The sequence below is a fragment of the Halobacillus sp. ACCC02827 genome (assembly GCF_030291935.1).
GTDB lineage: Bacteria > Bacillota > Bacilli > Bacillales > Halobacillaceae > Halobacillus.
Genome location: NZ_CP128168.1, coordinates 862,215 through 917,090, shown reverse-complemented (window position 1 = coordinate 917,090; position 54,876 = coordinate 862,215). Strand labels below are relative to the sequence as shown.

The following is a 54,876-nucleotide window of genomic DNA, read 5'->3' as shown; positions in this document are numbered from 1 at the left end:
TGAACCAATGTCTGGAATGGAAATAACAGATGGCCGGTTCACGCGTCACCCACCTGCGCCCATCACTCTCCGTAACGGTCGTACGATCATTGGCTCCGATAATAACATTCCTTGTTCCTTTTAAGATCGTGGTGCTTTCCCAAACTCTGTGCAGCTGCCCATTGTGCTTATAACTTTGGATTTCAATCCTTTTTCCTGCTTCTGGGCCGGGCATAATATCCCCCCTTCCCTTTCTATCCGCACTACCTTCTTTCCATTATAACGACAAATAGATGGGATTGAAAATAAATAGGACTGCATCAAAAGAAAAGAAGCCGCCTGGCATCCAGGCGGCTCCTTCCATTCGGGGGATTGTGACAGGCTAATAAACAGCCTGGTCAACCTTACCAACGTCTCAGGTTACTTTTTCTTAGCCTGAGATTTTTGGTTCTGCTGCTTTACGTGCTGTGCATCAGTTTCCTGTGCAAATTCAGCACCGTATTGGTTTTGACCCTGAGCAGCTTGTTGGTTCTGTTGTTTTACGTGATTTTTATCAGTACCAGCAGCTGTTTTGTTTTGTTTTGGTTGCTTAGCCATGTGTATCACCTCCGCAAAAATTATTGTGTACAGGAGGCAGGCTTTTCATTCCTCAAAAATAAATTTTTCTAACAAAAAAAGTGCAGGGCCTCCTGACAATGAAGACCTTGCACTTTTTTTTCAATTAGTTGGATAGACGTTTCGTTCCAATGTAGCGCTGGCTCCAGTAGTTGCTGGAAAGAGAGCTGATCTCTACACCATTTGTAGAACCAGTGTGAATGAACTGGTTGTTTCCTACATAGATACCGGCATGGGATGCACCAGGCTTGTACGTTTCAAAGAAAACGATGTCCCCGCGTTGACGGCTGGAATCGCTGACGGACGTCATGCGGCTGTCTGCATAAATGGATGCAACCGTACGAGGGATGCTGATTCCTTTTTGAGCAAACACATAGTTAAGGAAACCACTGCAGTCAAACCCGGCCGGAGTGGAACCCCCCCATACGTAAGGCGTACCGATGTGTTTCTTAGCCTCTTGAATAACACCTTCTGCATATCCAGAGTTTGAGCTGGATGCATTTGAGGTAGATGTATGACTAGAGGATGAAGAAGACGAAGAGGAGGAAGAAGAAACCGTACCATCCACTTTGATCTTCTGACCGACATAAATCATAGAACCGGAAATATTATTCAGGCTGCGCAGTTTAGAAACAGATGTTCCGTATTTATAAGCAATACCGGAAAGCGTATCTCCGCTCTTCACTGTGTAGGAGCTTGCTGAAGAAGAACTGGAAGATGAGCTGGATCCTTTAGACGCAGAGCTGCTGCTTGAACTGTTGGAGCTGCTGCCGGACAAAGAAAGCTTCTGACCAGGATAAATGATGTCACTGGAAAGTCCGTTGATGCTCTTCAGTTTGGATACGGATGTACCGTTACGGGAAGCAATTACCCAAAGGGAATCACCGGATTTAACCGTGTAAGAACCGCTTGTAGAAGTAGAAGTATTAGAACTTGAACTGCTCTTCGTTGATGAACCTTTTTCAACAATCAAATTCTGACCGACATAAATGATGTCTGAATTTAAACCGTTCCAAGATTTGATTTCTGAAATAGATCCGTCATATTGATGGCTGAGTCCCCAAATAGTGTCTCCGGATTTAACTTTATGTAATTCGTCCGCAAATACAGAAGATCCCCACAATGATGCCCCAATCAAAGCTCCGCCGACAGCCGTCACAAGTTGCTTTTTATTCATAATTTATTTAACTCTCCCTATGTATATAATTATTGAAATTATGTGGTCAATTAACCTATGTCCCATTATTCATCTATGACACGTTTTTGTAAATAGCCCGAAACTTCAACAATTACCAACATTTCACGCTTGACACCTTATCAAATAAGGGTTTCTTTGGTTTCATTACAGTTACTTTACAAGTTTGTTACATACGTGAAGGAGTATCGTTGCAGGTATGAGGAATTCGTTGCAGCACAGACTAGAGCTATAGGAGGAATAGCTATGTATGTAGGTAGAGACTTGTCCGCACTGACGATGGAATCTAAACAGGAATGGCAGGATAAAGAACTCGGTTACTTCCATTATGCCTTATCCCAATCCGCCCCTTATTTGAATGCAGAAGGTGTCACATTGCTCAGGGAGATCAATAACGAAATAAAGCGCCGCGGTCTTAAAGGCAGCAAAGAAGCTACCTGGACCAACGGCACTCATACAGTCATCGATTAATATAGGGATGGGCTTTCTGATGAGAAACTGGGAATGGATATGCTTCAAGCGCTTCTTCATCGACGAAGCGGGCACGGGCACGATCGAGCTCGCCTCCGGTGACGGTAGCTTTGACGACATCCATTTCCCAAATCAAATGGGAAAAGACGTGTTTGATTTGAGTAACCGTCTCCTCAAAGCGAATGCTCAAGCCGTATTCCCCGTAGAACCAGTGGACGGCGGCTTCCATATCAAGGTCTTCCATCGGCACCATCGGATACTGCCACAAGGAGGCCAAAAGACCTTCATCCGGTCGTTTTTCTATAAGCACTTCTCCCTCTTCGTTCGTAATAACCAAGAGCAGATAAGGGTGTTTTTTCTGTTTCTTTTTCGACGTTTTTACAGGTAATTCTTCCTCGATACCTTGTGCGAAAGCCCGGCATTCGGATTGGACGGGACACAAAAAGCAGGAAGGAGATTTGGGTGTACATATCAGGGCACCCAATTCCATCAGTCCTTGATTAAAGGAGCTGGGATCCTCCTGCGAAATAACTCCACGGACGAGGCCTTCAAAAAGTTTCCTTGTGCTCTGTTTAGCGATGTCGTCTTCTACATGGAGCACCCGGGATAAGACACGCATGACGTTCCCGTCTACCGCCGGTTCCGGTATATCATAAGCAATACTCAGAATCGCTCCCTTCGTGTAAGGACCGACCCCTTTCAAACTCCCCAATTCATCCGGATCATCCGGTACGACGCCGCCATAATTTTCGACGACCTCTCTCACGGCGTTTTGGAGATTGCGGGCACGGGAATAGTAACCAAGCCCTTCCCACGCTTTCAGAACTTCCTGCTCTTCTGCTTCTGCTAATGCTTTCGGAGTGGGAAACTTAGTCACAAAGTGGTTAAAGTAAGGGATGACGGTATCAACCTTCGTCTGTTGGAGCATAATTTCTGATACCCACACTCTGTAGGGGTCCTGATTCTCCCGCCATGGGAGAATTCTTTGTTCCTGTTTAAACCAATGGATCAGCTGCTCTCTGAACGATCCACCATTGAAATCCTTTAATATGTGCTGTACTCGATCTGTTTTTTTCATTGTTGATCATCCTTCGTGATAAACTACTATTGAAGCTTCCCGGCCAAAGGAGGTAGAGACATGGATACTGCCACACATATAGTCATGGGAGTGGCTCTGGGCGGGCTTGCCACACTGGATCCCGCTGTTCAATCCGACCCGGCTTTATTTAATGCCGTACTCGTCGGTACGATCGTCGGCTCTCAAGCACCTGACTCCGATACCGTGTTGAAATTGAAGAACAACGCTGTTTATATCAGACACCATAGAGGAATCACCCACTCCATCCCTGCTGTCGTTCTATGGGGCATCAGCATTCCGGCTGTCATTCACGCCTTTGTGCCTGAAGTAAGCTTCCTGCACCTGTGGCTCTGGAGTTTCCTTGCGGTTATTCTTCACGTCTTTGTCGATGTGTTCAATGCCTATGGGACACAGGCTTATCGTCCATTTACGAAAAGATGGGTGGCTTATGGCTTCATCAACACCTTCGACCCTTACATTTTCCTGATGCATATCGCAGGGATTATCGCCTGGAACCTCGGTGCATCCCCAGGGCCGATGTGGTTGATCATCTACTTCGTCATTGCCCTTTATTATGTCAAAAGGTATATGGATAAACGGACGATTGTCAAACGGATCCACGCCCACTTCGGTGATGTAGAACAAATCGCGACATCTCCTACGATGAAGCAGAATATTTGGAGAATCGCCATTACGACACCGGACAAATATTACGTCGGCCGCGCTGTTGACGGTGAGATAACGATCCTGGACGAGTTTAGGAACAAACCGATCGATTATGAAGACCCGGTCGTCAAAAAAGCATTAACAGACCATAACATTAAAGCTTTTTTGTCCTTTTCTCCAGTATATCGTTACGAAATGAACTACTACGACGAATACACGGAAGTAAGATTCATCGACCTGCGCTACCGGTCGAGAGGGCGTTATCCATTCGTCGCGCTTGCCCAAATTGATGATGAACACGGAGATAAATTAAAAATACTGAACTCCTATACGGGCTGGGTATTCACGGAAGAAAAGCTGCAGAATAAACTGAGCCCGATGGAGGACAGCAGATAAACAGCAGGAAAGGAGCCCCGTTTTTAGCGGAGCTCCTTTTTGTTTTAATGAAAGTACCTTTTACGCTCAAGCATTTGTTTGTACTTGGGGTTGGTGGCGACGAATTCATGCAGTCTCGGCCCGTAATTATCTATCCAGCGCAGAACGATCTGCTCGGTCACCTGCTTGCCCTGATAATCATGCCCCGCTTTCGCCCTCGTCGTTTCAAAGTCTTCCCAAAGCAGCTCCACCCATGTGGTCGCTTCATCTATAGTCAAATGCTCATTCTTTTCATACAAACGCTCAGCTAACCGCTGATAAATTTCATTCATTTCTACCACTCCAAATTTGCCAATGTTTTCGCATCCATTGTACCACATATCCTCCGATGAGCTACACATACTAACCTTGTCTCCTAAAGAGACACGAGGAGGATGACCGATGCGTAACAAGGCGAAAAATTTTCCTAATGTCAAGATGACACACGCGCCTGATGACCAAAGTGAATACCTTGCTAAACGGCCTGACGGAACAATCAACAACAAGCCCCAGGAACGAGCAGCAAGATCAAGGCACAGGGATGTCAATGATATAGGGAGGAATTATCATGGGTAACCGTATGTTTAACGGAAAAAACTCAGGAATACGTTCGCACCGAAGCCTGAAGCACTTGAACAAGCGAGTGAACGGCGAAACGGAACAGACGCAGGCAGACCAAATCACCGAAGTACAGATGCGTAAAAGAAGCTGATCATACAAAAGCCGGGCCCTTAACGCCCGGCTTTTCCTTATACTATTTTATCTCCCAGCAATGCGATAGGAATCGCTTCTTCTTCCTCTTCCGTAAGCTTCTCTCCCTGCTGGTTCTCCCTATATCCCCAAGCAAAAATACCATTCATATAGTCAATTTTGAAGGCAGCAGGCTCCCCTTCTATCCGATACCGTTCTCCCGGATGAAATACGGAGGGGTCCATCATGTAGGACTTTGCCATAATGATCTTCCGTTCATGTACGGCGAATTCGTTGACCATCCCCATCTGCTCCGCCTTCTGGGCCTTTTCCGTCAATTGGGCAATCTCCTGCCTGAGTTCTTCCTGTGTATAATCACTGTACCTTCGTTCCATCCTTGTCCTCCCTTTCTCTGTCTCTTCTTTACATCTTAACAGGATATAGGCACAATGAGTATGGTGAAAGCACGATCAAAGGAGGAGTTTTCATGGAACGCGTATGGATCACTGGTGCCGGGACCGGTTTAGGGAGAGCATTAGCGCACCGTTATGCCGGAGAAGGAAACCACGTCATCTTGACAGGGCGGAACAAGAAAAAGCTGATGCAGGTACACGAAGAGATAATGGAGTATCCAGGGACGTCTGAAATCGTCGTTTGTGACATATCAGACGCGGATTCTGTTGTGGATGCTGTACGTCAGGTCGATCATGTGGATGTATTGATCAACAATGCTGGTGTCGGCATTTTCGGGGAGCTGCAGAATTATACGCCGGAACAAATAGATCTTGTCCTTGATACGAACGTCAAAGGCACCATCCTGCTTACCCAGCATACGGCGTCGATGCTGAAGAAATCAAAAGGACGTGTTTTGAACATCATTTCCACAGCAGGTCTGCGAGGCAAAAGGAACGAAAGCATTTATTGCGCCAGCAAGTATGCGGTCCGTGGTTTCACAGAGAGTCTGCATCAAGAGTGGGAAGGGCTTCCGATGACGGCAACCGCTGTTTATATGGGCGGAATGAACACGCCATTCTGGGATCAGTCCGATCACGTAGAGAACCCGGGGCGAATGAAGGGACCGGAAGTTGTAGCGGAACAAATCTTCCAGGAAGATGACGGGCGGAAGGAGATTTTCGTTGATCGTTAAAGGGGAGCAAGAGCGTTTCTCCATTGGAAACCGCTTTTCAAGCAAAAAAAGCTGACCGCAGAGGGCCAGCTTTTTTTGTTAGAGAGAATTACTCTCCAAGGTTTTCTTCTTTTACTTTCGCTACAATTGCCTCTACAGCTTCTGTTTCGTCAGAACCTTCCGCTTTGAAAGTAACTTCCGCACCGTTAGGGATACCAAGAGACATAACGCCCATGATGGACTTCATGTTAACGGATTTACCGTTGTACTCAAGGTTTACGTCGGATTGGAATTTACCTGCTACTTGTACTAGAGCTGTTGCTGGACGAGCGTGCACGCCGTCAGCAGATGTGATTGTGATTGTTTGTTGTGCCATGATTCATTCTCCTCTTTATTTTGTAATTTCAATGATATCTTTATCATTGTGATCGACATGTCCGGAAGTCTTAATGGTTACAGATTGTCCTTCTTCGAGGTTCGTGAAGACGATCGGTGTTACGATAGACGGCGCGTTTTCTTTGACAAAGTCAAGGTCCACTTCCATCATCGTCTGTCCCTGCTTCACTTCGTCCCCTTCAGCAATTCTATCTGTAAACCCTTCCCCTTTCAAGCCTACAGTATCGATACCGATGTGGATAAGGATTTCTGTGCCGTTATCCGCCTGCAGTCCGATCGCATGCTTCGTCGGGAATACGTTCAAGACTTTACCGTTTATCGGCGAAACTATCTTACCATCTTCCGGCTCCATTGCAAAGCCGTCTCCCATCATTTTACCTGAGAACACTTGGTCAGGTACTTCTGTGATCGGCATGATTTTCCCTTTGATCGGGCTGACGAAGTCCAACTCACCTTCTCTGACAGGCATATCGTTATCGCTGACTTCGTTGACAATTTCTTTTACATCTTCCTGTTTACGCGGTGTCTTTCCATCGATGATATCCTGCATTTGTCCACGAAGGGAATCGGATACAGGTCCGAAGATGGCCTGGATGTTGTTTCCAACTTCCATGACACCGGATGCACCCAATCGTTTCAGACGGTCTTTGTTCACATTACCTTTGTCATTAACAGAAACGCGAAGACGTGTAATACAAGCATCCAGGTGAGCGATGTTTTCCTGACCGCCCATTGCTTCGAGAATTTCATATGGAAGATCGCCCACTTCGCCGTCTTCCTCTGCATTCGCGTCTTCTTTCTCACGGCCCGGCGTCGCCAGGTTGAACTTGAGAATCGCCCAGCGGAATCCGAAGTAATAGATCACGGCAAGGACAAGTCCGACGATGATGACCCACCACCAGTCCGTACGGTTCGGAAGGATACCGAACAGGATGAAGTCGATCAATCCTCCGGAGAAGGTCATACCGATCTTCACATTCAAAAGTTCCATGACCATGAAGGAGAAGCCGGCAAATACAGCGTGAATTCCGAAAAGTACCGGAGCTACGAACAAGAATGAGAATTCCAGCGGCTCTGTAATACCAGTAAGGAAAGAAGTCAATGCTGCAGAAAGCATGATTCCTCCGACTACTTTCTTACGTTCCGGTCTTGCCGTGTGGTAAATGGCAAGAGCAGCAGCTGGAAGACCGAACATCATGAACGGGAATTTACCGACCATGAACGTACCGGCAGTGAAGTCCACGCCATCTTTCAACTGTTCAAAGAAAATCGCCTGGTCGCCACGAACGATATCTCCGGCTGCACTCGTATAGCTGCCGAACTCAAACCAGAACGGTGAATAGAAAATGTGGTGCAGACCGAATGGAATCATGGAGCGCTCGATCAGACCGAAGAAGAACGCGGATATTGTCTGGTTCCCTTCCAGCATCAGACGGGACAGCGCATTCAATCCACCCTGCGCATACGGCCATACGAACAGCATGATGATACCAAGGAATAAAGCAGAGAAAGCGGTAATTATTGGAACGAAACGCTTCCCGGCAAAGAATCCAAGGAACTGCGGCAGTTCAATATTGAAGAATTTGTTGTACAGGGCCGCGGCTAAGATACCGACGATAATCCCTCCGAATACCCCTGTTTGCAGCGTAGGGATTCCTAACACCATTGCATAGGCAGGGTCGGTTACCATATCGGCATCGACGCCTCCCAGTACGCCCATTACGACGTTCATAATCAAATAACCGATGATGGCTGCCAGTCCGGCAACTCCATCCCCTTTTGCAAGGCCGATGGCTACACCGACAGCGAACAGCAACGGCAGGTTATCAAAGACGATTCCGCCGGCTTCCGCCATGACTTGAAGCAATGTCTGAAGCCAAGGTGTTCCGAAGAACGGAACTTTATCGACGAATGAGTCCTGCGCAAAGCTTGTACCGAAGGCAAGCAGGATACCGGCCGCCGGGAGCAGTGCTACTGGTGTCATCAACGCCTTACCTACTTTTTGTAAAGTACCAAAAGCATTTTTGAACATTGTATTTCCTCCTTTTTTAAGTGAATGAAAACAGTTGGACCCGGGATGTATAGTAATAAAACGTTTACAATTATGCCGGGAAACGCTGCACCTGATCAGGCAGGTGCAGCTGTACGACTCGTAATCAGACGAAAAAAAAAGCATGAGTACAAGACATTCCGCCTGCAAAAGGGTACACGTATCCCTTAAGCCGTAACAGAATTCCCTTGTACTCATGCCTGATCGCGTCAGTAACACGTACGTCTAGGATTTATGGGTCAACCGCTGCAGATGAATGGTCAAATAAATGGCCTCAGATTCATCTACGGGTTTGTTCAACTGTTTTTGCATCACTTTCATTAACTTCCATGCAAGATTATAGCACACCGGGTACTCCTGTTTCAACATGTCTGCTAAACGAATTTCATCCCCTACGTTCTCCTCCTGATACACACGATCAATTGCTCGGTGAAGATGCTGGACAAGTCTGTGATAATCAATGCTGTTCCGATCAATCGTCAGCTTCATCGTATCTTCGACGATGGATACAAGTCGAGCGATCAGCTGGTTGTGCCTGTTGATTTCTCTCAAGGTTTTGTCCGTGACTGCACTATGGATATGCAGAGCAATAAACCCGATTTCCCCTTCAGGAAACTGCGTACCCATCCGATCGTAAATCATCGTGACGACTTCCATGGCCACCTGGTATTCTTTTGGATAAATCGATTCGATTTCAGATAAGAAAGGATTGGTAAACTGCATGTTCTTTTTCGCGCGATTGATGGCAAAGGCGAGGTGGTCGGTCAATCCGACGTGGATATGCTGGTGCAGTTCCTGCCCCATCCTCTCTTCAATGTGGATGAGAATATCATTCATGAAATCGATCAGCTGCTCATCGATATGAGGCAGAAGGTTAACATACTGTTCTTTCTCTCTCTCGTTACTTAATAAGAAGGTCTTATCGGCTTTGTCAAAGGAAACATCCTCTCCGGATTTCCGGTTAAAGCCGATCCCCTTTCCTATCAATACCACTTCCTCATAAACCGGGTGGGCAGCAATGACAACGTTATTATTTAATACTTTTTCTATCCTTAACTGCTGTTCCATCATGGACCCCCACTCAACACTATTAAAAGCGTTTTCAGCGTTCTCATAACTTCTATCGTATATTCCACAGCGGAATTTTACAAGAGGTTAACATAACAGAGAGGCTTCTCCTTTGTCTGAAAGCGGTTGCGTCGTGTACAATCAGTAAGGTATGTACATCAATGAAGAAACTTGGAGGAGATATATTTATGATCAAACTATTCGTCACAGATCTCGACGGGACCCTTCTCGGCATGGATCACTATATAAAAAACGAAGATATTGATGCATTGAAATGGATGATTGACCACGGCACTCCGCTTACGGTGGCTTCCGGACGTATGGATCACGAAATCGCAGAAGTATTGAAACGTGTGGGCGTCAACGGTCACCGTGTCAGTCAGAACGGTGCTTTCGTTTATGATAACCAAGGACAGGAAATCTACGCAGAAACGTTTGAAGGCAATATGGCGGAAAGAATACTGACTGCCATCGAGAAAGAGCCGATGGTCAAAACCGTCTCCACAGCCGATCAGACCTTTACGGACAAGCACCACGAATGGGTGGATATTATTTCCGAGCAGCTTTTCCATGACATTATCATCCAGCCGGACTTGAAGCAGGAAATCGGCCAAACGATTTTCCCATCCAAGATCACCTTGAATGGACAGGAAGCAGACGTAGTGCATGCCGCCAAAAACATCAAGGAGACGTTCGGTGAAGAGATTGACAGCTTCATTTCCCACGAAACCTGCGTGGACATGATGCCTAAAGGGATCAACAAACGGAACGGAATTCGTAAACTGATTGATAAACTCGGATTAAAACCGGAAGAAGTTGCTTGTGTCGGAGATTCGTTTAATGACATCAGCATGTTCGAAATGACACCACACAGTTATGTCATGGCGACCGCCCATGATGACGTAAAAGCAAAAGCCTCTCAGGTCGTCGACCACGTTCACGAAGCAATCGAAGACTTGGAGAAAAAAGGACTATTGAACAAAAAAGAACAAGCGGCTGACGTCTGAGCCAGCGCTTGTTCTTTTTTAATCTTCCAAATGCTCGTCTAAAAAGCGATCGATCAAATCGAAAGGAAAACCTTTCCTGTATAAACCCGCTTTGATCTTCTGCTTACGCTCGTATCCTTCTTTGGATGCGAACTTACGCTTCAGCTTCTCCCCCTGATAGACGACCGCTTCCCATTCCGAATCCTCCTGCTTTTCATCGGGCAGATTGGCAAGTACTTCCTGGATGACATCCCCGGCAAACCCCTTCTGCATCAATGTCTGCTGAATATTTTGGATTTGTTGACGGTGCGATTTCCGACCATCATGGTTTTGTTTCTTCTCGGCAAATTTCATGGCTTTCTCGTACTGCTTGTCAAACGTATAGTATTCAAGAGCCGCTTCCGCCGCACTGGCAGCCACGCCTTTTTCCATCAATTCTTTCTTGAGAATATGAGGACCTTTGCTTGAGGTCATGATCCTTGTCCGCACCAGCGAAGCGGCAAACTCCTGGTCGTCCAGCAGACGTTCCTTCTTCAATCGTTTGACGATTTCATCTATGTGTTCCGGATCCGCTTCTTTCCCTGTCAAATAGTCACGAATTTCCTTTTCCGACCGCATACGGTAGCTTAAATAATGAATAGCAAGGGTATAAGATTTGTGAAGCGTATCGGTCTGAATCAAAGCGTTGATCAGAGCATCGTCCATCTCCATGTTCTTCTGCAGGCGATATTGGACGAGAACGTCTTCATCGACACTGAACCCGTACTCTTCCCCATTTCCCTTATCCATGAAAATATTATATCTATGTTTATGTTTCTTTTGCGTCGTGATTCTAGTGAGCTTAGCCATATCCATCACCTCTTTTTTTCAGTTTAGCACGTTACCCGGTATGGGAACATGGATTTGAACCGCATCAGAAGCGTAAACTAATCGAGTCTTACTATCGCAAGGAGGAGAATCAATGAAAATCGCTGTTACCGGGGGTACCGGTTTTGTTGGATCGCAGCTGACAGACCAACTGGTTAAAGCAGGGCATGATATTTACATATTGACCCGGAGCCCCGAAAAACATGAGAATCAAGAACGGGTCACTTATGTAGGGTGGCTGAAGGATGAGTACCAACCGGAAAATCACTTACCTGCCCTTGACGCCATTGTTAACCTTGCCGGCCAGTCATTGAACAGCGGACGCTGGACCGAGGAAAGGAAACAGTCGATCCTTGAAAGCAGAATAAAAGCAACCGAGGGTGTGCTCACCCTGATCGACCGCCTTCCCCAACCACCCGAAGTCCTTGTCAATGCTTCCGCCGTGGGCTTTTACGGAAGTTCTCATACGAAAACATTCACCGAAGAGACGACGGAACCAGGGAACGACTTCCTGGCGGACGTAACGGTGAGGTGGGAAAACCTCGCTTCCCAAGCGGCCGATAAAGGAGTACGTACGGTGTATGTCCGGTTCGGAATCATCCTTGGTGAACAGGGAGCTCTTCCGAAAATGATCCTCCCCTATAAGTGTATGATCGGTGGAAACCTCGGTTCCGGAGAGCAATGGATGTCATGGATCCACATCCGCGATGTCGTCGGACTGCTTACATTCGCCCTTCATCATAAGGACATACAGGGACCACTGAATGCCACGGCACCCAATCCGAAAAGAAACAAGGATTTCGGCAGGACACTTGCAGAAGTAATGAACCGTCCCCACTGGCTCCCTGCCCCGTCTTTTGCTTTGAAGGCCGCGCTCGGAGATATGAGCACCCTGCTGCTCGACGGACAGTCGGTGCTGCCGAAAAAAGCACTATCTGCAGGATATGAATTCGAATACCCTGAATTAAAAGCTGCCCTTACGTCTATCCTGAAAGAAAGATAAGATGAAGAATCGGATAAAGAGATAAGACCCTACACATATATAGCAGGGACTACGGAAGGGTAATTCCGGGCAGCGGGCTTAGAGAACCGTGCGGGCTCCTGCCCCCCCTTGGTAAGCGGCCCAACTTCCAGACGGAAATCACTTCTTAACAAGCCGGAAAAGAACGAAACAAACAGTTTCGTTCTTTTCCGTGAGCCAACCAGCTGAAATCAAGTATAATAAAAGTAATAACATTTGAAGGGCTGTATGTATATGAACACTGTAATTAAGAATGTCCATATTCACCCGATCACCTCCCCTTCCATCCCGAACGGCACCATTTACATCGTGGATGGAAAAATTCATGACTACGGGGTCTCTATCGCCCTGCCGGAACAGGCGGAATACATTGACGGCAAAGGGATGGATCTATATCCGGGGTTTGTCGACGTCCACACCCACCTTGGTTTATATGATGAAGGAACGGGCTGGGCCGGCAGTGATGCCAACGAAACGATAGAAGCGGTCACCCCTCATTTACGAGCCATTGACGGAGCCCATCCATTGGACCCTGCATTCTTCAACGCGAGAAAAGCCGGAGTCACAACAGCGCATATTATGCCTGGAAGTGCGAACATGATCGGCGGGATGACGTCTGTTATCAAAACGGTCGGTCATACGATCAACCATATGATCCTCCGTCACACCGCCGGTCTGAAACTGGCACTTGGGGAAAATCCGAAACGTATTCACTCCCAATCAAAGAATGCATCGATCACAAGACTGGGGATTATGGGGACGCTTCGTGAAACGTTCTATGCGGCGATGAAGGATCCGGATCCCGGTTTGAGAGTACAACCGATCATCAAAGCATTAAACAAAGAAATACCCGTCCGCATTCATGCTCACCGCGCGGACGACATCATCACAGCCCTTCGTTTTGCCGATGAATTTGATCTGGATCTCCGGATTGAGCATTGTACGGAAGGCCACTTAATCGCTGACGAACTGGCAGGAAGGGATTTACAGGTGTCTGTAGGCCCGACATTCACACGCGCGTCCAAGATTGAGCTGCGTAACAAGACATGGCAGACGTATAAGATTCTGCATGATTACGGCATTCGGGTATCGATAACTACTGATCACCCCTACACACCGATCCAATACTTGAACATATGTGCAGCCCTCGCCGCAAGAGAAGGAATGGAAATAGAAGACGCGCTTCGGGGCATTACCATCGTTCCGGCCAGAAACCTTGGTGTAGACGACCGCGTGGGGTCCATTGAAAAAGGAAAAGATGCTGACCTCGTTTTATGGAGCGGGCACCCCTTCGAGTATCTTTCCAAGCCGATATGGACGATGATTGATGGGAAAATGGTATATTTCCAGGAATAATACAGAAAGTAAAACCAGGAACTGTTTCCTGGTTTTTTGTTTTGGGTTTCTATATAACCTATCAGAACCTATACACAGGATTGAAATGTGTGAATAAGGAGAATGTTATAGGTGTGCACGTCCTTTTTTCGTTTTTGAACACGGTTGAAACTGCTGAACAATAACGACAGCAGTGGAGATAAAAAAACTTTGGTAGGAGTGGAGAAATGAAGAAGTTTATTACCTTATTTACTGCTGTCGCTCTTGTTCTCAGTCTGTTTGCCCCATCGGTTTTTGCAGACGGTCATGAAAGTAATGCCATGGTCCGGATTCTGCATGCCTCCCCTGATGCACCAGCCGTAGACGTTTATGTGAATGATGAGGCAGTTGTGGAAGGAGCCGAGTTCAAAGCGGCTACAGATTACATGGAAGTTCCTGCCGGGGAACACAAAGTAGAGATTTATGCAGCAGGAACAAAGGGAGAACAGGATCCGGTCATTTCTACTACCGTAACGGTTGAATCCGGAATGGCTTACACAGCGGCTGCCATTAATAATTTGGACAGCCTCGAATTAAAAGCTCTCCAAGATTCCATGGATGCAAGTGAAGGGATGGCCAAGATCCGTGTCGGCCACTTCATCCCGGGAGCACCAGCAGTAGATGTCGGACCAATTGACGGAGATGCCCTGTTTGCAGGTGCTGAATTCCCTATGGTAACAGATTACAAGGAATTGGAGCCTGGAACGTACGACTTGGAAGTACGGACGACAGACGGTACACAGCTGATCGACTTGTCCGGAACTACCTTGGAATCGGGGAAAGTCTATAGCGCTTTCGCTGTAGGTACAGCGGATAATCCGGAAGTTCTTCTGCTTCAGGATTCGAATGCCATGCCTTCCGAGATGCCTGCGACCGGCTTGGGCGGAACGGCAGCATCCTCTTCCTCCACTATCTGGTATGCAGCAATTTTAGGGGTACTGGCCATGGGTGCTGGCCTGCTGTTCACACGTAAACGTTTCAACACGTAATTGCGCCATATAGTATATTCTCTGGCCCTGGGCTGCCTTGTCTTCTTTATCAGTCTCCTTTTACTGAATACACAAGAAGAAGAAGGCGTCCAGGTCCTTTCTGTATCTGAAGATACCAGCACCTCTGAGGATATAGAAAGCGCCAAGGAAAGAGAAGCGCCGATAAAGAAAAACTACGAGCAGGCTGTAACCGTCCACAACCGTGTTCAGGAAGGGATCGTTCCTTCCAGATTGGTCATTCCTTCTCTCGGAGTTGATGCGCCTATCCGTGCTCTTGGTTATACGGAAGAAGGCGGCATGGCTGTGCCGGACAATATTACGGATGTCGGCTGGTTCGAGCCGGGAACGAAACCGGGAAACCAGGGTAATGCAGTGATTGCAGGACATGTCGACGGCAAAAGTGGTCCAGGTGTGTTCTATGACCTTAAAGACCTGTCTTCAGGTGAGGTGATAGAGGTTTACGATCGTACGGGTCAAAAAAAGACGTTCATCGTTTCCCAAGTGGCGGCTTATCCGTATGAGGATGCCCCCATCCGTGACTTGTTCGGACCGTCGAACCAAGCCTCTCTGAATTTAATTACGTGTACCGGTCCTTATGATGCAGATGCCTCTACTTATTCCAATAGGTTGGTCATCTATTCTGTGGCAGAAAAAACCTCCTCTACCAGCGATCATGGACAACAAAAAAATAATCGTCCAACTTGAAAAAATCCATTCACTTTTTTTAAGTTCTCGATTATTATAAAGTTAGATGTTCATTTATACGTTTTTGGTGTAGGGAAGGCAAATGGTGCGCCACCAGCATGATGCTGGTTCTAGTGGGTTCGATTCCCACCCCGAATTTTTGTGAGCTGTTGATAAAAATTCGAGGGTGGGCCGAATCCGGCTAGGTGCATGCTTTTTTCCCTATGCATCCGGTTCACCCTCCTCATTACAAGGAGGGATTTTTTATGCTGAAAAAACGTGACCTACATGACGCCCCGGTACTTTTTGAATTGATGAGTCATCCCGAAGTCTTTCCGTACGTCCGCCACAAAGCTGCATCAAGTGATGAGTTTTATTTCTTGACGAAGCAGACGATAGAAGCAGAAGATCGGGGGGAATTGATTTCACGTACCATCCTTGATGAGTGGGCACAGCCGATCGGCACGATCAACCTTTTCGACGTGACAGAAGGTAAGGGTTTTCTGGCAACATGGATCGGCAAACCCTATTTCGGTAAAGGTTACAACCAACCTGCGAAAGAGGCCTTCTTTGAAGAATTGTTCTTCCAACTCGGCATCGAAGCGATTTTCATGAAGATCAGGAGAACCAACATCCGATCCATGAAAGCGGCCTTGAAAATCCCTTATGTATCCTTGGCGAACGAAACGTATCCGGAAGTTCTCCAGCAGATCAATGGAGTAGAAGATGTTTATGACTTGTATGTCATTACGAAAGAACAATATATGTTCCATTATTACGGAGACCAGAATCAGGAAGAAGAAATGTTAGAAGCATAAGCCTCGGCTTATGCTTCTTTATTTTATATAGGCGGAAGTATAGGACGGAACAGGAGCCCGTTTTTCTTTCGGATGCTCTTTCTTCATCCCCTTTAAAGGAATCGACATCTCAGGTGTACCAAACACGCCAGGAGCGACTTCATACTTATTGAATACCAGTACGATTTTGTCTTTTTGAAGATAGTAGGCGGTATTGTCCCTTACACCGCGGAACGTTTTCTGAAAGTACGTATCAGGATCGGATTGGATAATTTTTTCCACAGCTTTGTTTAACCGATCCATGTGAACAACCTCTTTTAAAGGTCTGATCTCCCCTGCTGCTCCATCCACAAAGTTCACAGATGAGACAGTCGAATTATAGCGGTCCCCCCGTGAGATATGAGATGTCATGACAACCGAGAAGAACTCCTTCTCTTCGTAGACAATCGTTTCTTCATAATACAAATAAGGGATGCCTATCGACTCACCTGCGCCCCTCTTGACCATACGGAATTTCTCTTCCAACTTATCGATGATGTCATTGTTCACCCGCTCCTGTATCGCCTTATTCTCCAGTTGCTCAAACAGCGGATAGTCGACATGGATTTCCCAGCCTTCTGTCACTTGATCTTTGTGAACGATTTTGTACTGACTTTCAGCAGCGACACCAGTGCTGTACAATAGAAAGAATACAATAGCCAACAGGGCTACATTTAAGCGCTTCAAAGCACATCCCTCCTGTACTTCTTAGCTTATCCCAAAGCGCTAAAAGTAAAGCATCCAGTAGAAATAATTCGAATCATGTCGGATAAACGTAGTACACTATAGACAATCCAACACAAATAAAGGAAGTGCAAGCATGGATCAATCTCCTCTGGTCACTACATCATTCATGTCGAGTCTTCTTACGAAAGACCCTATGAATGCCGTCTCCTACATATTGGAACAATGCTGTCTTTATTTCAAAGCGGATGGAGCATTCCTTTACCGTCAAGAGAAGGAGGAGGGTATGTTTCATTCATCGTTCGAGCACGTGAACGATTCACGTTTCTACCCACTTCCTGGAATCCAGTGGTACGGAAAGCCCGGGGAGATCCATAACGTTTCTTCCCTCTTTCCAGGCGAAGAAAAGGCAGCAGCGGTTATGCTGCCTTCGGAAAAAGAAATAATTATTCTCGCCGGTCATAATTGTGACATCGAGGCATCAGAAATAGCTGGACTGTTACCCATATTAGAAGCCTGCACCCTTCCATTACGTCAGGGTCCGAAATCGTATTCTTCCCGCGCAAATCGAGAAGAGCGCATTCGCCGTCAGCAGTCGGAGCTGATGAAAATCATGAAAGATGCCCGACTTACAAGGATCGATCTGCTGCCTGCTTTTGAAATGATTTGTAACACAACGATTGAAACCCTCGATACGGACAGAGTCAGCGTCTGGATGTTTGATGAGGCTCGTGAAAACCTTCAAGTGGAAGCGATGAAGGAAAGAGGGGATAGGACCGTTGATCCTCCAATGAAAAACCTTCCCAGGAATGCTTTCCCAGCCTATTTCTCCGCATTGGAGAACGAGCGCACACTGGCTGTCAGTAATACAACACAGGACGACCGGGTCTTTGAGCTGAGCGAAGCTTTTAACCAACCGAATAACGTCCTGGCTATGCTGGATATTCCGATTATCTGCGGTGGCGAAATGGTTGGTGTCCTCTGCTGTGAACAGTTCGACCGCTCGCGTCCATGGGATTTCGATGAGAAAGCTTTTGGTACTTCCATTGCGGATATGGCAGCCTTCATCACCGAGCATGTGAAGCGGAAAGAAGCGGAAATGGAGCTTGAACGAATCGCTTTCTATGATTCGTTGACGAACCTTCCGAACCGACATTGGATCGAACATTACCTGGATGACGAGATCCAGAAAGATCAGCCCTTTGCAGTCCTCTATATGGACATTGACCGTTTTTCTGCTTTTAATGAAGAACTGGGGTACCGGGTGGGAGATCAACTGATTATGGGTATAACGAGGCGCCTTAAATCCGTTCTTCATGGGAGGGACAAACTTGGATGGTTCCATGACGGTTTTGTTGTCCTGCTGCATGATCCGGGGGAAGGCATTCATCTTCATCAGAGGGTCAGCCATTATTTACAGCAGTTCCATGCTCCTTATTCTATCGGCAGTCAGGATATTTACGTAACGGTAAGTACTGGAGGGGCTGTTTTTCCTGACCATGGAGATTCACCGGCGACCATTATCCGTCATGCGCACCGTGCGAAGACCGCGGCTAAACAAAACGGACGCAGCCAATTTCGGTTCTTTGACCCGGAGATGGACCAGGATCACCTCGCTTACGAACGGTTCCAACTGAATTTAAGAGAGGCGCTTGATAAGGACCAGTTTGAATTGTTTTATCAGCCTCAGGTGCAAGCATCTACTGGAAAAGTGAGAGGAATGGAAGCTTTGATACGCTGGGAGCACCCGGAAAAAGGTCTGCTCCCCCCGGCATTATTTTTACCGCTTGCAGAGATGACGGGCATGATTGTAGAAATCGGCGAGTGGGTGCTTCAAACCGGTCTTGCTAAGCTGAATGAATTAGAAAACGCCGGCTACACTGGGTTAGTCATGAGTATCAACATTTCGCCGCAGCACTTCGAGCATCCGTCCTTTTTGAAGACGCTCGAAGCAGCGCTCGCCCAGTCAAGGGTGAACCCTTCTCAATTATTACTGGAGGTGACCGAACAGATTGCCTTCCGACAGGAGAGCAGGACGGTGGAAACCTTAAGGGAAATTGAACGTATGGGCGTCCAAATCGCCATCGATGATTTTGGTACTGGGTATTCGTCGATGAAATACTTAAGCCTTTATCCAATTCATACGCTGAAAGTCGACCGCAGCTTTACGAAAGATCTGCTGCTCAAAGATAAAAGCCGCATTATTGTTAAGACGATGATTGAACTTGGACAGAGCCTTGGATGTGAAGTCGTCGTGGAAGGCGTGGAAACTGCCGAAACGGCTGATTACCTTCAAGGCATCCATGCGGACATGTTGCAGGGCTTTTATATTGAAAAGCCACTTCCTTCCGCCCTGCTCCATGAGTGGATGAGAGATCAGGAATGATTTCCGTTTCATTCCCTGGTCTTTCCTGTGATACGATAAACAGTAAGAAAGGTGGTTCAATACATGGAACAATTAATGTTTATACAAACCGGGATGGGTACGGATGTTCATGGTCAGGATGTGACGAAAGCTTCTGTTCGTGCCATTAAAAATGCCATCCATACTAATTCGATGCCGGGCATCCGTACCGTGCTGCCGGAGCAATCCCTTGATAACATGAAAATCAAAGTGAAGCTGGCGGTCCCATGCGATCATGATAAGCTGGATCATGATGCCGTGAAACAAGCCATTCCATACGGGGACGTCACCATTGAAGTGATGGAAGGCGGCATGCTCACATCGAGTGGAATCCTGCTCAAAGACAAAGAGGACAAGAACGATTTAATGTACATTGTGAACGCCGCTGTCGAAGTGGGATATTAAAAAGAGCCTGAGCAATCCGCTCAGGCTTTCCTCTATTCTTCGATTTCTTCCAAATCATCCATATACTTATCGTAGTGCACGTTACGTTCAAACCGGACGTGATCCGCACCTGTGTAGCCATGAATATCGGTTGATACAAACGGTTCGTATTCTTCCACATATCCGACCCCGTCCTGATTGTCCATTAAAGAAGAGTCATCATAGGTCATAGCGCTTTGATTGAAAGACGCTACTTGTTCATAGGCATTCTGCTCATTGTATTCCGGCGTCATGCGGATCTCTCCATAGGCTTCTTCCATTTCAGAAAGCACCTCTTCCTCCGGCGGACGGCCTGAATAAAGCCTGTCGTTCGGAGATTCTTCCGCAATCGTTCTGGCGGTGGGAAGAGCATCGAGCCTTTCTTTTGGTATCTGCCGCCCGGTCTTCTCACAAACACCGTACGTACCCTTTGCTATTTGAGTAAGCGAATAATGAATATCAGAGAGCTCTTCACGCAAATGCCCGGACAACGCGAGATCTTTCTCACGCTCATAAAGCTCCGTCCCGGAGTCAGCAGGATGGTTGTCATACTGCGACAACTCTCCAGAAGCCATATCACTCGCGAAACCACGTTCCAAGCCGAAATTCGCTTCTTCTTCCATTCGTCGTTCTATTTCACGCTTACGTTGCTGTAATCGTTCTTTGTATATAGTGTCATCCATTTTATCTCCACTCCTTGACTTGCCCCCTTAGTTTGGCACGATCAAAAGACACCTATACAGACAAACAAAAAAGAGCATCCCATCATCGGAATGCTCCATTTTTTACGCGCGTAAAGCGGCCAGAAAGTCTTCTTTTAAGTCCTCTATATCTTCCAAACCGATGGATACGCGGATCAAGCCGTCTGTAATGCCAAGCTCAGCTCTGCGATCTTCGGGAATGGAAGCATGCGTCATCATAGCAGGAACAGAAATTAAGCTTTCTACTGCTCCAAGGCTTTCCGCCAGTGTGAAATAGCGGACGTTTCGCAGAACTTTGTCTGCTTTCTCCCCACTGCCGACGTCAAAGCTGATCATTCCGCCGTTCCCTCTCGCCTGAGCGTGGTGAATGTCACTTCCCTTATGCGAGGACAAGCCCGGATAATAAATCTTCGTCACTTCAGGAAGGCCTTCAAGAAAGCTTACGAATTCCTTCGTATTTGCTTCGATCTCCTCCATGCGGATTCCAAGCGTTTTGATCCCCCGCATAAGCAGCCAGGAGTCCTGTGGACCGAGGATTCCTCCGGTGGAATTCAATACGAAGTGGACAGCTTCTGCAAGTTCCTCCGAGTTCACAACGACAAGGCCTGCCACGACGTCACTGTGACCGCCTAAATATTTCGTTGCACTGTGAAGTACGATATCTGCTCCGAGGTCGATCGGATTCTGCCAATATGGTGTACTGAACGTATTATCGACAATCAGCGTCAGTCCCTTGGCACGGGCAAGTTCCGAGACCCGTTTCAAGTCGGTGATTTTCAATAGAGGGTTTGTTGGAGTCTCTACGTAAATGGCTTTCGTATTCGCTTGGACAGCCGCTTCCACCGTGTCTACGTCGCTCGTATCCACAAAACTTGCTTCCAAACCGAAGCGGTTGATTACTTTGGATACCATCCGGTACGTACCGCCATAGACGTCATCGGTGAAAATTACGTGATCGCCTTTATCAAAGGTCATCAATACAGCCGTGATCGCCGCCATTCCTGAACCGAACGCAAAGCCTCGGTAACCGCCTTCCAATTCCTTAATCAACTCTTCCAAGGCGAAACGGGTCGGGTTTCCAGTCCGGGAATATTCATACCCGCGATGCTTTCCAACACCATCCTGTTCATAAGTGCTGACTTGATAAATCGGCACACTGACCGCGCCTGTCTTCTCATCTCCAGTAATTCCTCCATGGATCAGCTGCGTTTTCTTTCTCATTTCATCACTCCTCATATATGCCTTGGCTTAGATATCTTTCACTACTATCCGGAAAAATGGTCACGATCTTCGAACCCGGTTTGGCGGATTCTGCCTCTCGCAGCGCTGCTTCGAACGCCGCACCGGAAGAACTGGCTACCAGCAGCCCTTCCTTCCTTGCCAGCTCCCTCACCCTTTGAAAGGCGACATCATCGGAAATCGTATGAATCGCATCGAAGTAAGCTGTGTCCATATAGGAAGGCAGAAACTCCATTCCGATGCCTTCCGTACGGTGAGATCCCGGCTTACCACCATTCAGAATCGACCCTTCCGGTTCCACGATGACGGTTTTAATTTCTTCTTTTTTCCCTTTTAAATACCGGGCCGTTCCCATAAACGTCCCCCCGGTACCGGCGCCGGCAACAAAAATATCTATATCACCGTTTAAATCCTGATAAATTTCAGGTCCTAAGGAATCCGTGTACGCTTGAGGGTTCGCTTCGTTGCTGAACTGCTTAGGGCTGTACGCACCGGGAATGGTCAGGCACAGCTGCTCTGCCTTCTCAATGGCTCCCCGCATGCCTTCTTCTGTAGGCGTGTGGATGACTTCAGCACCGAGCGCCCGCATCAACGTCTGCTTTTCTTTACTGAACTTCTCCGGTGTAACAAAAAGAACCCGGAAGCCCCTGCCGATTGCGGCCAGTGCCAATCCTATACCGGTGTTCCCCGCTGTAGGCTCGACAATGGTGCCACCCTCCCGAATCAGGCCTTTCTCCAGTGCATCCTCAATCAGTTTTAAACCCAGGCGGTCTTTGACACTACCGCCTGGGTTCATGAATTCAAGTTTGGCAAATATCCTAACTTGATTCGGGATGTCTGAATGAGTGAGTTCAATCATAGGTGTCTGACCGATCAGTGACTGTATATTCTTGACGTAACCCATCGCATTCTCATCTCCCGTATATTAAAAGACTTCCGTCCATTCGCTGCGTTTCTCCAGCAGCTCCTTCGCAAGTTCCTTCGCGCCTTCGAGGCTGTGACTGGCTGCGAACCCACACTGTACTTCATTGCAGGCCGGCACTTCATCGGCTTCCAGAACGTCGTTCAATGTTTTCTCGATGACCTCAAGGACATTGTCGTAGCTGTCATCATTCAATACGGCTATATAGAAGCCGGTCTGACAGCCCATCGGACCGATATCAATGATTCGATCGTGGTGGTTACGGCTGTTCTCCGCCATCAAATGCTCCAGGGAGTGCAGCGCAGGCATATCCATATATTCCTGGTTCGGCTGCTTGATACGCAAATCGTATTTATATATTTTGTCGCCGTGTTCTCCTTCTGTCACTCCTACAAGACGCACATAAGGTGCTTTCACTTTCGTGTGGTCTAAGTTGAAGCTTTCTACGTTCATTTTTGGCATAAGATCATTCCCCTTTGTTCGCTTGTATGAGCCAAGCGTATTTATTCAGCTGCTCGAAGGACACTTTAAACCCTTGAGCAATAAACGCCTCCCTTAATTCTTCTAGATAGGCATAGTATTCTTCCTGCAAATCCTGTGCTAAATTTAAAAATCCCGCTTCTTCCGCTTTACGGATCAGCCTCTGTTTATGTGCTTCATCCTGGAAGATGGTATCAATAAAGATGACTTGACCGTCTGTATCCAGCTGGTCGTGGAAGCTTTTGATCGCTGTTTCCTTTTCCTCTTTGGTCAGGTGGTGGAAGGCGAATGAGCTGACAATGGAACGAATCGGAGTCCCAAACTGCGGGTAATCCAGAAAGTTCCCATCATATATTGCTGCTTCCGGACATTTCATCTTAGCAATTTTGCGCATTTCCGAAGAGGGTTCGACTCCGATTACCAATTTTCCTTGATCCACCATCCGGCGGGTTAAATTGGCTGTGCCGACACCGAATTCCATGACAGGCGATACGGACAAAGCGGCGAGGCGGGCAAGCATTTCATCGTACCCGTCGAACACTTCCCTATATTCGGGATCTTTCCCGGCTACTGTGTCATCATACGAACTCGCCCATTGGTCGAATAAGTCGACGAATTCCATTCCCATTTCGTCATCTCTCCCCATAATTTATAATTCCTATAAGTAAACTCGGAATTACATTGTTACTATATCATATTTCCAGACGCCGCTCAATGTTAAACTTTTGTCACTATTCCATAAAAAAAAAGACGAAGGCCTCCCGGGCCTCGTCTTTTACTTTCTTCTACGCCTATTATGACGTGGTTTTCTTTCCGTATCTTCCTGTTCCTTCCGCTTTCCTGGTGAAAGACCTTCGATCGTCCGGCGTTCCAGTTTTTCACTGATGAACCTCTCAATATCTCTAAGCGCTGGTTTGTCCTTCGGTGCAGCAAACGTGATCGCAAGTCCCTTGCCGCCTGCTCTCCCCGTCCGTCCGATCCGGTGCACATAGCTTTCCGGGTCCTGCGGGATGTCATAATTGAAAACGTGAGTGACACCTTCCACATCCAATCCCCGAGCAGCAACGTCTGTTGCTACCAGATACTGCAGCTTCGCTTCACGGAACCGCTTCATCACTTTTTCCCTTTTTGCCTGGGAAAGATCTCCGTGCAGCTCATCCGATGCAAATCCTTCTGCGGTCAAGGCATCGTTCAACTTCTTCGCCCGCCTTTTCGTCCGGCAGAAAATCACCGCAAGGAAGGGACGGTGCTCCCTCATGATTGTCAGGAGCGCGGCCTGCTTCTGCCTGTCCGTCGTCTCATAGAGAAGCTGCTTAATATTCGAAACCGTGACCTGCTCCCCTTTTACTGAAATACGCGCCGGGTCCTTCAGCATCTTTCTACCAAGCTTCTGGACCTGCTTCGTAATCGTCGCTGAGAAAAGCATCGACTGTCTCTCGGCATTCATTTCAGAGAGAATCGCTTCCACATCAGGAAGAAATCCTGCTTCAAGCATCTGATCCGCTTCATCCAGGACAAGGTGACGGACGGACTGGAGGCTGATCGTCCCTCTCCGCATATGATCGAGGAGCCTGCCCGGCGTCGCGATAACGATATGGGCTCGTCCGTTCAACTTATTCGCCTGCTTCGCAACATCCTGTCCACCGTACACTGCGAGGACATGAGTAGCCGCATCCTTCACTTTCGTCACTTCCTCCGTGATCTGCAGCGCAAGTTCCCTCGTCGGGGTAATGACGACAGACTGTACCTCTGCCAGATCCGGGTCAATATTGTGCAGGATAGGCAGCAGGAAGGCGAACGTCTTGCCTGTTCCGGTCTGTGCTTCTGCGATGATATCCCGGCCATCCATTAAAGCGGGGATGGCTTCCACCTGTATATCCGTAGGAGAAGTGACGCCTTGCTGCTTCAGCTTTCCGACTAAATGGGAAGGCACTCCTAATTGTTCGAATGTTTGCATGTATATCACTACTTTCTTCAACTGAGGCCTTGGATGGCCATTACGCCTTATTGTACCTGAAATCCAGCTGCTATGTATCGTTTTTTAAAAAACTGTAGAGAAAATGACTTCATGCTCCTTTTCCTCTTTCCATATACATATAAGGAGAGGGGGCTTTATCGTGGACGTAAAAGTGAGAAGTGGAGATACGTTATGGTATTATGCCAATTTGTTCAATATCCCGCTGACTTTATTAATAGACTCCAATCCCGGGATCGAACCGGGTGAACTCTCCATAGGTCAAACCATCTTTATTCCGGGTTACGAAACAAGCACCTATACCATCCAAAAAGGAGATACATTATGGAAGTTGGCGAGCGAGCGGAGAATCTCCCTGGACGCGCTTGCTCTATTAAATCCGGGGATAGACCCCTCACGTCTCGTCATCGGCCAAAAACTAACTATTCCTGTCCTTGTGACTTACCGGATCCTCGACGGGAACCAACCGTATGACTCGACTATTCTTCGCAAGGATATCGATAAGCTCCTCGCTTTGTATCCATATATCCGGAAGAATGTCATCGGTCAAAGCGTCATGGGCAAAGACCTGGTGGAGCTTCAAATCGGACGCGGTCCGAAAGTGGTTCACTGGAACGGCTCCTTCCATGCGAATGAGTGGATCACAACTGCTGTCATCATGCAGTTTCTCAACGATTATGTCCTCGCTTTAACAAATAAAGAAACGATACGAGGGCTTGATATGCTCCCCTACTATGATCAAATCACCATATCGATCGTCCCGATGGTCGATCCTGATGGTGTCGATCTCGTCTTAAACGGCGCGCCCGAAGGAGAATTCGGCAGAGAAGCATTGCGCATTAATCAAGGAAGTAATGATTTCACCGACTGGAAGGCGAACATCCGCGGGGTGGACCTTAACAATCAATTTCCTGCTAAGTGGGAAGTGGACGCCGCGAGAAAACCGACGGCACCAGCTCCGCGTGATTTTCCCGGATATGAACCACTGACAGAGCCGGAAACGATCGCCATGGCCGAGTTGGCAAAGGATCGGAACTTCGAAAAGATGCTTGCCCTGCATACGCAGGGTGAGGTCATCTTCTGGGGATACGAGGGATTAGAGCCTGCGGAATCCATTGCCATTGCAGAAGAATTCGGGAGAGTCAGTGGCTACGAGCCCATCCGCTATGTAGACAGCTTTTCCGGCTATAAAGATTGGTTCATTCAGGAATTCCGCCGTCCCGGATTCACCCTTGAGCTGGGAGAAGGAGTAAACCCGCTTCCACTTGACCAGTTTGATGAGATCTATCAAGAAACAATGGGGATCTTCCTTGCCAGCCTATACATGTAAAAGAAATCACCTCCGTCTTTCTGAGGAGACGGAGGTGATTATCATTTCAATAATTTTTTATCCACATGGCCGCCGTGGTCCTTCATAATTTTGAGGGCTTCTTCCAAGGACTCTTCCTCTACGGAAAAGTGCAGCACATGAGTCAAGTGCTTTTTATCTGTCAACGCTTCTTCATGATCATGTTTTGGTGAAATCACTTCTGTGAAGGTAAACGTACCTCCCCCTGTTGATGTCGATCCTGCCAACGGAACAATCGGTGTCAAGTCCGCTTCCTCTGGAACAGCTTCCACCATTTCTCCTTCCACCGCTAGCTTCTGCAGGGACGACTTCGCACCCTCGGCATCGTTCTCTGTTTGAAAATAGGCTTGTACATACTTAGACATGTCACATACTCCTCTCGAGATTAAGGTCGTATGGTTATAATAGCCTTCCAGACATTTTTCAAACGTTTTCATTACTACACTATTCTCTTCCATTAGAAAAGAAAAAGGACACCTGCTCAACCCAGATGCCCTTTTGCCAATTGCAATTGCTTATTCACTTGCTCAAATCCTGTTCCACCTTCACTGTTTCGTGCCGCTACTACATGATCCGGTGCTAGTTTCTCATATATATCCGCTTCAAACAGCTCGGAAAATTCCTTATACTCCTCCATTTTCAAATCGAGCAGATACTTTTTGTTTTCTATCGCATACAGAACGATTTTTCCGATGACTTCGTGCGCTTGACGGAAAGGCATGCCTTTTACTGCCAGGTAATCAGCGATATCCGTCGCATTGGAATAATCTTCTGTGACTGCCTTCTTCATTTCTTTATCATTGACTTTCATGGATGCAAGCATCGGTGCAAGCAGCTGCAGTGCTCCTTCCAGCGTTTCAACGGTATCGAACATACCTTCCTTGTCTTCCTGCATGTCTTTATTGTAGGCAAGCGGGAGACCTTTTAGCAAAGTAAGCAGTCCTATAAGGTTTCCGTATATGCGACCGGTTTTCCCTCTCAACAGTTCAGGAACATCCGGGTTCTTCTTCTGCGGCATGATACTTGATCCTGTACAGAATGCGTCATCGAGCTCCACAAATTGGAATTCCTGACTTCCCCACATCACAAGTTCTTCCGACAGACGGGAGATATGCATGATCAAAATCGAAGAAATCGATAGAAACTCAAGAATGAAATCCCGATCGCTCACGGCATCCAAAGAGTTGGGATACGGTTGGTCGAACCCCAGCGCTTCCGCTGTCATCTGACGATCGATTGGATATGGTGTACCTGCCAAGGCAGCCGCCCCAAGTGGTGACCAGTTGACACGCTTCAAGCTGTCCTGCAATCTTTCTTTATCTCTTTCAAACATCCAGAAATAAGCAAGGAGATGATGTCCGAAAGAAATCGGCTGGGCGCGCTGCAAATGTGTATAACCAGGGACAATGGTTTCTACATGGGATTCCGCCTGATCAACAAGAGCCGCTTGGACTGCTTCCAGCAATTGAATGAGATCCTTCGTCTTCTCTCTCAAATACAGATGCATATCTGTCGCTACCTGGTCATTCCTGCTTCTCCCTGTATGCAGTTTGCCGCCAACGGGACCAATTTCATCAATCAACAGCTTCTCAATATTCATATGAATATCTTCATGCTCTACAGCGAACGTGACGTCCCCGTTCTTCACCTTTTGCTCAATAGTTAACAAACCATCTTTGATTTGAGCAGCTTCCTCTTCGGAAATGATGCCGCACGCGCCGAGCATCGTAACGTGTGCCATGCTTCCCTTAATATCCTGAAGGGCCAGTTTTTGATCAAAGCCGATGGAAGAGGTGTACTCTTCCACCAGTTTATTCGTTGGTTTGGTAAAGCGGCCGCCCCACAGCTTAGTCATGCGCGCTCACCTTGGCTTTGTTCAACAGCTTATCGCCTTTATGAACATCAGCATATACTTTCGTCGGAAGCCCCCACAGTTTAATGAAACCGACAGCTGCATTGTGATCGAACGCGTCTTCTTTGGAATAAGTGGACAGTTCCTCGTTGTAAAGACTGACCGGCGATTTCTTACCAATCACTGTGTGATGACCTTTAAACAGCTTCACTTTCACTGTACCAGTCACTACGTTCTGTGTTGTCTCTACGAAAGCAGCAAGCGCCGGCTGCAGCGGAGAGTACCATAGACCATCGTAAATGATCTTGGAAAGCTGCTGATCGACATTCGCTTTGTACTGGGATACTTCTCTTGTCAATGTCAGGAACTCAAGCTCTTTATGAGCATTGATCAGGATCATGGCTGCAGGGTTTTCATACACTTCTCTTGATTTGATTCCGACAAGGCGGTTTTCTGTATGATCGATACGTCCGACTCCGTGCTCTCCACCCAGTTCATTCAAGTATTCGATCAATTCTACAATACCCATTTCCTTACCGTTAATAGCTACCGGCTTCCCTTCCACAAAATCGATATCGATCGTTTCCGGCGTATCCGGAGTTTTCTCAATAGGATTCGTCCAGGCGTATGCCGCTTCCGGAGCCTCTTTCCAAGGATCCTCCAGAACGCCGGCTTCGCAGGCACGTCCCCAGATATTCGCATCGATGGAAAACGGATTTTCTAAATTCACAGGAATTGGAATGCCATTTTCTTCTGCATATACGATCTGTTCATCACGAGTCATTCCCCACTCCCGGACTGGAGCGATCACTTCAAGGTTTGGATTCAAGGCCTGGATGGACACTTCGAAACGAACCTGGTCATTTCCTTTTCCTGTACAACCGTGTGCGACAGCTACTGCGCCTTCCTGTTCCGCTACCTCCACCAACAGCTTGGAGATTAATGGACGGGATAGTGCAGAAGACAGCGGGTATTTCCCTTCATACAGTGCGTTTGCTTTCAAAGCGGGAATCAGGTATTCCTCCGCAAGCAGTTCCTTAGCGTCCACCATAATCGCCTTAATCGCACCGACGTCCAGCGCTTTCTGACGGATCTTCTCCAAGTCTTTCCCTTCACCAACGTCCAACCCTAAGGCGATGACATCATATCCGTACTTTTCCTGAATCCATTTCACTGAAATCGAAGTATCCAATCCACCGGAATATGCGAGTACTACTTTTGGTTTTGTCATAATTAAATTCCTCCTAGTTATTTATATCCATAAAAAAACCGTCTCCTACTAAAGGTAAGAGACGGACGTTATTATCATCCGCGGTGCCACTCTCATTGTCTAATTAAATAGACCAACTCAATGCTGATAACGGGAGCTCCCGGTTACGGCTACTATCGTTCACCGAACTTCTCAGAAGTGCGTTTCCGTATGAATCGATCACCAGGCTTCCACCAACCCCGGCTCGCTGCAGATCCGATGCCTACGTACTCTCTTCCTCAATGAATAATCCTGCATATTTATTACTTGATGTTTATAATTATACAAAACCTATGTAAGAAGTCAACAGGTAAATCGCAATTTTTTAACTAATGAGCCTATTCCACCTCTCCAAGTCTTTCCTTCCCTTTTTCACCTGCTCCATGTTAGAATAAGGGAAGCAATGGAATAAAATCTGCAGACAGATGCAGGAGAGGTTCTAGCGACACCCTCTATAAAAAACTAAGGATGGAACTGTACCTTACCTTAGGTACGGTTTTTTTAGTGTTTTGGGTGTATAGAATACTCTCTTTCCTATAAGGAAGGGGAATTTTTTTATGGAAAAAAACAGCAAAGCCGTGGTTGTATTCAGCGGCGGTCAGGACAGTACAACGTGTCTTTACTGGGCTTTAGAGAAGTTCGATCACGTCGAAGCCGTAACCTTTGATTACGACCAGCGGCATAAAGAAGAAATTGAAGTTGCCAAAGAAATCGCCGCCGATAAAGGCGTCCGCCATCATATCCTGGATATGGCTCTCTTGAACCAGCTCGCACCGAACGCTTTGACGCGTAATGATATGGAAGTGAAAGACGGCGAAAACGGGGAGCTCCCATCCACCTTCGTTCCGGGCAGGAACTTGTTGTTCTTATCCTTCGCTTCCATTCTTGCCAGACAGATCGGTGCCAAGCATGTGATCACCGGCGTATGTGAAACAGATTTCAGCGGCTATCCGGACTGCCGTGACGTCTTTGTGAAATCACTGAACGTCACCCTCAACTTGTCCATGGATGACGAATTCGTCCTTCACACACCGCTTATGTGGCTCGATAAAGCCGAGACATGGGAGCTTGCTGATACACTCGGCGGATTCGAATATGTGCGCGAAAAGACGCTTACGTGTTACAACGGCATACGCGGAGAAGGTTGCGGCGACTGCCCGGCGTGCCGCCTCCGTCAGAATGGTCTGGATATGTATCTTGCTCAAAAAGAGGTGAGCCGCTGATGTTCGGCTTCACCATTGTAGAAAACTTACAGAAAATAGATGAAGACATTAAGCGCCAGGATTTGAAGTATCATTCCAAGCGGGTTATGGTAAGCAAAGAATTCACCTTCGACGCGGCCCATCACCTGCACTGTTATGAAGGAAAGTGCAAAAATCTGCACGGCCATACGTACAAAGTCATCTTCGGTATCAGCGGATTCGTTGATGATATCGGACTTGTCATCGACTTCGGTGATATCAAACAGATATGGAAAGAAAGCATTGAGGTCCATCTCGATCACCGCTATTTAAATGACACGCTCCCTAACATGAATACGACGGCTGAAAACATGGTCGTCTGGATTTATTATCAGATGGAAGAAGCACTGTTAAACCGCGGTGACGGCTCCCGCGTGGAGTTCGTGAAGCTTTATGAGACGCCGACAAGCTATGCAGAAGCAAGACGGGAGTGGATGCGCGATGAATAAGTTTCCCGTCTTGGAAATCTTCGGACCTACGATACAGGGAGAAGGCATGGTCGTCGGTAGAAAAACGATGTTCGTCCGGACGGCTGGCTGTGATTACAGCTGCGCCTGGTGCGATTCTGCTTTTACTTGGGACGGCAGCGCAAAAGAGGATATCGAACGCCTGACTGCCGAGGAAATCATCACCCGCTTGAAAGAAACCGGTGGGGAACGCTTCGATCACGTCACCATCTCAGGCGGCAACCCTGCTTTGCTGAAACATTTAAACGAATTGATTGACGGACTTCACGACCTCGGTATCGAGGTCGCATTGGAAACACAAGGAAGCCGTTATCAGGACTGGTTCCCGGACATCGATGACCTTACCATCTCTCCGAAGCCGCCAAGCTCATTGATGAAGACGGATTGGAACATCCTCGATGACATCCTTCATCGCTTGGAAAGGAAGGGCCGGAGTGATTCTACAAGTTTGAAGGTCGTCATTTTCAACGAAGAAGATTTGGATTATGCAGCGCAGGTCCATGAACGATATCCAGCCATTCCTTTCTTTCTGCAGGTCGGAAACGATGACCTCAAGGAAGGCGAACCGGCGAACCTGGCCGGTCATCTGCTTGAACAATATGAATGGCTGATCGATCAGGTAGTCGCCTCGGAAAAGCTTAATCACGTCCGTGTGCTGCCGCAGGTCCATGCCCTCGTCTGGGGAAACAAACGAGGAGTTTAATCAAAAAGAAGCGTCTGAAGGGATCCCTTCAGACGCTTCTTCTCATCTATGCTTCTTTCTATCGTAATGACCTTTAACAACTACGGCTGCATGAACCGCTCCCGGCACATAAAAGAGCATGGTCAAAATTAAGTTCAGCAGCGCTTTCAAAGGTTGACCGGTAAACAAGACGGCTAACGGTGGAAGAAATATAACTAAGATGTACAGCATGATGTATCACTCCTCCGTCTTCTTATTCCCCCCCGACACGCATTTTATAATCTTGTTGTCGGCGCCGCTGATTCCAAAGCGTCACTTCGAGAGCGGCGATACAAACAAGGAGCCAGGCAAGTCCGAATAAGAAGCCGGCAGTGATGTCCGTCAGGTAGTGGACACCCACATAAACGCGGGAAAAACCGACGAGAAGAATGACCAGTCCCAGCAGAAGACCGAGCGTGACTTTCCACTTCCGCTGAAGACGGCTGATCACGACAACATAGATCATGAATCCATAGAAAACCATCGACCCTGTCGAGTGACCGCTTGGAAAACTGAATCCTGTCCCGTCATATTGCGCCAGCACCTCGGGCCGCTCCCGTTCGAACGTGAGCTTGAGAGCCTTTGTCAACAGGCTGATACCCGCCATGTTGACAAGGAAAAAGACGGCCACCCATCGGCTGAGTTTGGAGAAGAATAACAAGTAACCCAGTACGAGGACGGTAGCTGTCGTCAAGAACCAGACGGACCCTAATTCGGTTAATCCGCCCCAGGCTGTATCGAGCCACGGAGAACGAATGGCCATAAAGAAATCCTGAGCCGCCTGGTCCATGAGGAACTGGTCCTGCTCCAATACATCCTCGGCAAGTTCTGCAAAGAAAAACAACGCCCCTCCCACTAGGACGAATCCAGCTGCGATGAGCAGGACCGATACTTTGGAGAGGTCTGATAATTTAATTCCTGAAAATAACATACGCGCCTCCCGTCCTTCCTTCTATTCCATCAGATTCCCCTGTTTCTTTAACTATAAAACGCCTTTATATCTGTTTGTGCGTCAGTGCGGCCACACCTTTATCGCCTTTCCCAAAGTTGTCCAGCCACTTGCCGGCGAAGGAGGCAAGGACCTGCTGGAACAACATTCCGACGATGACCGGAACGGCGACCGGTGGTGGAAAATAGGTGATGGCGATCACGGCACCGCCGCTGATATTACGCATTCCACTGTTGAACGTGAGCGACAGGACACTGCCACGCTCCACCCGCAGCAGCCGACCGGTCCAAAACCCGAGCACATAGGACAACGCAGCCAGACACAGGACCGTCACTCCAGTCCAAAGCAGCGTTTGATCAATCACTCTCAAATAAGGAGCGACCGCGGAGCTGTTGATCGTCACAACGAGACCGATCCCGATTTTCGTCAATGGCGCTAGGTTGGTTTCCATTTTGGACGTGAAAGAAGCCCTCCCCCACTGATTGACAGCCATTCCGGCCAGAGAAGGGATAACGATCATGAACAGAAGACCGACCATGATGTCGCCTATGTCCATCTGGACAGAGCCCCCGACCAACAGCTGCATAACCAAGGGTACTGTAAACGGAGCAAGAAGCGTATCAATCAGTATGATGGAGAGCGTCAGCACGACGTTTCCTTTATAGATGGAAACCCAGATCAAAGACGTAATCCCCGTAGGAATGACAAAGGACAGCACCAGCCCGATTGTCGTATAATCCTCCTTCCCGAACAATAAGCTTCCGACTCCAAGAGCAATTAAAGGCATGATGATATGTAATAAGACGATACATGCAACCAGTGCGACCGGATGTCTGAGTACTTTTTTCAAATCGGTAAAGTTCGATCCAAGGCTGCCGGCAAACGTCATGACCGCAAAGATCCACGGCACGAGGAAGACGAAGTTATCGAACCATTCCGCAAGCAGGACACCGATCACCACCGCGCTTGGCGTAATATAGGGCATCAGACGCTGTAAAACACGGTTGAAAGACACGATCATAGCAAAGACTCTCCCTTTTTTTCCTTCTATTATACCTTTTCAAACCACACAAAAACACGGTATCCCAGTGGCACCAAACGCCCGCTTCCTACATAAAATAACAAAAAGGCCCGACCCGTAAAGGATCAGACCCTTGCAAATAATTATTTTCCTCTGTTCATTTTATTCTGAATGCGACCTTGTGTCGCTTGATTCTGCGCACCAGGCTCTTCTCCATCAGGAAGCTCGTCGAACTGCTGTGACTGAATCAGACGGAAGATAAGCAAGACTTCTGCTTTTTCTACAATCTTACAGAAACGGCCCCACTTGTCGACATGCTTATACAAGTCAATGTCGTTTACCGCACTGAACAAAAGACGGCATTCAATCGGCTCGTTGTAATATTCAAACGTAAGACCGCCGGATACACAATGGTCGCCTCCCATGCCCTTCTTATCAACGAAGATTCTCTCTCCTGTGCTTGTAGACTTTTCACTGAAGAATTGAGTCGGGAAGTTCTCAATCTCCACTGTTTGGTTGCAGCTGAACGGAACTTCTACAGAGTAATCCTGCAGGTACCCGCTGCACTCTTCTACATACTGAATATTCTTGTGGATATAACCAGACACGAATACGTTGACGGAAGCTTCCGTAGCGATAGACGGGATCGCTTTACACTGAGTCAAGTACACGTTTCGGCGTACGTTTTTGATTTCACGTGCAGCCGTAGGAAGGGTAATTTCAGACTCAACAAGTGCCTGCAATTCCACATCACGAAGAACGACCGGCAGGAAGAATCCACCTCCGAAGCCTTCCGAATTACAGTTGACGCTTACTGTTTCCGCAATATCACACTCTGGATATTGCTTTGAACAGCTGTGTTTCCTTTCAGGGTAGAATTTCCCTTTCTTACCTCCAACCATGTCTCCTGGTTGACGCAGACCGTTTCCGCCGTATGGCTGACCTGCGGCATTTGCTCCGTTTGTACGGCTGCATCCACCAAGCCCGGACAGGCGGTTAGTTCTGAAAGATTGACTGTTTGGATCATAAATATACATCGCTTTCTCTCCTTGAAATAATATAAAGCCAAATTTATTGACTTATTATTATGTATGTCAGAGAGGCAGTGTTGGTATAGTCAAATGATGGACTTATAGTAATTTACATGGAAAATATAGAGAAATAGGCATTCTATCGTTAAAAGGGAATTATAGAAAAAATAAAAAGCACTTGCATATGCAAGTGCTTTTTATATCGAAGTGGAGCATAGCGGGCTCGAACCGCTGACCTCTACACTGCCAGTGTAGCGCTCTCCCAGCTGAGCTAATGCCCCGTATTTTGAAGACAATTAATATAATAGCACCTTCCTTCCCCACTTTCAATACTAATCTTTTCATTTATTTTAATTAGATAACGCTCTCATAGAAACATCCTCTTTACAACTCTTAATCCGATGCCGATACAAGAGAGAAGAAAGCACTGGGAGAACACAAAGAAAGTAATACGGGAGGGTACCAATGAAGAAGAAAAAGAAGAGCAAGAAGAAACAGCGTCCATCCATTTTCACAAAGACGATTCAGCGGCAGATTTTGATTCCTTTTCTTACGTTAATTGTCATCGCCGGCATTGTCGTCGGCATTGCCAGCTATTCCTTCAGCGTGGATAACACGACGGCAGAGCTCACAGACAATGTGGAAGAACAAATGAAGACGTTGAGTCAGTCCTTCGATATTTTCCTCGAAGCACAGGAAGATACGATCAATTACTATTCCGGCCAGGAGGAATTCTTAAATATAGAATCAGATCCTGATGCGGTCATAGAAGAGCTCAATGACATACGCGCCTCCAATGATATTGTCCAAAATGCGTATGTAGGTATGGAATCGGAAGGAACGACTGTGTCCGACGATGAACTGCAGCTCCCCGATGACTTCGATGCGCGCACACGCCCGTGGTATCAGGATGCCGTGGACAATGCCGGTTCTCTCGTCTGGACGGAACCGTACTTGGATGTAAATACGGAAGAGACCATTATGAGTGTCGCTAAAGCGGTGCAAAACGGTGACGAGCTCGTCGGCGTCTTTTCTATCGATATCAATATGAGCTCCCTCCTCCGTCTGATCGATGGCGTGAAAATCGCAGATTCCGGCTATGCTGCTATTTTTGCAGAAAACGGCATATTCATCTCCCACCCGCAGGAAGACCTTGTCGGAACGGATATTACAGAAAACAGCTTTTATACTTCTATTATGAATCAAAACAAACAGTCAGGCGTTATTTCTTATGAATATGAAGGAAAAGATAAGACACTCGGCTACTCAAAGAATGATATAACCGGATGGATCATAATCGGAACGGTTGATAAAGCGGATCTCGAACAGCAAAGTGCCGCCATCATTATTCCGATTGCCATTACAGTCCTGATCATTTTATTGTTGTCGATCATAGCCGCTACATTGATTACAAGAAGAATCCGCAAGCCGATTGTCCGACTGCAGTCACAAATGAAGGAAGTAGAAGAGGGCAACCTCACCATTGATCTTCGACAGAATCGAGAGGATGAGATCGGTCAATTGGCGGGATCCACTCATGAAATGAAAGAAGGAATCAGACAAATCATCCTCCAACTTCAAGGTGCGGTAGAATCTGTCCGCACACAAAGTTCCGGCTTGAGGCTGTCTGCAAACGAAGTACAGGAAGGTAGTGAGCAGATTGCATCTACGATGGAACAGCTGTCAGCAGGCGCGGAATCACAGGCCCACAGTTCTTCCAAACTATCAGAAATGATGGAAGCTTTCACCACGGAAATACGGGAGGCTTATGAGAATGGCAAGGGAATCTCGGAGTCCTCGGGAGCTGTTCTTCGCATGACGAACGAAGGCAGTGACATGATGCGTCATTCTGTCGATCAAATGCAGACAATAGACCGCATCGTCAAAGAATCTGTTGATAAGGTTCGGGGCTTAGACAGTCAATCCCAGCAGATTTCAAAACTTGTCCAAGTCATTCAGGATATCGCCAACCAGACGAACCTCCTTTCTCTGAATGCAGCTATTGAAGCAGCAAGAGCAGGGGAGCATGGGAAAGGATTCGCCGTCGTTGCTGATGAAGTCCGCAAGCTCGCCGAGCAGGTCTCTCATTCTGTCGAAGATATCACATCAATTGTCGATACGATCCAAACGGAATCCGGTGAGGTGGCCGCTACTCTTCAGAATGGTTACAAAGAGGTCGATCAAGGTACCACCCTGATGAAACAAACCGGGGAAACCTTTGATAAAATTCAGCATTCTGTCACAGATATGGTGGCGCGCACACGGGAAATTTCTGCAAAGCTCCAAAAGATCTCGGAAGACAGTTATGAAATGAATACATCGATTGAAGAAGTGGCTTCTGTTTCGGAAGAATCCGCCGCCGGTGTCGAACAGGTCACCGCAGCGGCCCAGCAGTCCAACAGTTCTGTGGAAGAAGTATCGAACAGCGCCGAAGACTTAGCAGAGCTATCGAATGTACTGAACGATCAAATAAAACGATTCAAAGTCGATTGAACCTCATAAGAAAAAGCCTCCCGGTCAATGGGAGGCTTTTCTTATGATAATAATGCTTTCGCACGCTGCTTAATAAGATTCTCCAGCAGCTTCCTGCCGTCTGCCGTGCCGATCGATTCCGGATGGAACTGGACGCCCTCTATAGGAAGAGCCTTATGACGGATTCCCATGATTTCTCCTTCCGCAGTCTTCGATGTGACTTCAAAATCCTCCGGCACTCCATCCTGCTTCACTATCAGCGAATGATAGCGCATCACTTCCATCGGATTATTCAATCCATCATAAATACCACGGCCGTCATGGTGGATGAGGGATGATTTCCCGTGCATTAAGCGGTCTGCACGAACCACCTTCCCACCGAACACCTGAGCAATTGACTGGTGACCGAGACAGACACCGAATATAGGAATGCTGTCCTTGAATGCAGCGATGACGTCCAGCGTCATCCCTGTTTCATCCGGAGAACAAGGTCCCGGCGAAAGGAAAATCAGATCAGGGTTACATTCTTTAATTTCACTCAAGTATACTTCATCGTTTCTTCTGACGATGATCTCCTCTCCCAAATCCCCTAAATACTGCACAAGGTTATAAGTGAAAGAATCATAATGGTCAATCATGTATATCACTCTGCTCCACTCCTCTCAGCTGTGCCGGCAGCGACTATTCGACCAGGTCACGGATGCCTTTAGTAAAGTTATCAAGAGCTTCATCTCTACGGCCGGCTTCTACGTGCTGCAACTCTTCTTCGATCAAACGGATGATTTTACTTCCGATAATGACTCCATCCGCATGATGACGCACAAGTTTCACGTGCTCGTTAGTGGAGATGCCGAAACCGACCGCAACCGGTACCTTGCTGTGTTCTCTCACTTTTTCAATGAAGGAGAGCGCTTCTCCGGACATGTCATTCCGTTCTCCTGTGACTCCAAGTGAAGAAACGCAGTACAAAAAGCCTTTTGCATTCTCTGCAATCTGCTTGATCCGTTGATCGGAGTTCGGAGCGACAAGGGAAATGAATTCAATGCCCCTCTCTTCAGCCATGCTCCGTACCTCTGCACTCTCCTCATATGGAAGGTCAGGAATGAGCACCCCTTCTACTCCGTTTGCTTCCAGCTTATCGAAGAAGTCTTTATGTCCAATCTGCAGAACAGGATTGTAGTAGGTGAAAATGACAACCGGTATTTCCACCCCGTTGTCCCGCAATGCCGGGACCAGTTCTATCGCTTTTCTCAAAGACATACCGCTCTTCAAAGCGCGCTTGGCGGCGCGCTGGATAGTCGGACCATCTGCAAGCGGGTCCGAATAAGGGACGCCAAGTTCAAGGATGTCCGCTCCTTCCGCTTGGAGTCTAAGAGCAAAGTCTATAGTGTATTGGGGGGCCGGATCACCTGCAACGATGAAAGGAATGAATAAGTCTTCTGTTTTCGTCAATTTACCTTGGAACGCTGTTTTCGTAAGCATGTCATACCTCCTCCTGGAAGTGTTCCATCAATGTCGCCATATCTTTGTCGCCCCGACCGGACAAATTAATGAGAATCGTTTCTTCCGGTTTCATCGACCCGGCTTCCTTGAACGCCTGGGCAAGTGCATGAGCACTTTCAATAGCCGGTATGATTCCTTCCGTTTGCGTCAACAATTTCAAGGCATCCAATGCTTCCTGATCCGTAATCGATTCGTAACGCACACGCTTCGTTTGGAAAAGATGTGCGTGTTCCGGTCCGATTCCGGGATAATCAAGTCCTGCGGAAATCGAATACGGCTCTGTAATCTGGCCATTCTCATCCTGCATCAAATAAGTAAGAGAACCATGGATGACGCCGGGCGTCCCTTTCGTCAATGTCGCCGCATGCTCTGGTGTCTCCACCCCTTTGCCTGCCGCTTCCACGCCGATCAACTCCGATTCATCTTCCAAGAAAGGATAAAACATACCCATAGCATTGCTTCCTCCGCCTACGCAGGCGTAAATACGGTCGGGCAGCTCCGGCTCCGCCTCAAGGAATTGTCGCTTCGATTCATCCCCAATAATACGCTGAAAATCACGGACCATCTTCGGATACGGATGAGGTCCCACGACAGAACCGATCAAATAAAAATGGTCCTCACAGTTGGCTACCCAGTATCGTATAGCTTCGTTCGTCGCATCTTTAAGCGTGCCGTTTCCGCTTGACACGGAAATGACTTCTGCGCCGAGCAGCTTCATTCTAAATACGTTAAGCTCCTGCCGGCGGATATCCTCTTCGCCCATGAACACTTTACACTCCAGACCGAACTTTGCCGCCACCGTTGCAGAGGCGACGCCATGCTGGCCAGCACCCGTTTCGGCGATGATTTTCTTCTTGCCCATACGCTTCGCCAACAGGGCCTGTCCGACGGCATTGTTCAACTTGTGGGCGCCGGTATGATTCAGGTCCTCCCGCTTCAGATACACTTTCGCCCCGCCGAGATGTTCCGTTATCTTATCTGCAAAGGTAAGGGAAGTAGGTCTGCCGGCGTATTCTTTTAATATATGATGATACTCCTCCATGAAGGATGAATCGTTCAATGCTTCATCTAATGCATCTTCCAACTCTTGAAGGGGACCCATCAGTGTTTCCGGAACATATTTCCCTCCGAAATCACCAAAACGGCCTTTTATATCAGGTAATACTTGCAACATTACGCTCCACCTCTTTCATGACTGCTTGAATCTTGCCGATATCTTTTGTTTCATTGGATTCGATACCACTGGACAGATCGATCCCATCCGGGTCGTAAGTAAGAAGCTCTGCCACGTTTTCCGGCCTTATTCCACCTGCAATAAGACAGGGAACGCCCTGCTCATAAGCAGCGCTCTGATAGGAAGGAACAGCTTCCCAATCGAATCGAACGCCGGTTCCGCCCGCTTGACCATCCACTTTAGAATCGATCACATACCCGTCGGCAACTCCTTGAAAAATCTCCATTTGGTTCATCCCGTTCTCTTGATGATGAATGACCTTCCAAACCGGAAGGCCGAATGCTTCTTTAATGCGCAGGAGCTGGGATACGGTTTCGTTTCCATGGAGCTGTATAACGTCAAGTGGAACAAAATGAAGAATCTGTTCCAGTTCCTCAAGTGTCGGTTCAATGAAAACCCCGACAAGCTTCTGCTTTGGCCGGATCTTCCTGATCCAGCGGGCGACGGCTTCCGGACGAACATACCTTTTCGTTCTTCTGACGAAAATGAAACCTAAATGCGTCGCTTCCGAGGAAGTAGTCTTGGCGACATCCGAGAGCGACCGGTTTCCACACAGTTTGACAATCGGCTCCTTCATCGGACATCTTCCCCTTCCATCAGCACTTGAACAGCCTTGCCTATGTCCTGCTGTCTCATCAACGATTCACCGACGAGGATTCCTTCTGCTCCGAAGCTGGATACGGCAAGTAAGTCGTCATGCGTGAAAATGCCGCTTTCCGAAACAAGAAGAGCTTCTGCCGGAGCAAGCTTCGCCATCCGCTCTGTCTGAGAAAGCTTCGTTTCAAACGTATGCAGATTCCTGTTGTTGATGCCGAGTATTTCAGGGGTGAACTGCTTCAACAATCCCTCCAGCGTTTCTTCCCCATGCACTTCCACTAGCACTTCCATTCCAAGTTCATATGCCTGCAGATAAAGTTCGTGCAGGGCCCGTGCTTCCATCGCTTCTCCAATCAGAAGGACCGCATCCGCTCCAATAGAAGCACTTTCTACGATTTGTATGGGATCGATGAGGAAGTCTTTCCTAAGTACGGGTACATCGACCACCTGTTTTATGGAAGATAAGTAATCCCGGTGCCCCTGGAAGAAATGCTGATCCGTCAAAACAGAAATCGCCTGGACTCCCGCTTGATTGTAATCATGCGCGATCTTCACAGGATTAAAGTCTTCACGAATAATCCCTTTCGACGGAGAAGCCTTTTTCACTTCTGCGATCAGTCCCGCTCTATAGGGGGAAGTTTTCAAGGATTCATGCAGAGAATATTTCCTGTATGTTTGTTCTTCCGGTAAATACATTTTTTCAATTTCCTGCTGTTTGACTGCCAAGATGGTTTCAAGCATATTGACGATTCTCCCTTTCCGTTACAATGGATTCAAAGTAATCTTTGGTCACTCCTGTTCGAAGAGCTTCTTCGACCTGCTTTACTCCTTCGTGAAGGTCATCAGCTTTTCCTGCCACGTACAGGCCGGCAGCCGCGTTCATTTTGACTATATCGACGGCGCTTTGGTTTGATTCTCCGTAGAAAATCTCTTTGATGATTGCTGCGCTTTCCGAGGGTTCGGATGCTTTAATATCGTCAAGGGATCCCCTTGATAACCCGAAGTCTTCCGGAGTGATCGTATATCGGGTGATAGACCCTTCGTTCAGTTCAACTATATCCGTCACGCCTGTTATCGTTATTTCATCCAGACCGTCTCTGCCCGTAGCAAGCAGCACTCGTTCGGATCCGAGCTCTTTCAGCGTTTCGGCCATCTTCTCTGCATAATCCGTGGAGTAAATGCCAATCAGCTGCCGTTTGGCATTGGCTGGATTTGACATAGGTCCGAGGAGGTTGAATATCGTCCGGAATCCAAGTTCCTGCCTCGCCGGGCCTGCATGTTTCATTGCCTGATGATACAATGGTGCGAAAAGGAAAGTCATTCCTTTATCCTGCAGAGCCTTCGCTCCTTCTGCCGGTGTTGTATCGATTGGAATACCAAGCATCTCCAGTACATCTGCGCTCCCGCTCTTGGAAGAAACTTTTCGGTTTCCGTGTTTGGCAACTTTGACACCCATACTTGCAAGCACGATCGATACGGCCGTGGAGATATTGAACGTAGATGCACCGTCCCCTCCGGTACCGCATGTGTCGATGATGGTGGAATCATGGACATCCAGCTTCGTCATGTTGGCACGCATCGCCCGGACGAATCCTGTCATTTCTTCCACTGTCTCCCCGCGGAAACGCATGATGCTTAAAAGACTCGTCAACTGGGCTGTCGTAACCTCGCCCTGCATGATACCGTTCATCGTTTCGAACGCCTGCTGCTCATCCATTACTTCCCCTGATACAACTCTATTTAATAGCTCTTTCATCTCATCTCCACTCCTTCTCCGCTCTTCTCAAAAACCTTCTCTGCTAATTGAATCGTCCGCTTCAAAGCACTCGCTTTGTTCAGCGTCTCCTGATACTCTGCTTCGGGATCGGAGTCAGCCACCACTCCTGCCCCTGCCTGGACGTATAGATCCCGTCCCATAAGCGTCATCGTCCGGATCGTTATACATGAATCGATGTTACCGTCGAACCCGAGGTATAAGATGCCGCCGCCGTATAGATTTCTCGGAGTCGGTTCGAGCTCCCGCAATATCTGCATAGCGCGGACTTTCGGAGCTCCGGATAACGTTCCTGCCGGAAAGGAAGAAATAAGGGCATCAATCGGTGATACATCCTCTTTCAGTTCACCAATCACTTTACTTATGATGTGCATCACTTTGGAGAAACGACCAATCGTCATATATTCACTGACCTGAACCGATCCGTATTCGGCTACTCGACCAATATCGTTTCTGGCCAGATCCACAAGCATCCGGTGCTCAGCCAGTTCCTTTTCATCCTTCATCAGCTCTTCTGCAAGGCGGTCATCTTCCTCCTTGGTCCGGCCCCTCTTCCTTGTTCCTGCTATGGGATGGATTTCAAGCTTCCTGTCTCTTACTTCAAGAAGGCGCTCCGGAGAGCTTCCGATGACTTCCACGCCGCCCATCTTCAAATAGAACATGTACGGGGATGGATTCACATTCCGAAGAACGCGGTACAGTTCAAATCCGCTCCTGTCCGTTACCGTGTGGAAGCGCTGGGAAAGTACAGTCTGGAAGACATCACCCGCCAGAATGTATTCTTTAATACGTTCCACGTCCGCTTTGAATTTGTCCGGTTCATAATTGCTGTCCCATTCCATCTCTTCTTCAGACTCCGCCTCTTCCTGCATCATCAAGTCCGGCAGACCAGGAGCCTTCGCCAAGCGGGATTGGACTTTCTCGATCCTTCCCAGTGTATCTTCATAGGCACTTGTCAGGTTCTCTTCACCGCCGCTTCCGAGCCTTGCAAAGGACAAGATCGTCGTCTGCTTCGTTTTGTGATGATAAGCGATTAAAGTCTGGCAGAACAGCAGATGATAATTCGCAAGACTTCCAGCTTCCTCGGCTCTTGGAACCGGTTCATAATCGGATATTGCGTCATAGCTGATATAGCCGACACCTCCTCCTTTAAAAGGGAGATCGCTATCTTCAGCCGGTTTCACCTGCAGATCCTCCAACACCTTTTCGTAAGCTGCTTTGAAAGAAGGCGCTTCTTCTTCCTGCTTCGTCTGGAAATCTGTAATATAGAACGTGCCGTCCATTTCTTTTAATTCAATCATTGGATCTAAGCCAATAAAAGAATAGTTCGACCAGGGTGATTCCGGATCCTGGCTCTCGAGCATATATACCGCTTCGTTATTTAAAGCGTGAAACATGTGGATAGGTGTTAACGTATCCGTGTAAAAGGATTTAGTAATTGGGATGGTGCGATACAGGGATGCATCGCTTTGAAATGCTTCAAAAGTAGTCAAAAAGGCTCACCTCTCCATAGTAGTATGGAGAATGAGACGTTGAGGGTGATAAAACGAGTGGGGGGTTGTCATTGAATACTTACTTACGGCCAGGCAATCGGTCAGCTCCTTCGTCCGACGATTCCTCGCTCTCTCGGCTCAGCTCACTCTAACCTCAACTCAACTCATTCTCATCTCAACTTGCTTATTAAGCTTTCTCACAGTCTATAAAATTCAGACTTCAAAGTCAACAGCGATGTTTCCATGATTTGTAGTAAACAATAAGAAGAAGCAGGAACCGCCGCTTTTCACGGATAGGTCTGCATAAATAGAAAAGAAAGAAAAAAATTGAACGGATGACAGGGTTCATTCGTCGTATAGGCAGATAGGAAATGAGGGATGCCCATGGACCTTGAGAGAATAAGAGCTGCCCAAGGGGACAACAAAGCTTTAGCAGGGCTGCTGAAAGATCACTACAGCTTCTTGTTCAAATACGCCTGGAAGATGTGCGGGGAGGAACAACTGGCTTATGACATTACCCAGGAAACAATCATGAAAGCGATCCGAAAGCTCCATCAGTATAAAGGGAATGCCAGCTTCTCCACATGGCTGCTGCAAATTGCAACGCATACCTTCCTTGATATGAAAAAGAAGCACAAGAATACCCGGTTCCTTCATGAGCATGAAATCAATCATATCGAAGCTGCCAAAGTACCCGAAGAATGGTTCGAAACCCAAACGGCCATATGGAAGCTGGAAGAGAAGCATCGTATCCCCATCCTTCTGAAGCATTATTACGGTTACGAATATGAAGAAATCGCTAACCTGTTAAAACTGAAAACCGGCACGGTCAAATCACGTGTTCACTATGGCCTGGACCGTTTACGGAAGGAGCTTAATATCGATGAATGATAATAATAAGAAACGTCTGATTGAACAGCATCTTCACGAAACGAGCAAAAAAATCGATGACTATTTGGAAGTGGATGAACCTTCCTTTCATCAATTTGAAGCTTGGATAGAAGAACATTCCAGGCGTTGGTACCAGCGGTTATGGATAGAACTTGTATGTCTGTGGCTGGTGGCAGCCATCGGTCTTTCCGCCTTATCGTTCACGTTTATCATGTTCCCATCCTTGTTCCTTATCATCCAGATTATTGCTGTCGGGAGCATGTGTGTGTATGCCCTTCGTGAAAAGCGGCGAACGGTGGTGACATCATGAAACAATACGGGCCTGAAGATATCCCTTTATGGGGATTTCTGCTTCTTGGAACGGTCTTGCTTACCCAAAGCTCGATTCTTTTTATAAAAGCAAGGCGAATCGATAAAGCTCCGTGGTTCTGGGGGCTGATCGGCATCATTCAATTTCCGGTACCGAGCATTCTGTTTTTCATCCTGCGGCGCACGGTCTGGAGGGAGACGCGTTGAAAATCAATCTTGTATTCGCTTGTCTTTTACTGCAGATCGCAGGATACGTCTCCTTGTTCTTCCATCTATGGACGGGGCTGATTCTTATCGCATGCTCGTATGCAGGGTTGTTCACTATATTATTTTTACTTGCGCAGGAGCGTAAAAAGGAGGAACCATTTAATGATTATCGTGACTACTGATTTTGTACATGGGTATGATCTTACAGCTATGAAAGGATTCGTCCGGGGAAGCACCGTTCAGTCGAAGCATATCGGACGCGACATCCTTGCCGGGTTAAAGAACGTCGTCGGAGGAGAAATTAAAGACTATACAGCAATGATGGACGAAGCCCGTCAGCAGGCTATCGGGCGCATGATCAAACACGCAGAAGAAAAAGGTGCGGATGCGGTAATCGCCGTCCGCCTGGAAACTTCTACGGTTACAAACTCTGCTTCAGAAATAATGGCATATGGGACCGCTGTGACTCTTAAACCCAAAGAATAAGCTCAAGGAATACAAGAAACAACATTAGCCCCTGTCAACTCCCATTGAGTGGAGTACAGGGGCTTGATTTGTAGAATTCAGTATTTGGGTATAGACTATTAGCAATCCAAGAGAAGTTATAAAGGAGAGAGACGTATGAAACCAACTGCACTCATTACCGGTGCTTCCGGAGGAATCGGGTACGAACTCGCCCGCCTCTTTGCAAAGTCCGGGTACAACCTGATTGTCGTAGCAAGATCAGAGGCCAGGCTGGAAGCGTTAAAACAGGAATTGGACGGACATCCCGTCACCATAATTGTCCAGGATCTTTCCGAGCCAGGTGCTGCCCAACAGATTTATGACCGGGTAAAAGAACTCGGACTGACGATTACCGTGTTGGTCAACAATGCCGGGTTCGGTTTAAACGGAATATTTGATGAACTCCCCCTTGCCGATCAGCAGCAGATGCTGCAGGTCAATGTGAATGCTTTAACAGAACTGACTCACCTGTTCCTGCCTGAAATCAAAGCGGCGCGGTTCCGTTCGATACCGAAGGGGATCCTCAATGTAGCGAGCACAGCTGCATTCCAGCCAGGCCCTAGAATGGCCGTTTACTATGCGTCCAAAGCTTACGTACTATCCTTTTCCGAAGCTCTTGTCGAAGAGTGCAGAGATACAAGTGTGACAATCACAACTCTCTGTCCAGGTGCAACGGAGACAGAATTCTTCAAAAGGGCGAAAGCAGAGCATACGAAGCTCGTCTACAGCACTATGAAGCCGGAGACCGTTGCTAAATCCGGGTTTCTCGGCTTCGTAAAAGGGAAGCGCGTCGTCATTCCCGGAATGGCAAATCAAGGGATGGCCTACGCTTCAAAACTACTCCCCCGCTCTCTTGCCGCCAAACTGGCACACTATGTCGACCGTTAAGAGTATGCATCACAAATAGAGAGATTCCCCCGATAAACCTTTCGTCCTGAATCTTTTTTCTCTATAATAGAGATATTATGGAAATGAAAGGGATTAAAGGGGGATCTTATGAAGAAGTGGATCGTCGGGATATTGTCAGGGGTCGTCCTCATTGTCGGAGCGGCAGCCTACTACTTCGCAAGCCAGGAAGAAACGATGACGGCAGAAGAAATGGAGACGACCAGACAGTCTGCCGAACAGAACGTAACCGAGGAAGTCGAACAATTCGAGAAAGAAAAGAAGAATCCTTTCGGAGACGAAAAGGCCGGTGGTGATTTGACGGATTCCGATTACCAGCAGTACATCCACGCCATGTCTCACCAGAAGGTCAAAGCAGATAAGAAGTGGACGAACTACGTCATCCATCCCGAGCGGATCGACTGGCTGCTTCAACACACCGCCTCTTCTGAATTACAGCATGGGGACACATATAAAGAGATTTTGACGCGCTGGAAGAACGATGATTACTCCCATGCCGTCTCCGATCACAACACCATATGGAACCTTCAAAATGGTAATGTCGGAAAAGCGACAGGCCTGCTAACCGAACAAGAAGAAGTCCAATATATAGAAAAGCACCAGTAATAGATTGTCCCTGCACCAAGACAAAAAAAACGCCCGGACCGTGTGTCCGGGCGTTTCTTTGGTTCTACAATTCTTCTGCAGTCTTCCGGAAACCGGCGAAATTACGAAAACCCTGTCCTGTGTAATAAGAGGCAGAGCTTTCTGTTGCCAGCATCTCCATCCTCGTTTCAGGATAACACTCATGTGCTGTGCGCAACAACTGCTGCGCCACGCCGTTATTCCGATACTCTTCCTTAACGAGCAGCTCACAGATATAAAGGGTCATCGTGCCATCGGTAAGGCCGCGCAGGTAACCGATGACTTCCCCATCGGAAACGGCAACAAGCGCGGGCTCTGAATTCAGCCAGGAACACAGAGTCTCCTCGGCCCGATCCACAAGGACTTTCCAGTTTTCCTTTTCGTTCAACTGTTGAACGGCATCGATGTCGTGTTCTAGAAATGAGCGGACTTGAATGGAATTCATAAAATCCAACCTTTCTTCTTATAGGATGTTGATTCCCTTCTGCCGTCACCCAGTCATTGTAGATTCTATTTCTCTCCTACTTTATCTCTTTTTTAATTTTACCAGCCCTTTACATGCGCATTATCATAAGGGTTATGTTAAAATATTATCGGACTTTTTCGAATTATTCAAGGGGGATAAGACATGTTTAAGCGTTCCATCCTGATTATTTCTCTGCTTCTGCTTGCCGCCTGTTCTTCCCAAGACTTAGGTTTGCAGGATTTGGAGGAAGCACACCCGGACACATTCGCGGAACCTATCCAGGCTTTATCAGACAGTCAGAAGGAGCGACTGGGACTTCCGGATAAGCTGCCCTTTGACGTCTCTAATGTCCAGGCGAGTATAGATTCCAGCACCGTTACAATTGTATATGGATCAGAGAAAGAAACGGAAGCAGCCGTGCATACGATCTATGAGCCAGGTAACATCCTTCAGGAATCCGAGCTGCAGATACCTCTTAACAATGGAGCAGTAGCCGGTGTTCAAGAAAGAAACGATACCGTATTCGTCGAGTGGTATGAGTCCGACTCTGATGTCATATATCAAGTGGAATATAACGGAACAGGAGAGGACCGGACAGAACAAGCAATGAATATCGCAAATTCGATTTAAAAAAAACAGCCGCTGAGCGGCTGTTTTATATTTTTTCAAGTTTTTTAAAGTTTCGACTGATCGGCCGCGGAGCCTTCAGACGGTCAAAGAAAATCATATAATTGTTCCTCTTCCCATCGATTTCCTCAATAACGCCTTCACCGAAGACCGGGTGTTTCACCCGCTCGCCCTTCTTAAAGCCGCTATCGGTCGGTTCCGGAGCGCGGTAGGCAGCACGGATATATTCTTCTGCCTCCTCCCGTAAGGAAGGATCCATTTCTCCAATACTCTCATAAAGACCTTCTTCCACTTCGAACAGAAAACGGGAAGGGTATTTCTTCTGCCCTCCGTTCTGAAAGCCTTCCGATTCCGTCAGATACAGTTCCTTCTCCGCCCGGGTGACGGCTACGTAAGCAAGGCGACGCTCTTCTTCAAGGGCCCGTTCTTTCCGTTCCCTGAGCGCCCGGACATTAGGAAGGATATTCTCTGACAACCCGATCAGAAATACGTAAGGGAATTCAAGTCCTTTCGCTGTATGAATCGTCATCAGTTTGACGGAATCCTTTTGCTCCTCCCGGTCGTTTTCGGTATATAACGCCAGCATTTGAAGATACTCATCGAGGTGTATAGCTTCCCCCGCCATCTGTTCATACTGCACGACGGAATGAAGGAGTTCCGCCAGATTATCAAGCCGTTCCTGGTCCCCGTCTTCACGCCTGTATGCTTCATAACCGGTAGACTGCATGGACTCCTGCAAAAGCTCCGAAACTTTTCTCTCTTTCTGAATGGATCGAAGATGCTCCATTGATTCAATAAAGGAAGCTGCTCCTGTTCTCAGGAACAAAGGATCCTCCTGATACTTTTTCAATGTTTCATAAAGAGTCGTCCCGTCCTTTTCCGCCCTTTGACGAAGAAAGGTCATCCGCTTCTTCCCAATCTGCCTTCTCGGAACATTGATAATCCGCGCAAAGGAAAGATCATCTCCCCAGGCGATCATTCGCAAGTGTGCAAGCGCATCTTTAATTTCCATACGTTCGAAGAATTTGAAGCCGCCATAGATCGTGTAATCAATATTGGCAGCAATCAATTCCTGCTCGACGGAACGGGATAAGTAATTCGCCCGATACAGGATGGCGATATCCGAACGTCGCCCGCCCTCCTTTTGAAGAATGGATTGAATTCTATCTTTCACCCATTTCGCTTCCTTGACTTCGTCTTTGGCATGATAGTGGAGAACCTTGACCCCGGATGGATGGACAGGGGTCATCTGCTTATCGACGCGAAAATAATTATTCTGGATCAGCGCATTCCCCAAGGACAGAATTTCCGGAGTCGAGCGATAATTTTCGTTTAGAAAAATGGTCTGAGCTTCAGGGAAATAGTTTTCAAAGTCGACCATATATTTCGGGTCTGCTCCCCGCCATTCATAGATGGTTTGATCCGGGTCGCCTACGACAAACAGGTTCCGATGTTTATCGGAAAGCATACGCACAAGTTCGAACTGTTTCAGACTGCTGTCCTGAAATTCATCCACCTGGAGATAGTAGAGGCGCTCCTGCCATTTCTCCAACACTTCTTTATATTGATCAAACAGGACGAAGACGAAATTTAACAAGTCATCAAAGTCAAGTCCATATACCCGTTTCTGCTTTTTCAAGTAACGTTGGATAATCTGACCGTCCAAATCGCCGGATGCTTCCGAATCGGGCATCTTCCCCCGGAGTATCATCTGTTGGACGTAATGTGTATTCCCCTTCAGGATACCGATTTTGTCCAATATCCGCTTGAATGTCTTCTCGTTCATCTTCAGTTCAAGCTCTTCGAATATTTCCCGAAGCAGCACTTTCTGATCCTCTACATCCAGAATGGCGAAATTCTTCGGATAGAATAAGCGGTGGATATCCTCCCTTAAAATACGGACACAGAATCCATGATAGGTGGTGATGAAGCCCGTATCCTGCTCCCCGCCGATTAATTTTTTGACTCGTTTTTTCATCTCATTGGCTGCCTTATTCGTAAACGTCACCGATAATATATTACCGGGGTCGATTCCGAGCTCTTCGACAAGAAAGGCGTATCGATTTGTCAAAGCGCGCGTCTTTCCTGACCCTGCTCCCGCGATAACCCGCACATATCCCTCCGTGGATGCGACCGCCTCCTGCTGGGAAGGGTTCAATCCGTTCAATAACTTCTCCATCGTGCTTCTCCTTTTCAAGAACATTTGTTTGTATTATAGCACATTCGGGGACTATTCCCATGATCCGACTGTTTGAGAATGACCAAAAGAGGAAACGAGGAAGGAAGAAGGAGATGAGAGACAATGAAGGACAAGGTACAACCTCTATTCACAGAAAAGAAAGTGCATCATACACACTTCCCGAACAGGTACGTCGTCGCACCAATGACGAGAATCAGCGCAGCTGATAACGGAATAGCGACAGACCGAATGAAGCACTATTACGAACGATTTGCAGCCGGTGGGTTCGGCGCTGTCATCACGGAAGGAATATACCCCGATAAGTCCTATTCGCAAGGGTATGCCAATCAACCAGGCCTTGCCGATGAGAATCACAGGGATGCTTGGAAGCCGATTATCCAAGGGGTTCAAAAGCACGGAACCCGGATCATCGCCCAAATTATGCATGCCGGGGCTCAGTCCCAAGGTAACGCCTATAAGGATCAAACCATCGCTCCTTCCGAAGTGGCACCAAAAGGGGACCAGCTTTCTTTCTATGGTGGAAATGGTGCGTTCTCAACACCGAGGGCAATGAACAAAGAAGACATCGCATCCGTCAAAAAGGCTTTCGCGACTTCTGCACGCCTGGCGAAGGAAGCCGGATTCGATGGTGTGGAGATCCATGGTGCGAATGGTTATCTAATCGATCAATTCCTTACTGATTATTTTAACCAAAGAGAGGACGAGTACGGAGGAGTAACGAAGAACCGGCTTCGTTTTGCACTGGAAGTCATAGAGGAAGTCAGACAGGCTGTCGGCAGTGACTATCTCGTCGGGATAAGAATTTCTCAAGGAAAAGCTTCGGATGGCGAACACCGCTGGGCGTTAGGAGAAACGGATGCGCGCACAATTTTCGGAGACTTGGGAGACAGCTCTCTGAACTTTATTCATGTTACAGATAAAGACGGCACCCAGCCCGGCTTTGGTGAAGGATCTATGTCCATGGCGGCTGCCGCCAAAACGTTCAGCGGGCTACCGGTCATCGCAAACGGCCAGCTTCAGGACCCGGAAAAAGCAGCAAGACTGATTAATGGAGAAGAGGCTGATTTTATCAGTCTCGGCACAAGCGCTTTGCAAAACCCTGATGCCCCTGACAAGATCAGACGCGGAGAATCACTGGAAGCCTTTGATTTCCAAAGCATTATGCTTCCCCAGGCTGATATTAAAGAACAGGAATGGAGATAACAACAAGAGCCGAGCCCCCATACAGGGAGTTCGGCTCTTGTTGTCAGTCAGGATTGTCCATAATAATAGCGGGTTGCCTGTTGAAGGTTTCGGAACGTACGAACACCGTCCAGTCTTATTCTATAATTTGTAAACTGCATCGCCACTTCCGGCCTTAGACCTGCAAGCGCCACCTCTACTCCAAGAAGCTGAAGGTTCTGGATCAGACGCCTTAGCAGGTCGCCCCAGGCTTCGTCAATAGAAGTAATACTGGCGAATTGGATGGCGAGTCTGTCTATTTGTTTTTTTTGACAGGCGGCAGGCACACGCGTCAACAGGGTTTCTTTTTGGGCTTCCCGTAAAATAGGCTGCAGCGGGAGCAGCCCGAACCCTTTGGCGATCGTTACAATATTGACCGTCATTTCTTCTATAATATAGGTCAGTCGATCTTCCTTTTCCTTTTCTGCGGTTTTATCCCTCACCCTTGCAAGGATGTACACTTCCCCGTCCTCACGAAATGACTTGGTGAACCACTCCAGTACGACCTCTTTCCCTCGGATCCGATGCTGCTTCTCTGCTACTTCTTCCCTCGCATCATTTCCGACTGCAAGTTCCAGCATGTCGCTGTCCGGGTACAGCTCAGAAAACTTCCTGCCGATGATCTCCTCCATCTCCAGTTCAAATATCCGTCCATAAGCTGGGTTGGCGTAGGCTATTCTATATTGCTTATCCGAAATCAAGACCCCTTCGTCCAAAAGATCCATCGCATTCTGCATAAGCATCCGGAACCCCCCTGTCTTCATACTTTCATTATGATGGGGGTACACTTGGAAAATCAAGATAATTCGACATAATTTTCTGAAAAATTAGTATAATTAAAGATGCATTCTTATTCTAAAGGTCGGCTTTCTGTGCAAATAAAAAAAGCACCCGCAAGAAGGATGCTTTTACGCCTTTTCCATTTGATCCAATCTGGATATGATAGCTACATGTTTTAGGTTCCCGATCGAGTCGAACTCGATTTCAAGACAATCGCCGGGCTTTACAAATCCAATTAATCGTTCCTTCAAGACAGAAAGTTCATTTCTCCGTTCAGAATCTTCAACTAAGACAGCATAGTTACCTTCGTATCGATCCAGTCTGTATTGGTTCACCGGTCCAATCCCCTTCTGTAGTTGGTCCACCCTTCTTTCCTGCGCCAGGCGGCTCTTACCTACCCTTACCCCTGTCTACTTATAGCTAAACATGTCGAATAAACCCCTGCTCTGGACATCGTTCTATGACCGTGATAAGATAGACTAACAAACGTTAGTTAGTTGAATGATAAGGAAGTGATCACATGACGAAAGAAAACATTATGGAAGAGAGTCTGACGCTCTTTGCCAACCAGGGATATGAGAATACGACCTTGGCAAACATAGCGGATGCGGTAGGAATTAAGAAACCTTCCATTTATAATCACTTTGACAATAAAGAAGCCATTTTTTTGAGCGTTTTATATCACGTGGCCGAGCGGGAATCCGATTATTTGATTTCAGAAACCTCGCTTTCTAAGGATCATACGATAGCCGAACGGCTTAAGCACCTGTATTGTACGTATTTGGATCATATGTCGAATTCGACGGAGGGAATGTTCTTCAAGCGGGTCACTTTCTTTCCGCCGGAGGACTTCTCTGATGACATCCAGGAAGTGTTTCTGATGATCGAGAAAACACTGACAGACATTCTCGTACCGATTTTAGAACAGGGAATTAAAGAAAAAGTCATCCGTCCACTTCCGACGGAACAGCTGACTTCTGCCTTTTACACCCTTACTAACGGTCTATTCCTGGAAGAGAACTTTTATGACAAGGAAGTATTTCATAAGCGGCAGGAGGCGAGCTGGGAAGTTTTCTGGCTGGGCGTCCAATGCCCGGGGAAGGAGGAGTAATGATGGCATGGTTCTATCTGCTCGTAGGAGCTGTATTTGAAATAGGTTGGGCGATTGGATTGAAATTATCAGAAGGCTTTACGGATCCATTGTTTTCTACGTTAACAGTGATCGGGATTTTGATCAGCTTTTCTTTCTTTACGAAGGCGTTGACCATGTTTGATATTGGTACGGGATATGCGATTTTTACAGGTATTGGTGCAGCGGGAACAGCGATTCTCGGAATGACACTTCTCGGCGATGGCGGCGGCCCGGGAAAGGTCTTTTTTATTGTTCTTTTAATTGTCGGTATTATCGGATTGAAAATGAGTGACTCCTCGCCAACCACCGAGGAAGTCCAACACCAGGAGGGATAAGGATGGCTTGGGTATTTTTAATTTTGGCTGGTATGGGAGAAATGGTAGCGATGTTCTTTCTTAAGCTGTCGGAAGGTTTCAAGAAAAAACGGCCGGCGGTCTTTGCAGTTCTGGCCGGGGCGACGAGCTTCTATTTCTTATCATTGTCTCTAAGAGAGCTTCCGATCGGAACGGCTTATGCCATCTGGACAGGAATCGGATCTGCTGGAACAGTGTTGTTGGGAATACTATTCTTCCAGGAACAAATCAATCCAAAAAGAATAGCCTTTGTGGGTTGTATCATAGCAGGCGTCATCGGATTGAAATTAGTCTCATAAATGTGACAATAGTGCTTGAATGATCGCTATTAAGCACGTAAAATAAGAAGAAGCTGCAGTGCAGCCTATTGT

General features: G+C 47.4%; 66 protein-coding genes, 1 tRNA gene, 1 riboswitch and 1 other annotated feature (2 of these 69 running past the window's edge). Of the genes, 31 read left to right on the top strand and 36 right to left on the bottom strand.

Annotated features, from left to right (window positions below; all coding sequences use genetic code 11):
* The 3 genes from ntdP to QRD89_RS04690 all read right to left on the bottom strand — a co-directional run.
* Positions 1–214: the start of a nucleoside tri-diphosphate phosphatase gene (ntdP, locus tag QRD89_RS04700; protein WP_008632566.1), read on the bottom strand. It extends 314 nt beyond the left edge of the window; only the first 214 of its 528 coding nucleotides appear in the window; its start codon is at positions 212–214; its stop codon lies beyond the left edge, outside the window.
* Positions 215–399: 185 nt separating this feature from the next.
* Complete coding sequence (locus QRD89_RS04695; RefSeq protein WP_008632568.1) at positions 400–576, bottom strand: gamma-type small acid-soluble spore protein; 177 nt, start codon at positions 574–576, stop codon at positions 400–402.
* Positions 577–700: 124 nt separating this feature from the next.
* The gene (locus QRD89_RS04690; RefSeq protein ID WP_008632569.1) at positions 701–1,771 is read right to left on the bottom strand and encodes a C40 family peptidase; all 1,071 of its coding nucleotides are present in this window, start codon (positions 1,769–1,771) and stop codon (positions 701–703) included.
* A 264-nt stretch (positions 1,772–2,035) separates the two neighbouring features.
* Between QRD89_RS04690 and yfhS the strand changes: the two genes are divergently transcribed.
* Complete coding sequence (gene yfhS, locus QRD89_RS04685) at positions 2,036–2,260, top strand: mother cell protein YfhS (RefSeq protein ID WP_008632571.1); 225 nt, start codon at positions 2,036–2,038, stop codon at positions 2,258–2,260.
* On the opposite strand, the gene mutY is transcribed toward yfhS, so the two are convergent.
* Entirely contained in the window at positions 2,250–3,338 is a 1,089-nt protein-coding gene (mutY, locus tag QRD89_RS04680; protein WP_008632573.1) for an A/G-specific adenine glycosylase, read from the bottom strand. The two genes, yfhS and mutY, sit on opposite strands and share 11 nt — an antisense overlap.
* Before the next feature lie 60 nt (positions 3,339–3,398).
* Here mutY and QRD89_RS04675 point away from each other — a divergent pair, with 60 nt between their 5' ends.
* Entirely contained in the window at positions 3,399–4,400 is a 1,002-nt protein-coding gene (locus QRD89_RS04675; RefSeq protein ID WP_008632576.1) for a metal-dependent hydrolase, read from the top strand.
* A gap of 44 nt (positions 4,401–4,444) precedes the next feature.
* Here QRD89_RS04675 and QRD89_RS04670 read toward each other — a convergent pair whose 3' ends face one another.
* Positions 4,445–4,711: a YfhJ family protein gene (locus QRD89_RS04670; protein WP_286096418.1), complete on the bottom strand. Its 267-nt coding sequence runs from the start codon at positions 4,709–4,711 to the stop codon at positions 4,445–4,447.
* A gap of 109 nt (positions 4,712–4,820) precedes the next feature.
* Here QRD89_RS04670 and sspK point away from each other — a divergent pair, with 109 nt between their 5' ends.
* Together sspK and QRD89_RS04660 are read left to right on the top strand one after the other, a co-directional pair.
* Positions 4,821–4,994: a small acid-soluble spore protein K gene (sspK, locus tag QRD89_RS04665; protein ID WP_008632580.1), complete on the top strand. Its 174-nt coding sequence runs from the start codon at positions 4,821–4,823 to the stop codon at positions 4,992–4,994.
* Positions 4,987–5,130, top strand: coding sequence for a YpzG family protein (locus QRD89_RS04660; protein WP_152413291.1), 144 nt, complete (start codon positions 4,987–4,989; stop codon positions 5,128–5,130). Before sspK ends, QRD89_RS04660 begins: the two co-directional genes overlap by 8 nt.
* Before the next feature lie 37 nt (positions 5,131–5,167).
* Here the strand turns inward: QRD89_RS04660 and QRD89_RS04655 are convergent, their stop codons facing one another.
* Positions 5,168–5,503, bottom strand: coding sequence for a YfhH family protein (locus QRD89_RS04655; protein ID WP_008632582.1), 336 nt, complete (start codon positions 5,501–5,503; stop codon positions 5,168–5,170).
* A gap of 92 nt (positions 5,504–5,595) precedes the next feature.
* Between QRD89_RS04655 and QRD89_RS04650 the strand changes: the two genes are divergently transcribed.
* Complete coding sequence (locus QRD89_RS04650; RefSeq protein ID WP_026578588.1) at positions 5,596–6,255, top strand: SDR family NAD(P)-dependent oxidoreductase; 660 nt, start codon at positions 5,596–5,598, stop codon at positions 6,253–6,255.
* 88 nt (positions 6,256–6,343) lie between these two features.
* Here QRD89_RS04650 and QRD89_RS04645 read toward each other — a convergent pair whose 3' ends face one another.
* From QRD89_RS04645 to glcT, 3 genes are all read right to left on the bottom strand, one after another.
* Complete coding sequence (locus QRD89_RS04645; protein ID WP_008632598.1) at positions 6,344–6,610, bottom strand: phosphocarrier protein HPr; 267 nt, start codon at positions 6,608–6,610, stop codon at positions 6,344–6,346.
* 15 nt (positions 6,611–6,625) lie between these two features.
* Positions 6,626–8,662, bottom strand: coding sequence for a glucose-specific PTS transporter subunit IIBC (gene ptsG / locus QRD89_RS04640; protein WP_286096416.1), 2,037 nt, complete (start codon positions 8,660–8,662; stop codon positions 6,626–6,628).
* Positions 8,663–8,905: 243 nt separating this feature from the next.
* Positions 8,906–9,748, bottom strand: a complete 843-nt coding sequence (gene glcT, locus QRD89_RS04635) for a glucose PTS transporter transcription antiterminator GlcT (RefSeq protein ID WP_008632602.1) — start codon at positions 9,746–9,748, stop codon at positions 8,906–8,908.
* Between the two features lie 188 nt (positions 9,749–9,936).
* Here glcT and QRD89_RS04630 point away from each other — a divergent pair, with 188 nt between their 5' ends.
* On the top strand, positions 9,937–10,755 hold the full coding sequence (locus QRD89_RS04630) for a Cof-type HAD-IIB family hydrolase (RefSeq protein WP_008632604.1): 819 nt from the start codon (positions 9,937–9,939) through the stop codon (positions 10,753–10,755).
* An 18-nt stretch (positions 10,756–10,773) separates the two neighbouring features.
* Here QRD89_RS04630 and recX read toward each other — a convergent pair whose 3' ends face one another.
* Positions 10,774–11,583, bottom strand: a complete 810-nt coding sequence (gene recX, locus QRD89_RS04625) for a recombination regulator RecX (RefSeq protein ID WP_286096415.1) — start codon at positions 11,581–11,583, stop codon at positions 10,774–10,776.
* Between the two features lie 112 nt (positions 11,584–11,695).
* Here recX and QRD89_RS04620 point away from each other — a divergent pair, with 112 nt between their 5' ends.
* The 5 genes from QRD89_RS04620 (at position 11,696) to QRD89_RS04600 (ending at position 16,487) form a co-directional block, all read left to right on the top strand.
* Positions 11,696–12,604 carry a TIGR01777 family oxidoreductase gene (locus QRD89_RS04620; RefSeq protein ID WP_026578591.1) on the top strand — a complete coding sequence of 303 codons (909 nt, stop codon included), beginning with the start codon at positions 11,696–11,698 and terminating at the stop codon, positions 12,602–12,604.
* 252 nt (positions 12,605–12,856) lie between these two features.
* Positions 12,857–13,978, top strand: coding sequence for an amidohydrolase (locus tag QRD89_RS04615; RefSeq protein ID WP_026578592.1), 1,122 nt, complete (start codon positions 12,857–12,859; stop codon positions 13,976–13,978).
* 206 nt (positions 13,979–14,184) lie between these two features.
* Entirely contained in the window at positions 14,185–14,985 is an 801-nt protein-coding gene (locus QRD89_RS04610; protein ID WP_026578593.1) for a DUF4397 domain-containing protein, read from the top strand.
* A complete protein-coding gene (locus tag QRD89_RS04605) occupies positions 14,986–15,690 on the top strand; it encodes a class F sortase (RefSeq protein ID WP_286096414.1) in 705 nt (234 codons plus the stop codon).
* Positions 15,691–15,935: 245 nt separating this feature from the next.
* Positions 15,936–16,487, top strand: coding sequence for a GNAT family N-acetyltransferase (locus tag QRD89_RS04600; RefSeq protein ID WP_008632611.1), 552 nt, complete (start codon positions 15,936–15,938; stop codon positions 16,485–16,487).
* Between the two features lie 18 nt (positions 16,488–16,505).
* Here the strand turns inward: QRD89_RS04600 and QRD89_RS04595 are convergent, their stop codons facing one another.
* Positions 16,506–17,192: a DUF3298 and DUF4163 domain-containing protein gene (locus QRD89_RS04595; protein ID WP_286096413.1), complete on the bottom strand. Its 687-nt coding sequence runs from the start codon at positions 17,190–17,192 to the stop codon at positions 16,506–16,508.
* A 133-nt stretch (positions 17,193–17,325) separates the two neighbouring features.
* On the opposite strand from QRD89_RS04595, the gene QRD89_RS04590 reads away from it, so the two are divergent.
* Positions 17,326–19,575: a sensor domain-containing phosphodiesterase gene (locus QRD89_RS04590; RefSeq protein WP_286096412.1), complete on the top strand. Its 2,250-nt coding sequence runs from the start codon at positions 17,326–17,328 to the stop codon at positions 19,573–19,575.
* 63 nt (positions 19,576–19,638) lie between these two features.
* On the top strand, positions 19,639–19,998 hold the full coding sequence (locus tag QRD89_RS04585; RefSeq protein WP_026578597.1) for a Lin0512 family protein: 360 nt from the start codon (positions 19,639–19,641) through the stop codon (positions 19,996–19,998).
* Positions 19,999–20,030: 32 nt separating this feature from the next.
* On the opposite strand, the gene QRD89_RS04580 is transcribed toward QRD89_RS04585, so the two are convergent.
* From QRD89_RS04580 to QRD89_RS04555, 6 genes are all read right to left on the bottom strand, one after another.
* On the bottom strand, positions 20,031–20,699 hold the full coding sequence (locus QRD89_RS04580) for a TraR/DksA C4-type zinc finger protein (RefSeq protein WP_026578598.1): 669 nt from the start codon (positions 20,697–20,699) through the stop codon (positions 20,031–20,033).
* A gap of 102 nt (positions 20,700–20,801) precedes the next feature.
* Positions 20,802–21,938: a bifunctional cystathionine gamma-lyase/homocysteine desulfhydrase gene (locus tag QRD89_RS04575; RefSeq protein ID WP_062515299.1), complete on the bottom strand. Its 1,137-nt coding sequence runs from the start codon at positions 21,936–21,938 to the stop codon at positions 20,802–20,804.
* Between the two features lie 4 nt (positions 21,939–21,942).
* Positions 21,943–22,860 (bottom strand): PLP-dependent cysteine synthase family protein, encoded by a 918-nt coding sequence (locus QRD89_RS04570; RefSeq protein WP_286096411.1) that lies wholly within the window; start codon positions 22,858–22,860, stop codon positions 21,943–21,945.
* A gap of 21 nt (positions 22,861–22,881) precedes the next feature.
* Positions 22,882–23,340: an S-ribosylhomocysteine lyase gene (locus tag QRD89_RS04565; protein ID WP_008632626.1), complete on the bottom strand. Its 459-nt coding sequence runs from the start codon at positions 23,338–23,340 to the stop codon at positions 22,882–22,884.
* A gap of 4 nt (positions 23,341–23,344) precedes the next feature.
* Complete coding sequence (locus QRD89_RS04560; protein WP_008632627.1) at positions 23,345–24,004, bottom strand: class I SAM-dependent DNA methyltransferase; 660 nt, start codon at positions 24,002–24,004, stop codon at positions 23,345–23,347.
* A gap of 129 nt (positions 24,005–24,133) precedes the next feature.
* Positions 24,134–25,315: a DEAD/DEAH box helicase gene (locus tag QRD89_RS04555; protein ID WP_035388591.1), complete on the bottom strand. Its 1,182-nt coding sequence runs from the start codon at positions 25,313–25,315 to the stop codon at positions 24,134–24,136.
* A gap of 160 nt (positions 25,316–25,475) precedes the next feature.
* Here QRD89_RS04555 and QRD89_RS04550 point away from each other — a divergent pair, with 160 nt between their 5' ends.
* Positions 25,476–26,663: a M14 family metallopeptidase gene (locus tag QRD89_RS04550; protein WP_008632630.1), complete on the top strand. Its 1,188-nt coding sequence runs from the start codon at positions 25,476–25,478 to the stop codon at positions 26,661–26,663.
* 41 nt (positions 26,664–26,704) lie between these two features.
* Here QRD89_RS04550 and QRD89_RS04545 read toward each other — a convergent pair whose 3' ends face one another.
* The 3 genes from QRD89_RS04545 to QRD89_RS04535 form a co-directional block, all read right to left on the bottom strand.
* Entirely contained in the window at positions 26,705–27,046 is a 342-nt protein-coding gene (locus QRD89_RS04545) for a hypothetical protein (protein WP_152413292.1), read from the bottom strand.
* Positions 27,047–27,162: 116 nt separating this feature from the next.
* Complete coding sequence (gene argH, locus QRD89_RS04540) at positions 27,163–28,536, bottom strand: argininosuccinate lyase (protein ID WP_026578602.1); 1,374 nt, start codon at positions 28,534–28,536, stop codon at positions 27,163–27,165.
* Positions 28,529–29,764 (bottom strand): argininosuccinate synthase, encoded by a 1,236-nt coding sequence (locus QRD89_RS04535; protein WP_008632637.1) that lies wholly within the window; start codon positions 29,762–29,764, stop codon positions 28,529–28,531. The genes argH and QRD89_RS04535 overlap by 8 nt, the downstream gene beginning before the upstream one ends.
* A gap of 54 nt (positions 29,765–29,818) precedes the next feature.
* Positions 29,819–30,034 (bottom strand) — a binding site (T-box leader).
* A 175-nt stretch (positions 30,035–30,209) separates the two neighbouring features.
* A riboswitch (PreQ1 riboswitch) is annotated at positions 30,210–30,254 on the top strand.
* A gap of 85 nt (positions 30,255–30,339) precedes the next feature.
* Between QRD89_RS04535 and queC the strand changes: the two genes are divergently transcribed.
* From queC to queE, 3 genes are read left to right on the top strand one after another with little or no spacing between them, the layout of a single operon-like run.
* Positions 30,340–31,005: a 7-cyano-7-deazaguanine synthase QueC gene (queC, locus tag QRD89_RS04530; RefSeq protein ID WP_008632642.1), complete on the top strand. Its 666-nt coding sequence runs from the start codon at positions 30,340–30,342 to the stop codon at positions 31,003–31,005.
* Positions 31,005–31,472 (top strand): 6-carboxytetrahydropterin synthase QueD, encoded by a 468-nt coding sequence (gene queD, locus QRD89_RS04525; RefSeq protein ID WP_286096410.1) that lies wholly within the window; start codon positions 31,005–31,007, stop codon positions 31,470–31,472. The genes queC and queD overlap by 1 nt, the downstream gene beginning before the upstream one ends.
* Entirely contained in the window at positions 31,465–32,193 is a 729-nt protein-coding gene (gene queE, locus QRD89_RS04520; protein WP_062515315.1) for a 7-carboxy-7-deazaguanine synthase QueE, read from the top strand. The genes queD and queE overlap by 8 nt, the downstream gene beginning before the upstream one ends.
* 42 nt (positions 32,194–32,235) lie before the next feature.
* Here queE and QRD89_RS04515 read toward each other — a convergent pair whose 3' ends face one another.
* The 5 genes from QRD89_RS04515 to QRD89_RS04495 all read right to left on the bottom strand — a co-directional run bounded on the left by QRD89_RS04515 (position 32,236) and on the right by QRD89_RS04495 (position 35,493).
* Complete coding sequence (locus QRD89_RS04515; protein WP_008632649.1) at positions 32,236–32,403, bottom strand: YqaE/Pmp3 family membrane protein; 168 nt, start codon at positions 32,401–32,403, stop codon at positions 32,236–32,238.
* Positions 32,404–32,425: 22 nt separating this feature from the next.
* On the bottom strand, positions 32,426–33,142 hold the full coding sequence (locus QRD89_RS04510; protein ID WP_286096409.1) for a phosphatase PAP2 family protein: 717 nt from the start codon (positions 33,140–33,142) through the stop codon (positions 32,426–32,428).
* 64 nt (positions 33,143–33,206) lie between these two features.
* The gene (locus tag QRD89_RS04505) at positions 33,207–34,181 is read right to left on the bottom strand and encodes a bile acid:sodium symporter family protein (protein ID WP_286096408.1); all 975 of its coding nucleotides are present in this window, start codon (positions 34,179–34,181) and stop codon (positions 33,207–33,209) included.
* Between the two features lie 143 nt (positions 34,182–34,324).
* Positions 34,325–35,218 (bottom strand): CsxC family protein, encoded by an 894-nt coding sequence (locus tag QRD89_RS04500; RefSeq protein WP_286096407.1) that lies wholly within the window; start codon positions 35,216–35,218, stop codon positions 34,325–34,327.
* A 202-nt stretch (positions 35,219–35,420) separates the two neighbouring features.
* A tRNA-Ala gene (locus QRD89_RS04495) sits at positions 35,421–35,493 on the bottom strand.
* A gap of 184 nt (positions 35,494–35,677) precedes the next feature.
* Between QRD89_RS04495 and QRD89_RS04490 the strand changes: the two genes are divergently transcribed.
* The gene (locus QRD89_RS04490) at positions 35,678–37,705 is read left to right on the top strand and encodes a methyl-accepting chemotaxis protein (protein ID WP_286096406.1); all 2,028 of its coding nucleotides are present in this window, start codon (positions 35,678–35,680) and stop codon (positions 37,703–37,705) included.
* A 41-nt stretch (positions 37,706–37,746) separates the two neighbouring features.
* Here the strand turns inward: QRD89_RS04490 and QRD89_RS04485 are convergent, their stop codons facing one another.
* From QRD89_RS04485 to trpE, 7 genes are read right to left on the bottom strand one after another with little or no spacing between them, the layout of a single operon-like run.
* Positions 37,747–38,331, bottom strand: a complete 585-nt coding sequence (locus QRD89_RS04485; RefSeq protein WP_286096405.1) for an anthranilate synthase component II — start codon at positions 38,329–38,331, stop codon at positions 37,747–37,749.
* Positions 38,332–38,365: 34 nt separating this feature from the next.
* Positions 38,366–39,166, bottom strand: coding sequence for a tryptophan synthase subunit alpha (gene trpA / locus QRD89_RS04480; RefSeq protein WP_062515321.1), 801 nt, complete (start codon positions 39,164–39,166; stop codon positions 38,366–38,368).
* A 1-nt stretch (position 39,167) separates the two neighbouring features.
* Positions 39,168–40,361 (bottom strand): tryptophan synthase subunit beta, encoded by a 1,194-nt coding sequence (gene trpB / locus QRD89_RS04475; protein WP_008632670.1) that lies wholly within the window; start codon positions 40,359–40,361, stop codon positions 39,168–39,170.
* Positions 40,342–40,998, bottom strand: a complete 657-nt coding sequence (locus tag QRD89_RS04470) for a phosphoribosylanthranilate isomerase (protein ID WP_026578609.1) — start codon at positions 40,996–40,998, stop codon at positions 40,342–40,344. The genes trpB and QRD89_RS04470 overlap by 20 nt, the downstream gene beginning before the upstream one ends.
* Positions 40,995–41,759 (bottom strand): indole-3-glycerol phosphate synthase TrpC, encoded by a 765-nt coding sequence (gene trpC, locus QRD89_RS04465; RefSeq protein WP_008632673.1) that lies wholly within the window; start codon positions 41,757–41,759, stop codon positions 40,995–40,997. Before trpC ends, QRD89_RS04470 begins: the two co-directional genes overlap by 4 nt.
* Entirely contained in the window at positions 41,752–42,774 is a 1,023-nt protein-coding gene (gene trpD / locus QRD89_RS04460; RefSeq protein ID WP_008632674.1) for an anthranilate phosphoribosyltransferase, read from the bottom strand. The genes trpC and trpD overlap by 8 nt, the downstream gene beginning before the upstream one ends.
* Positions 42,771–44,285, bottom strand: coding sequence for an anthranilate synthase component I (gene trpE / locus QRD89_RS04455; protein ID WP_026578610.1), 1,515 nt, complete (start codon positions 44,283–44,285; stop codon positions 42,771–42,773). The genes trpD and trpE overlap by 4 nt, the downstream gene beginning before the upstream one ends.
* Positions 44,286–44,669: 384 nt before the next feature.
* Between trpE and QRD89_RS04450 the strand changes: the two genes are divergently transcribed.
* The 7 genes from QRD89_RS04450 to QRD89_RS04420 all read left to right on the top strand — a co-directional run bounded on the left by QRD89_RS04450 (position 44,670) and on the right by QRD89_RS04420 (position 47,708).
* The gene (locus QRD89_RS04450) at positions 44,670–45,176 is read left to right on the top strand and encodes a sigma-70 family RNA polymerase sigma factor (RefSeq protein WP_062515695.1); all 507 of its coding nucleotides are present in this window, start codon (positions 44,670–44,672) and stop codon (positions 45,174–45,176) included.
* Positions 45,169–45,486, top strand: a complete 318-nt coding sequence (locus QRD89_RS04445) for a YxlC family protein (RefSeq protein WP_026578612.1) — start codon at positions 45,169–45,171, stop codon at positions 45,484–45,486. Before QRD89_RS04450 ends, QRD89_RS04445 begins: the two co-directional genes overlap by 8 nt.
* Positions 45,483–45,692, top strand: coding sequence for a hypothetical protein (locus QRD89_RS04440; protein ID WP_026578613.1), 210 nt, complete (start codon positions 45,483–45,485; stop codon positions 45,690–45,692). Before QRD89_RS04445 ends, QRD89_RS04440 begins: the two co-directional genes overlap by 4 nt.
* On the top strand, positions 45,689–45,874 hold the full coding sequence (locus QRD89_RS04435; RefSeq protein WP_008632679.1) for a hypothetical protein: 186 nt from the start codon (positions 45,689–45,691) through the stop codon (positions 45,872–45,874). The genes QRD89_RS04440 and QRD89_RS04435 overlap by 4 nt, the downstream gene beginning before the upstream one ends.
* On the top strand, positions 45,855–46,178 hold the full coding sequence (locus QRD89_RS04430; RefSeq protein ID WP_008632680.1) for a YbjQ family protein: 324 nt from the start codon (positions 45,855–45,857) through the stop codon (positions 46,176–46,178). The genes QRD89_RS04435 and QRD89_RS04430 overlap by 20 nt, the downstream gene beginning before the upstream one ends.
* A gap of 135 nt (positions 46,179–46,313) precedes the next feature.
* Positions 46,314–47,084 carry an SDR family NAD(P)-dependent oxidoreductase gene (locus QRD89_RS04425; RefSeq protein ID WP_008632681.1) on the top strand — a complete coding sequence of 257 codons (771 nt, stop codon included), beginning with the start codon at positions 46,314–46,316 and terminating at the stop codon, positions 47,082–47,084.
* Between the two features lie 108 nt (positions 47,085–47,192).
* Positions 47,193–47,708: a DUF6241 domain-containing protein gene (locus QRD89_RS04420; RefSeq protein WP_286096404.1), complete on the top strand. Its 516-nt coding sequence runs from the start codon at positions 47,193–47,195 to the stop codon at positions 47,706–47,708.
* A 64-nt stretch (positions 47,709–47,772) separates the two neighbouring features.
* Here QRD89_RS04420 and QRD89_RS04415 read toward each other — a convergent pair whose 3' ends face one another.
* Positions 47,773–48,171, bottom strand: coding sequence for a GNAT family N-acetyltransferase (locus QRD89_RS04415; RefSeq protein WP_008632687.1), 399 nt, complete (start codon positions 48,169–48,171; stop codon positions 47,773–47,775).
* 183 nt (positions 48,172–48,354) lie between these two features.
* On the opposite strand from QRD89_RS04415, the gene QRD89_RS04410 reads away from it, so the two are divergent.
* A complete protein-coding gene (locus tag QRD89_RS04410) occupies positions 48,355–48,822 on the top strand; it encodes a hypothetical protein (RefSeq protein WP_008632689.1) in 468 nt (155 codons plus the stop codon).
* 25 nt (positions 48,823–48,847) lie between these two features.
* Here QRD89_RS04410 and QRD89_RS04405 read toward each other — a convergent pair whose 3' ends face one another.
* Complete coding sequence (locus QRD89_RS04405) at positions 48,848–50,998, bottom strand: ATP-dependent helicase (RefSeq protein WP_062515332.1); 2,151 nt, start codon at positions 50,996–50,998, stop codon at positions 48,848–48,850.
* A 123-nt stretch (positions 50,999–51,121) separates the two neighbouring features.
* Between QRD89_RS04405 and QRD89_RS04400 the strand changes: the two genes are divergently transcribed.
* Positions 51,122–52,222 carry an oxidoreductase gene (locus tag QRD89_RS04400; protein WP_008632697.1) on the top strand — a complete coding sequence of 367 codons (1,101 nt, stop codon included), beginning with the start codon at positions 51,122–51,124 and terminating at the stop codon, positions 52,220–52,222.
* A gap of 47 nt (positions 52,223–52,269) precedes the next feature.
* Here the strand turns inward: QRD89_RS04400 and QRD89_RS04395 are convergent, their stop codons facing one another.
* A complete protein-coding gene (locus QRD89_RS04395; protein WP_026578617.1) occupies positions 52,270–52,983 on the bottom strand; it encodes a PAS domain-containing protein in 714 nt (237 codons plus the stop codon).
* 165 nt (positions 52,984–53,148) lie between these two features.
* Entirely contained in the window at positions 53,149–53,355 is a 207-nt protein-coding gene (locus tag QRD89_RS04390) for a DUF3006 family protein (protein ID WP_008632701.1), read from the bottom strand.
* A 185-nt stretch (positions 53,356–53,540) separates the two neighbouring features.
* Here QRD89_RS04390 and QRD89_RS04385 point away from each other — a divergent pair, with 185 nt between their 5' ends.
* The 4 genes in view from QRD89_RS04385 to QRD89_RS04370 are tightly spaced (at most 58 nt apart) and all read left to right on the top strand, a layout consistent with a single transcriptional unit that may run on beyond the window.
* Positions 53,541–54,131: a TetR/AcrR family transcriptional regulator gene (locus QRD89_RS04385; RefSeq protein ID WP_286096403.1), complete on the top strand. Its 591-nt coding sequence runs from the start codon at positions 53,541–53,543 to the stop codon at positions 54,129–54,131.
* Positions 54,131–54,487 carry a DMT family transporter gene (locus QRD89_RS04380; RefSeq protein WP_353477934.1) on the top strand — a complete coding sequence of 119 codons (357 nt, stop codon included), beginning with the start codon at positions 54,131–54,133 and terminating at the stop codon, positions 54,485–54,487. Before QRD89_RS04385 ends, QRD89_RS04380 begins: the two co-directional genes overlap by 1 nt.
* Before the next feature lie 2 nt (positions 54,488–54,489).
* Positions 54,490–54,804 (top strand): DMT family transporter, encoded by a 315-nt coding sequence (locus QRD89_RS04375; protein WP_286096402.1) that lies wholly within the window; start codon positions 54,490–54,492, stop codon positions 54,802–54,804.
* Between the two features lie 58 nt (positions 54,805–54,862).
* On the top strand, positions 54,863–54,876 hold the 5' end (the start) of the coding sequence (locus tag QRD89_RS04370) for a hypothetical protein (protein WP_161484930.1). Its footprint extends 148 nt past the window's final position; only the first 14 of its 162 coding nucleotides appear in the window; it begins with the start codon at positions 54,863–54,865; its stop codon lies beyond the right edge, outside the window.

Coding starts and splice junctions, on each gene's coding strand:
- QRD89_RS04695 (WP_008632568.1), bottom strand. CDS start 576: ATGGCTAAGCAACCAAAACAAAACAAAACAGCTGCTGGTACTGATAAA.
- QRD89_RS04690 (WP_008632569.1), bottom strand. CDS start 1,771: ATGAATAAAAAGCAACTTGTGACGGCTGTCGGCGGAGCTTTGATTGGG.
- yfhS (WP_008632571.1), top strand. CDS start 2,036: ATGTATGTAGGTAGAGACTTGTCCGCACTGACGATGGAATCTAAACAG.
- mutY (WP_008632573.1), bottom strand. CDS start 3,338: ATGAAAAAAACAGATCGAGTACAGCACATATTAAAGGATTTCAATGGT.
- QRD89_RS04675 (WP_008632576.1), top strand. CDS start 3,399: ATGGATACTGCCACACATATAGTCATGGGAGTGGCTCTGGGCGGGCTT.
- QRD89_RS04670 (WP_286096418.1), bottom strand. CDS start 4,711: ATGAATGAAATTTATCAGCGGTTAGCTGAGCGTTTGTATGAAAAGAAT.
- sspK (WP_008632580.1), top strand. CDS start 4,821: ATGCGTAACAAGGCGAAAAATTTTCCTAATGTCAAGATGACACACGCG.
- QRD89_RS04660 (WP_152413291.1), top strand. CDS start 4,987: ATGGGTAACCGTATGTTTAACGGAAAAAACTCAGGAATACGTTCGCAC.
- QRD89_RS04655 (WP_008632582.1), bottom strand. CDS start 5,503: ATGGAACGAAGGTACAGTGATTATACACAGGAAGAACTCAGGCAGGAG.
- QRD89_RS04650 (WP_026578588.1), top strand. CDS start 5,596: ATGGAACGCGTATGGATCACTGGTGCCGGGACCGGTTTAGGGAGAGCA.
- QRD89_RS04645 (WP_008632598.1), bottom strand. CDS start 6,610: ATGGCACAACAAACAATCACAATCACATCTGCTGACGGCGTGCACGCT.
- ptsG (WP_286096416.1), bottom strand. CDS start 8,662: ATGTTCAAAAATGCTTTTGGTACTTTACAAAAAGTAGGTAAGGCGTTG.
- glcT (WP_008632602.1), bottom strand. CDS start 9,748: ATGGAACAGCAGTTAAGGATAGAAAAAGTATTAAATAATAACGTTGTC.
- QRD89_RS04630 (WP_008632604.1), top strand. CDS start 9,937: ATGATCAAACTATTCGTCACAGATCTCGACGGGACCCTTCTCGGCATG.
- recX (WP_286096415.1), bottom strand. CDS start 11,583: ATGGCTAAGCTCACTAGAATCACGACGCAAAAGAAACATAAACATAGA.
- QRD89_RS04620 (WP_026578591.1), top strand. CDS start 11,696: ATGAAAATCGCTGTTACCGGGGGTACCGGTTTTGTTGGATCGCAGCTG.
- QRD89_RS04615 (WP_026578592.1), top strand. CDS start 12,857: ATGAACACTGTAATTAAGAATGTCCATATTCACCCGATCACCTCCCCT.
- QRD89_RS04610 (WP_026578593.1), top strand. CDS start 14,185: ATGAAGAAGTTTATTACCTTATTTACTGCTGTCGCTCTTGTTCTCAGT.
- QRD89_RS04600 (WP_008632611.1), top strand. CDS start 15,936: ATGCTGAAAAAACGTGACCTACATGACGCCCCGGTACTTTTTGAATTG.
- QRD89_RS04590 (WP_286096412.1), top strand. CDS start 17,326: ATGGATCAATCTCCTCTGGTCACTACATCATTCATGTCGAGTCTTCTT.
- QRD89_RS04585 (WP_026578597.1), top strand. CDS start 19,639: ATGGAACAATTAATGTTTATACAAACCGGGATGGGTACGGATGTTCAT.
- QRD89_RS04580 (WP_026578598.1), bottom strand. CDS start 20,699: ATGGATGACACTATATACAAAGAACGATTACAGCAACGTAAGCGTGAA.
- QRD89_RS04575 (WP_062515299.1), bottom strand. CDS start 21,938: ATGAGAAAGAAAACGCAGCTGATCCATGGAGGAATTACTGGAGATGAG.
- QRD89_RS04570 (WP_286096411.1), bottom strand. CDS start 22,860: ATGGGTTACGTCAAGAATATACAGTCACTGATCGGTCAGACACCTATG.
- QRD89_RS04565 (WP_008632626.1), bottom strand. CDS start 23,340: ATGCCAAAAATGAACGTAGAAAGCTTCAACTTAGACCACACGAAAGTG.
- QRD89_RS04560 (WP_008632627.1), bottom strand. CDS start 24,004: ATGGGGAGAGATGACGAAATGGGAATGGAATTCGTCGACTTATTCGAC.
- QRD89_RS04555 (WP_035388591.1), bottom strand. CDS start 25,315: ATGCAAACATTCGAACAATTAGGAGTGCCTTCCCATTTAGTCGGAAAG.
- QRD89_RS04545 (WP_152413292.1), bottom strand. CDS start 27,046: ATGTCTAAGTATGTACAAGCCTATTTTCAAACAGAGAACGATGCCGAG.
- argH (WP_026578602.1), bottom strand. CDS start 28,536: ATGACTAAGCTGTGGGGCGGCCGCTTTACCAAACCAACGAATAAACTG.
- QRD89_RS04535 (WP_008632637.1), bottom strand. CDS start 29,764: ATGACAAAACCAAAAGTAGTACTCGCATATTCCGGTGGATTGGATACT.
- queC (WP_008632642.1), top strand. CDS start 30,340: ATGGAAAAAAACAGCAAAGCCGTGGTTGTATTCAGCGGCGGTCAGGAC.
- queD (WP_286096410.1), top strand. CDS start 31,005: ATGTTCGGCTTCACCATTGTAGAAAACTTACAGAAAATAGATGAAGAC.
- queE (WP_062515315.1), top strand. CDS start 31,465: ATGAATAAGTTTCCCGTCTTGGAAATCTTCGGACCTACGATACAGGGA.
- QRD89_RS04515 (WP_008632649.1), bottom strand. CDS start 32,403: ATGCTGTACATCTTAGTTATATTTCTTCCACCGTTAGCCGTCTTGTTT.
- QRD89_RS04510 (WP_286096409.1), bottom strand. CDS start 33,142: ATGTTATTTTCAGGAATTAAATTATCAGACCTCTCCAAAGTATCGGTC.
- QRD89_RS04505 (WP_286096408.1), bottom strand. CDS start 34,181: ATGATCGTGTCTTTCAACCGTGTTTTACAGCGTCTGATGCCCTATATT.
- QRD89_RS04500 (WP_286096407.1), bottom strand. CDS start 35,218: ATGTATATTTATGATCCAAACAGTCAATCTTTCAGAACTAACCGCCTG.
- QRD89_RS04490 (WP_286096406.1), top strand. CDS start 35,678: ATGAAGAAGAAAAAGAAGAGCAAGAAGAAACAGCGTCCATCCATTTTC.
- trpA (WP_062515321.1), bottom strand. CDS start 39,166: ATGCTTACGAAAACAGCGTTCCAAGGTAAATTGACGAAAACAGAAGAC.
- trpB (WP_008632670.1), bottom strand. CDS start 40,361: ATGTTGCAAGTATTACCTGATATAAAAGGCCGTTTTGGTGATTTCGGA.
- QRD89_RS04470 (WP_026578609.1), bottom strand. CDS start 40,998: ATGAAGGAGCCGATTGTCAAACTGTGTGGAAACCGGTCGCTCTCGGAT.
- trpC (WP_008632673.1), bottom strand. CDS start 41,759: ATGCTTGAAACCATCTTGGCAGTCAAACAGCAGGAAATTGAAAAAATG.
- trpD (WP_008632674.1), bottom strand. CDS start 42,774: ATGAAAGAGCTATTAAATAGAGTTGTATCAGGGGAAGTAATGGATGAG.
- QRD89_RS04450 (WP_062515695.1), top strand. CDS start 44,670: ATGGACCTTGAGAGAATAAGAGCTGCCCAAGGGGACAACAAAGCTTTA.
- QRD89_RS04445 (WP_026578612.1), top strand. CDS start 45,169: ATGAATGATAATAATAAGAAACGTCTGATTGAACAGCATCTTCACGAA.
- QRD89_RS04440 (WP_026578613.1), top strand. CDS start 45,483: ATGAAACAATACGGGCCTGAAGATATCCCTTTATGGGGATTTCTGCTT.
- QRD89_RS04430 (WP_008632680.1), top strand. CDS start 45,855: ATGATTATCGTGACTACTGATTTTGTACATGGGTATGATCTTACAGCT.
- QRD89_RS04425 (WP_008632681.1), top strand. CDS start 46,314: ATGAAACCAACTGCACTCATTACCGGTGCTTCCGGAGGAATCGGGTAC.
- QRD89_RS04420 (WP_286096404.1), top strand. CDS start 47,193: ATGAAGAAGTGGATCGTCGGGATATTGTCAGGGGTCGTCCTCATTGTC.
- QRD89_RS04415 (WP_008632687.1), bottom strand. CDS start 48,171: ATGAATTCCATTCAAGTCCGCTCATTTCTAGAACACGACATCGATGCC.
- QRD89_RS04410 (WP_008632689.1), top strand. CDS start 48,355: ATGTTTAAGCGTTCCATCCTGATTATTTCTCTGCTTCTGCTTGCCGCC.
- QRD89_RS04405 (WP_062515332.1), bottom strand. CDS start 50,998: ATGGAGAAGTTATTGAACGGATTGAACCCTTCCCAGCAGGAGGCGGTC.
- QRD89_RS04400 (WP_008632697.1), top strand. CDS start 51,122: ATGAAGGACAAGGTACAACCTCTATTCACAGAAAAGAAAGTGCATCAT.
- QRD89_RS04395 (WP_026578617.1), bottom strand. CDS start 52,983: ATGCTTATGCAGAATGCGATGGATCTTTTGGACGAAGGGGTCTTGATT.
- QRD89_RS04385 (WP_286096403.1), top strand. CDS start 53,541: ATGACGAAAGAAAACATTATGGAAGAGAGTCTGACGCTCTTTGCCAAC.
- QRD89_RS04380 (WP_353477934.1), top strand. CDS start 54,131: ATGATGGCATGGTTCTATCTGCTCGTAGGAGCTGTATTTGAAATAGGT.
- QRD89_RS04375 (WP_286096402.1), top strand. CDS start 54,490: ATGGCTTGGGTATTTTTAATTTTGGCTGGTATGGGAGAAATGGTAGCG.